The sequence below is a fragment of the Pseudomonas sp. BP01 genome (genome assembly GCF_022760795.1).
Classification (GTDB): Bacteria; Pseudomonadota; Gammaproteobacteria; order Pseudomonadales; family Pseudomonadaceae; genus Aquipseudomonas; species Aquipseudomonas putida_Q.
In genome coordinates this window covers 1-56027 of the sequence record NZ_JAFBKA010000016.1, presented here as the reverse complement: position 1 = coordinate 56027, position 56027 = coordinate 1, and the positions used below count along the sequence as shown (strand labels likewise).

Annotated in this window: 54 protein-coding genes, 1 tRNA gene and 1 pseudogene; 22 read left to right on the top strand and 34 right to left on the bottom strand. The window is 59.2% G+C overall.

Annotated elements, in window-relative coordinates:
* Window positions 1-106: 106 nt before the first annotated feature.
* Entirely contained in the window at window positions 107-1165 is a 1059-nt protein-coding gene (locus JOY50_RS15980; RefSeq protein ID WP_243055505.1) for a phosphotransferase family protein, read from the bottom strand.
* A 616-nt stretch (window positions 1166-1781) separates the two neighbouring features.
* Here JOY50_RS15980 and JOY50_RS15975 point away from each other — a divergent pair.
* On the top strand, window positions 1782-2714 hold the full coding sequence (locus tag JOY50_RS15975) for an SIS domain-containing protein (RefSeq protein ID WP_243055504.1): 933 nt from the start codon (window positions 1782-1784) through the stop codon (window positions 2712-2714).
* A gap of 56 nt (window positions 2715-2770) precedes the next feature.
* Here JOY50_RS15975 and JOY50_RS15970 read toward each other — a convergent pair whose 3' ends face one another.
* The 13 genes from JOY50_RS15970 to JOY50_RS15910 form a co-directional block, all read right to left on the bottom strand.
* On the bottom strand, window positions 2771-3553 hold the full coding sequence (locus JOY50_RS15970; protein WP_243055503.1) for an acyltransferase: 783 nt from the start codon (window positions 3551-3553) through the stop codon (window positions 2771-2773).
* A 216-nt stretch (window positions 3554-3769) separates the two neighbouring features.
* On the bottom strand, window positions 3770-4972 hold the full coding sequence (locus JOY50_RS15965) for a hypothetical protein (protein ID WP_243055502.1): 1203 nt from the start codon (window positions 4970-4972) through the stop codon (window positions 3770-3772).
* A gap of 571 nt (window positions 4973-5543) precedes the next feature.
* Entirely contained in the window at window positions 5544-6830 is a 1287-nt protein-coding gene (gene kdsB, locus JOY50_RS15960; RefSeq protein WP_243055501.1) for a 3-deoxy-manno-octulosonate cytidylyltransferase, read from the bottom strand.
* Window positions 6831-6861: 31 nt separating this feature from the next.
* Window positions 6862-7701, bottom strand: coding sequence for a 3-deoxy-8-phosphooctulonate synthase (gene kdsA / locus JOY50_RS15955; protein ID WP_259374982.1), 840 nt, complete (start codon window positions 7699-7701; stop codon window positions 6862-6864).
* Between the two features lie 261 nt (window positions 7702-7962).
* A complete protein-coding gene (locus JOY50_RS15950; RefSeq protein WP_243055500.1) occupies window positions 7963-9126 on the bottom strand; it encodes a glycosyltransferase in 1164 nt (387 codons plus the stop codon).
* Between the two features lie 68 nt (window positions 9127-9194).
* Entirely contained in the window at window positions 9195-10256 is a 1062-nt protein-coding gene (locus JOY50_RS15945) for a CDP-glycerol glycerophosphotransferase family protein (protein WP_243055499.1), read from the bottom strand.
* 28 nt (window positions 10257-10284) lie between these two features.
* The gene (locus tag JOY50_RS15940) at window positions 10285-11715 is read right to left on the bottom strand and encodes a mannose-1-phosphate guanylyltransferase/mannose-6-phosphate isomerase (protein WP_243055498.1); all 1431 of its coding nucleotides are present in this window, start codon (window positions 11713-11715) and stop codon (window positions 10285-10287) included.
* 27 nt (window positions 11716-11742) lie between these two features.
* A complete protein-coding gene (locus JOY50_RS15935; protein WP_243055497.1) occupies window positions 11743-12834 on the bottom strand; it encodes a polysaccharide biosynthesis/export family protein in 1092 nt (363 codons plus the stop codon).
* The gene (locus JOY50_RS15930; RefSeq protein ID WP_243055496.1) at window positions 12827-13933 is read right to left on the bottom strand and encodes an ABC transporter permease; all 1107 of its coding nucleotides are present in this window, start codon (window positions 13931-13933) and stop codon (window positions 12827-12829) included. Before JOY50_RS15930 ends, JOY50_RS15935 begins: the two co-directional genes overlap by 8 nt.
* Before the next feature lie 54 nt (window positions 13934-13987).
* Window positions 13988-14641 carry an ABC transporter ATP-binding protein gene (locus tag JOY50_RS15925; protein WP_243055495.1) on the bottom strand — a complete coding sequence of 218 codons (654 nt, stop codon included), beginning with the start codon at window positions 14639-14641 and terminating at the stop codon, window positions 13988-13990.
* Window positions 14642-14654: 13 nt separating this feature from the next.
* Window positions 14655-15446: an ABC transporter permease gene (locus JOY50_RS15920; RefSeq protein WP_243055494.1), complete on the bottom strand. Its 792-nt coding sequence runs from the start codon at window positions 15444-15446 to the stop codon at window positions 14655-14657.
* A 498-nt stretch (window positions 15447-15944) separates the two neighbouring features.
* Complete coding sequence (locus tag JOY50_RS15915; protein WP_243055493.1) at window positions 15945-17306, bottom strand: phosphomannomutase; 1362 nt, start codon at window positions 17304-17306, stop codon at window positions 15945-15947.
* Between the two features lie 418 nt (window positions 17307-17724).
* Window positions 17725-18114 carry a hypothetical protein gene (locus tag JOY50_RS15910; protein WP_243055492.1) on the bottom strand — a complete coding sequence of 130 codons (390 nt, stop codon included), beginning with the start codon at window positions 18112-18114 and terminating at the stop codon, window positions 17725-17727.
* A gap of 204 nt (window positions 18115-18318) precedes the next feature.
* Between JOY50_RS15910 and JOY50_RS15905 the strand changes: the two genes are divergently transcribed.
* Together JOY50_RS15905 and JOY50_RS15900 are read left to right on the top strand one after the other, a co-directional pair.
* Window positions 18319-19068, top strand: a complete 750-nt coding sequence (locus JOY50_RS15905) for a hypothetical protein (RefSeq protein WP_243055491.1) — start codon at window positions 18319-18321, stop codon at window positions 19066-19068.
* Window positions 19069-19324: 256 nt separating this feature from the next.
* On the top strand, window positions 19325-20155 hold the full coding sequence (locus JOY50_RS15900; protein ID WP_243055490.1) for a hypothetical protein: 831 nt from the start codon (window positions 19325-19327) through the stop codon (window positions 20153-20155).
* Window positions 20156-20407: 252 nt separating this feature from the next.
* Here the strand turns inward: JOY50_RS15900 and JOY50_RS15895 are convergent, their stop codons facing one another.
* On the bottom strand, window positions 20408-20683 hold the full coding sequence (locus JOY50_RS15895) for a DUF3077 domain-containing protein (RefSeq protein ID WP_132844662.1): 276 nt from the start codon (window positions 20681-20683) through the stop codon (window positions 20408-20410).
* Window positions 20684-21336: 653 nt separating this feature from the next.
* Here JOY50_RS15895 and JOY50_RS15890 point away from each other — a divergent pair.
* Complete coding sequence (locus tag JOY50_RS15890; protein WP_243055489.1) at window positions 21337-21672, top strand: ComEA family DNA-binding protein; 336 nt, start codon at window positions 21337-21339, stop codon at window positions 21670-21672.
* A gap of 118 nt (window positions 21673-21790) precedes the next feature.
* Here the strand turns inward: JOY50_RS15890 and JOY50_RS15885 are convergent, their stop codons facing one another.
* The gene (locus tag JOY50_RS15885) at window positions 21791-21958 is read right to left on the bottom strand and encodes a DUF2897 family protein (protein ID WP_016500979.1); all 168 of its coding nucleotides are present in this window, start codon (window positions 21956-21958) and stop codon (window positions 21791-21793) included.
* Between the two features lie 468 nt (window positions 21959-22426).
* On the opposite strand from JOY50_RS15885, the gene pyrF reads away from it, so the two are divergent.
* A complete protein-coding gene (gene pyrF / locus JOY50_RS15880) occupies window positions 22427-23128 on the top strand; it encodes an orotidine-5'-phosphate decarboxylase (RefSeq protein WP_138736951.1) in 702 nt (233 codons plus the stop codon).
* 161 nt (window positions 23129-23289) lie between these two features.
* Here the strand turns inward: pyrF and JOY50_RS15875 are convergent, their stop codons facing one another.
* Entirely contained in the window at window positions 23290-24291 is a 1002-nt protein-coding gene (locus tag JOY50_RS15875) for an NADP-dependent oxidoreductase (RefSeq protein ID WP_138736950.1), read from the bottom strand.
* A gap of 175 nt (window positions 24292-24466) precedes the next feature.
* Between JOY50_RS15875 and JOY50_RS15870 the strand changes: the two genes are divergently transcribed.
* Entirely contained in the window at window positions 24467-25228 is a 762-nt protein-coding gene (locus tag JOY50_RS15870; RefSeq protein WP_138736949.1) for an SDR family oxidoreductase, read from the top strand.
* 72 nt (window positions 25229-25300) lie between these two features.
* On the opposite strand, the gene JOY50_RS15865 is transcribed toward JOY50_RS15870, so the two are convergent.
* Complete coding sequence (locus JOY50_RS15865) at window positions 25301-26470, bottom strand: MFS transporter (RefSeq protein ID WP_243055488.1); 1170 nt, start codon at window positions 26468-26470, stop codon at window positions 25301-25303.
* A 224-nt stretch (window positions 26471-26694) separates the two neighbouring features.
* Between JOY50_RS15865 and JOY50_RS15860 the strand changes: the two genes are divergently transcribed.
* Window positions 26695-28104: a PLP-dependent aminotransferase family protein gene (locus tag JOY50_RS15860; RefSeq protein ID WP_243055487.1), complete on the top strand. Its 1410-nt coding sequence runs from the start codon at window positions 26695-26697 to the stop codon at window positions 28102-28104.
* On the opposite strand, the gene JOY50_RS15855 is transcribed toward JOY50_RS15860, so the two are convergent.
* Entirely contained in the window at window positions 28094-28837 is a 744-nt protein-coding gene (locus tag JOY50_RS15855) for an outer membrane beta-barrel protein (protein WP_138736947.1), read from the bottom strand. The genes JOY50_RS15860 and JOY50_RS15855 overlap by 11 nt on opposite strands.
* Window positions 28838-29242: 405 nt before the next feature.
* Here JOY50_RS15855 and JOY50_RS29295 point away from each other — a divergent pair.
* Window positions 29243-30274: pseudogene (locus JOY50_RS29295) on the top strand (methyl-accepting chemotaxis protein); the annotation flags it as partial.
* A gap of 27 nt (window positions 30275-30301) precedes the next feature.
* On the top strand, window positions 30302-31183 hold the full coding sequence (locus JOY50_RS29290) for a methyl-accepting chemotaxis protein (protein ID WP_403012941.1): 882 nt from the start codon (window positions 30302-30304) through the stop codon (window positions 31181-31183).
* 142 nt (window positions 31184-31325) lie between these two features.
* On the opposite strand, the gene JOY50_RS15845 is transcribed toward JOY50_RS29290, so the two are convergent.
* On the bottom strand, window positions 31326-32516 hold the full coding sequence (locus tag JOY50_RS15845; protein WP_019471938.1) for a benzoate/H(+) symporter BenE family transporter: 1191 nt from the start codon (window positions 32514-32516) through the stop codon (window positions 31326-31328).
* A gap of 145 nt (window positions 32517-32661) precedes the next feature.
* Here JOY50_RS15845 and JOY50_RS15840 point away from each other — a divergent pair, with 145 nt between their 5' ends.
* Entirely contained in the window at window positions 32662-33264 is a 603-nt protein-coding gene (locus tag JOY50_RS15840; RefSeq protein ID WP_132844675.1) for a glutathione S-transferase family protein, read from the top strand.
* Window positions 33265-33394: 130 nt separating this feature from the next.
* Here the strand turns inward: JOY50_RS15840 and JOY50_RS15835 are convergent, their stop codons facing one another.
* From JOY50_RS15835 to JOY50_RS15815, 5 genes are all read right to left on the bottom strand, one after another.
* Window positions 33395-33766: a glutaredoxin gene (locus JOY50_RS15835; RefSeq protein WP_019473979.1), complete on the bottom strand. Its 372-nt coding sequence runs from the start codon at window positions 33764-33766 to the stop codon at window positions 33395-33397.
* A gap of 59 nt (window positions 33767-33825) precedes the next feature.
* Complete coding sequence (gene folE / locus JOY50_RS15830) at window positions 33826-34371, bottom strand: GTP cyclohydrolase I FolE (protein WP_019473978.1); 546 nt, start codon at window positions 34369-34371, stop codon at window positions 33826-33828.
* A 70-nt stretch (window positions 34372-34441) separates the two neighbouring features.
* Window positions 34442-35002: a Smr/MutS family protein gene (locus JOY50_RS15825; RefSeq protein WP_010952859.1), complete on the bottom strand. Its 561-nt coding sequence runs from the start codon at window positions 35000-35002 to the stop codon at window positions 34442-34444.
* A gap of 174 nt (window positions 35003-35176) precedes the next feature.
* Window positions 35177-35497 (bottom strand): hypothetical protein, encoded by a 321-nt coding sequence (locus JOY50_RS15820; protein WP_019471461.1) that lies wholly within the window; start codon window positions 35495-35497, stop codon window positions 35177-35179.
* Between the two features lie 86 nt (window positions 35498-35583).
* Window positions 35584-36174: a cysteine hydrolase family protein gene (locus JOY50_RS15815; protein WP_019471462.1), complete on the bottom strand. Its 591-nt coding sequence runs from the start codon at window positions 36172-36174 to the stop codon at window positions 35584-35586.
* A 179-nt stretch (window positions 36175-36353) separates the two neighbouring features.
* Here JOY50_RS15815 and prmB point away from each other — a divergent pair, with 179 nt between their 5' ends.
* Complete coding sequence (gene prmB / locus JOY50_RS15810; RefSeq protein WP_019471463.1) at window positions 36354-37262, top strand: 50S ribosomal protein L3 N(5)-glutamine methyltransferase; 909 nt, start codon at window positions 36354-36356, stop codon at window positions 37260-37262.
* A gap of 122 nt (window positions 37263-37384) precedes the next feature.
* Here prmB and JOY50_RS15805 read toward each other — a convergent pair whose 3' ends face one another.
* Together JOY50_RS15805 and JOY50_RS15800 are read right to left on the bottom strand one after the other, a co-directional pair.
* Window positions 37385-38167, bottom strand: coding sequence for a hypothetical protein (locus JOY50_RS15805; RefSeq protein WP_243055485.1), 783 nt, complete (start codon window positions 38165-38167; stop codon window positions 37385-37387).
* Between the two features lie 64 nt (window positions 38168-38231).
* On the bottom strand, window positions 38232-39194 hold the full coding sequence (locus JOY50_RS15800) for an alpha/beta hydrolase (protein ID WP_132844679.1): 963 nt from the start codon (window positions 39192-39194) through the stop codon (window positions 38232-38234).
* Window positions 39195-39430: 236 nt separating this feature from the next.
* On the opposite strand from JOY50_RS15800, the gene aroC reads away from it, so the two are divergent.
* The 3 genes from aroC to JOY50_RS15785 all read left to right on the top strand — a co-directional run bounded on the left by aroC (window position 39431) and on the right by JOY50_RS15785 (window position 42350).
* Complete coding sequence (gene aroC / locus JOY50_RS15795) at window positions 39431-40522, top strand: chorismate synthase (protein ID WP_132844682.1); 1092 nt, start codon at window positions 39431-39433, stop codon at window positions 40520-40522.
* Between the two features lie 137 nt (window positions 40523-40659).
* Complete coding sequence (locus JOY50_RS15790) at window positions 40660-41814, top strand: MFS transporter (RefSeq protein ID WP_132844684.1); 1155 nt, start codon at window positions 40660-40662, stop codon at window positions 41812-41814.
* Complete coding sequence (locus tag JOY50_RS15785) at window positions 41814-42350, top strand: oxidase (protein WP_028614192.1); 537 nt, start codon at window positions 41814-41816, stop codon at window positions 42348-42350. Before JOY50_RS15790 ends, JOY50_RS15785 begins: the two co-directional genes overlap by 1 nt.
* A gap of 123 nt (window positions 42351-42473) precedes the next feature.
* Here JOY50_RS15785 and JOY50_RS15780 read toward each other — a convergent pair whose 3' ends face one another.
* The gene (locus JOY50_RS15780) at window positions 42474-42746 is read right to left on the bottom strand and encodes a DUF3509 domain-containing protein (RefSeq protein ID WP_019473900.1); all 273 of its coding nucleotides are present in this window, start codon (window positions 42744-42746) and stop codon (window positions 42474-42476) included.
* 266 nt (window positions 42747-43012) lie between these two features.
* Between JOY50_RS15780 and JOY50_RS15775 the strand changes: the two genes are divergently transcribed.
* Both JOY50_RS15775 and JOY50_RS15770 read left to right on the top strand, forming a co-directional pair.
* Entirely contained in the window at window positions 43013-43537 is a 525-nt protein-coding gene (locus JOY50_RS15775) for an ankyrin repeat domain-containing protein (RefSeq protein ID WP_132844688.1), read from the top strand.
* Window positions 43538-43597: 60 nt separating this feature from the next.
* Window positions 43598-44128, top strand: coding sequence for a hypothetical protein (locus tag JOY50_RS15770; protein WP_028614193.1), 531 nt, complete (start codon window positions 43598-43600; stop codon window positions 44126-44128).
* Between the two features lie 62 nt (window positions 44129-44190).
* Here JOY50_RS15770 and JOY50_RS15765 read toward each other — a convergent pair whose 3' ends face one another.
* On the bottom strand, window positions 44191-45129 hold the full coding sequence (locus JOY50_RS15765) for a ZIP family metal transporter (RefSeq protein ID WP_132844691.1): 939 nt from the start codon (window positions 45127-45129) through the stop codon (window positions 44191-44193).
* A gap of 126 nt (window positions 45130-45255) precedes the next feature.
* Here JOY50_RS15765 and JOY50_RS15760 point away from each other — a divergent pair, with 126 nt between their 5' ends.
* The 4 genes from JOY50_RS15760 to JOY50_RS15745 all read left to right on the top strand — a co-directional run bounded on the left by JOY50_RS15760 (window position 45256) and on the right by JOY50_RS15745 (window position 48696).
* A complete protein-coding gene (locus JOY50_RS15760; RefSeq protein ID WP_012271091.1) occupies window positions 45256-45447 on the top strand; it encodes a PLDc N-terminal domain-containing protein in 192 nt (63 codons plus the stop codon).
* Window positions 45448-45686: 239 nt separating this feature from the next.
* Window positions 45687-47744, top strand: coding sequence for an LTA synthase family protein (locus JOY50_RS15755; protein WP_243055484.1), 2058 nt, complete (start codon window positions 45687-45689; stop codon window positions 47742-47744).
* Window positions 47745-47946: 202 nt separating this feature from the next.
* Window positions 47947-48183, top strand: a complete 237-nt coding sequence (locus JOY50_RS15750; RefSeq protein WP_019473438.1) for a hypothetical protein — start codon at window positions 47947-47949, stop codon at window positions 48181-48183.
* Window positions 48184-48363: 180 nt separating this feature from the next.
* A complete protein-coding gene (locus JOY50_RS15745; RefSeq protein WP_019473437.1) occupies window positions 48364-48696 on the top strand; it encodes a ribonuclease E inhibitor RraB in 333 nt (110 codons plus the stop codon).
* 107 nt (window positions 48697-48803) lie between these two features.
* Here JOY50_RS15745 and JOY50_RS15740 read toward each other — a convergent pair whose 3' ends face one another.
* Window positions 48804-49604 carry a cytochrome c gene (locus tag JOY50_RS15740; RefSeq protein ID WP_243055483.1) on the bottom strand — a complete coding sequence of 267 codons (801 nt, stop codon included), beginning with the start codon at window positions 49602-49604 and terminating at the stop codon, window positions 48804-48806.
* Between the two features lie 528 nt (window positions 49605-50132).
* On the opposite strand from JOY50_RS15740, the gene JOY50_RS15735 reads away from it, so the two are divergent.
* Window positions 50133-50864 carry an amidotransferase gene (locus JOY50_RS15735; RefSeq protein WP_243055482.1) on the top strand — a complete coding sequence of 244 codons (732 nt, stop codon included), beginning with the start codon at window positions 50133-50135 and terminating at the stop codon, window positions 50862-50864.
* Between the two features lie 37 nt (window positions 50865-50901).
* On the opposite strand, the gene JOY50_RS15730 is transcribed toward JOY50_RS15735, so the two are convergent.
* The 3 genes from JOY50_RS15730 to JOY50_RS15720 form a co-directional block, all read right to left on the bottom strand.
* Window positions 50902-51873 carry a magnesium and cobalt transport protein CorA gene (locus tag JOY50_RS15730; protein ID WP_026034663.1) on the bottom strand — a complete coding sequence of 324 codons (972 nt, stop codon included), beginning with the start codon at window positions 51871-51873 and terminating at the stop codon, window positions 50902-50904.
* Between the two features lie 69 nt (window positions 51874-51942).
* Window positions 51943-52656, bottom strand: coding sequence for a 1-acyl-sn-glycerol-3-phosphate acyltransferase (locus JOY50_RS15725; protein ID WP_243055481.1), 714 nt, complete (start codon window positions 52654-52656; stop codon window positions 51943-51945).
* A gap of 180 nt (window positions 52657-52836) precedes the next feature.
* Window positions 52837-53526: a crotonase/enoyl-CoA hydratase family protein gene (locus JOY50_RS15720; protein ID WP_243055480.1), complete on the bottom strand. Its 690-nt coding sequence runs from the start codon at window positions 53524-53526 to the stop codon at window positions 52837-52839.
* A 198-nt stretch (window positions 53527-53724) separates the two neighbouring features.
* Between JOY50_RS15720 and JOY50_RS15715 the strand changes: the two genes are divergently transcribed.
* A tRNA-Ser gene (locus JOY50_RS15715) sits at window positions 53725-53814 on the top strand.
* A gap of 83 nt (window positions 53815-53897) precedes the next feature.
* On the opposite strand, the gene JOY50_RS15710 is transcribed toward JOY50_RS15715, so the two are convergent.
* Window positions 53898-56027 (bottom strand): TonB-dependent siderophore receptor (locus JOY50_RS15710; protein ID WP_243055479.1); only part of this gene is annotated, 2130 nt, incomplete at its 5' end.

Genomic DNA, 56027 nt, shown 5'->3' with positions numbered 1-56027 from the left:
ATGATATCTATTCCCCGCAAACTCCCTGAAACGCCTGTGTCACGCGCCTTTATGTATACGCGGGCTTGTCCGAGAAGCTGGGTGGCTTCATGCGCAAAAAGCCGATTCATCCCTTGTCGAGCAACCCCAGCAGGTAGGTGTATTTCTCCAGCAGTAACGGCATGCGGTCGCCTTCCCGATACTCAGCGACCGTCTCCGGGCGCAGGCAATGGAACAGCGCTGTGAGTAGAAAGACGTAGCGTAAGTTTCCTAGCGCCTGCTCAACATCGAAGCGCTCTGGCAGGGCCGCTCGGTATGCCTCGATGAATTCGGCCTGTGCTGTCAAAAATACCTTCATTTCCTTGCGCCGGAACAGGCTGCCCAAATAGGCCCCACCATCGAAGCCAATCCGCCCAACCTTTACCTCGCTCCAGTCAATCAGGTGCAGCTGGCCGTTGTCTACGAACAGGTTTTTGCGAAGGTAATCCATATGGCTGATGCAACGTGGGCTGCGCCGGGCCTTGGCTGCCATATCGCGAGTCAATGGCAAAAAGGCTTTGAAACGCTCAGCCAGGCTTGCAAAGCGTTCGTCTTCCAGGCCGAGCTGCGCCAGTGCAGGAAGGCAGCGGGCAAAATTGAAGCGTGGCCGCAGCAGGAACCAAGGCCTGAAGAAGTCCATGCTCCAATACAAGGGCGTTTTGGCGAGGGGCTGCGACACGAGGTAGTCGTTGCTCAGGCTTTCGAGCTCGGTAATGCCAAGCGCCAACTGTTTGGCAATTGCATGCATACGTGGAGGCATGCCGCGCACGAATTCGGTGAATATCAAGCTTTCCCAAGGTGTCTCGATTACGCCCAGGCAAGCGGGGTACTGAAAGTTCGTGCTTCCAGCCAACATCCCATCGGCACGATGGAAACGTGCTTCCTGGCTGCTGACGAGCGCTACTTTGCGGATCGACTTTTCCACTATCTCGACGGGCTGCCCGGTGCAAGGGTCCTGCAGGCGATGGTGGCGGACGTAATTTACAAATGATGCATTCGCGCCCAGAACCTCGGTCGTGATCTCCAGAGCCTTACCTTCCCATTGAGGGACAAGGCCATGTAGATGGCTCTCGAGTGAGGCTGATTGCCAGCGGTAGAGCGTTTTGCTGGCAGCGTGCCGTCGTGTAGAAGGATTCATAACATCCATGTTGCCACTGCCATACGTCCAATTTGAAGCTGAGAAAGGGGGTATGCTGCTGCATGAGAGCCCCTTGCACAATGAAAAGTTACAACAAGATATTGATTTGGAAGGGAAGGATGGACTGAACGCCCAGTGTTTTACCGGCCTCCCGAGGACCAGGTTTCCATGGGGCCAAATGAAGCTATGCATCTCCAAGCGTAGTTGAGACCGCCGGCTCCACCGTCATCCGCATTGTCAGGTTCGCAAGTTGGGCTCAATCCCTTGATGGTGCATCCCTGGTGATTCTACTGTCGAGGGGCATCCTATCGTTGATCCTCCAGCAAAAAACGCGCTGAGAGGCCGGAAAATTGAATGCAATCAGGCGTGTGTCAACACGGTACGTAGGGGAATTCAAATGGCCTTAAAATGCTGAGTGAAAAAAAGGCGAGAGAGAGGAAGGAGAAGAGGATGCGGGGTGATATCAAGATGCTATCACTGGATTTAATCTGGGCATGTGCGATGTCCAGATGCAGCGCCCACCAGTCAGTTAGTCCAGGGTCTGCAGTTTCCGCGCTTTGCTTCCTGTTACAAAAACCTTAACATTCGCGTCTTCGCATATACTCAGCTGTCGTCAGGGACGAAAATGAATCACCTCAGCATCGCCAAAGAAGCCCTCATCGCTCAGGCTCAAGCCGTTACTCATCTGGCCGAACGCCTGGATGGCGAGTTCCAGAGTGCCGTTGAACTGATTCTCGGTTGCAAAGGCCGCACAGTGGTCTGTGGCATGGGTAAGTCAGGGTTGATCGGCCAAAAGATGGTCGCCACTTTCGCCTCTACCGGAACCCCTAGCTTCTTCCTGCACCCAGCAGAAGCTTTCCACGGCGACCTTGGCATGCTCAAGCCGATTGATGTACTGATCCTCATCAGCTACAGCGGTGAGACCGAAGAGCTGATCAAGCTGATTCCAAGCCTTAAGTCGTTCGGTAACAAGATTATTGCCATGACAGGGAGTGGCAAATCTACGCTTGCCAAGCATGCAGACATCTGGCTCGACATTTCGGTCGAGCGTGAAGTATGTCCGAACAATCTGGCGCCAACCACTTCGACTCTGGCCACCATGGCTATGGGCGATGCGCTGGCGGTAGCGCTGATCGAAGCTATCCAGTTCAAGCCAATGGATTTTGCTCGTTACCATCCCGGTGGTAGCCTTGGCCGCAAATTGCTGACTCGAGTGCGTGATGTCATGCATTCTCCCGCTCCTGTCGTTTTGCCGAGCACCAGTTTCCATGACTGTTTGCTTGTAATGACACGGAGCCGTTTGGGGATGACTGTGGTCATGGATGAGGAAAAACTGGTAGGGATAGTGACTGATGGGGACCTGCGTCGTGCTCTGGTTGACGATGAAGGCATCATTCAAGCTAGTGTTGGGCAGTTCATGACCGCCAATCCACATACCATCAAAGAGGACGCTCAGCTTTCAGAGGCTGAAGCGTACATGTTGGATAATAAAATCCGAGCACTGGCAGTGGTGGATCAGAGTGGTGCAGTGGTCGGAGTGGTAGAAATTTTCGATTAGCCAATAGTCAGGCGCCCATGTTAATCAAGTTTTTTGAGGCTCAAGGGCGCCTGAAATCACTCGACCAGGTCGGTAATAATCAGACTTGAGTTTTTAGATTGAATGGTTTTGAGGGTCGCATATGAGTATCTGCCGATGCTTATATCTTTGGTGCTGTTATTAGTTCGCTGCCATGCGTCTTTCGTTTCCATAAGATTCTGCGCTTTGGCGTTATTTCTAACCCAGGGTTCGCCAAATGCAATGTTTGGTCGTTCCCATGCAGTATGCTGTTTGATTACTTTGCATGGTATTCCAGCCGCAGTACAGTTATTTGGGATAGTTGCCTTTACTACTGACCTTATACCAATAACCGAGCCGGCCCCAATTCTGGATCCGGAAAGTACTACCGAATCCTCCGCAAGCCAAACATGTCGACCTATGACAACGTCTCTTGAGGGATTTAGCCTGTTACCGCTCTCTACGTCAAATATTGCATGCGAATCTTCAGTTCGAATAATAACGTGTGCGGCTATCATGCAGTCGTCCCCAATGAGGGCGCAAGTGGCTTCTGCTGTGTAGATAGCACATGCAGTTGTGCAAGTTACCTCCGAGCCAATAATAACTGTGCAATTCCAGCCAATTCGTATTTTTCCGCAGTAGTTCCCATTGGCACCGATCGTGCAAGAGCCTGAGTTTGATGGAAAATTTATAAGTGTATTTCTAATTCCGCTCGAATTATCAATCAGCAGGGTATTATTATTTCCTTTGAAGTCAACGTAAACCTTGTGTAGTCCTGCTGGGGCAAATACTCGATTACCCATGTCATCTTCATAGTTTCCGCTAACAAGTATTTCTGTCATGAGGCGGTTCCCTGAGGCTGTTGATGAGTTAATAAGTGCGGGTGTGGCATGGTGTGCTTTATAAATTAAATTATATCTTCTGTCAGATGCATATGTTATTGGTATTTGCTTGGAGATAGCATGTGGGCCACGAGCCCTGCCGTAAATTGCAGGGCTTCTCTGGCGATTGGCTCATGATTGGCTATTGCCCGTCGATAACCAAAAGTGATTTGACCATTATGGTAAGCACAAAGGGTCTTGGGTATGATTTTGCTGCGTTGCTGCTAATTTTAGTTCGAGTTTTTCGATCTCATTTTTTAATTTGTCGATATCGGTTTGCGTGTAGAGATAACGGTTTTCTATTAATGAGTGGCAGGCCTTAATGTAGGGCCTTATATCAGGAGTGACTTCGGACGATATGTCGATCTGGGATTTGACGTGTTCTTCGTGAGGCCTCTGGTTTGGTGCTCCATCTCTAACTAATAGCCCAGAAAATCCAAATGGTACGCAATTAGCTGCTGCGTTATATTTGCTCATGCGCGAAATGTCGGTGGGTGGCGGATTGTCCAGGGCAGTTTCGATTGTTGTTGTCGCTGATATTTTGATTGGAGTGGCAAACTCCCATACTGAATAGAGCTTAGAGAAACACTTAGTAGTGGTGACGCTCTCTGTGGTGATTCTAAACTGGGAGTAACTGTCGCACCAAGCAGAAAGTGCGACTATTTCTTTTCCGGTCGCCCATTCAGGTAGGGTATATGATCTGTTGAGTGGCAGTATCTGCTCGTTGAATGCTGAGTTCTTCTTTTCTATGCAGCAATCTTTGTCCAGTTCAGTTGATGAAATAAATGAGTAATTTGGTCCAGAGTTTTGAGTGGGTTTTAGGGTGCACGGGTGCAATAAGGCATGTTTTGCAATATTTTGGCCAAGGAAGTGGAGATAACCTTCATTTAAATGCCTTGGGTGGGGAATGAGGTTGTATATGTCGGCCTCGGGTAGCTCGCGCGCAATCCAAGATAAATCGATCACCTTGAAGCCGTAGGTAAGGCAGTTTGAGTAATGAATGTTGTTGATAGCGTCCATTACTGACTGGGATTCAATGTGGCGAGCTCTGAAGTTAGCGGGAAGTATAACAACGTACACGTTTCTGTTCAGTTCGCTAAGTATGCGGTAATACTCATTTATCTCGCTTTCTAAGACATGTATAGATAAGGGTTGCATGCAGGCAAAGTGTGAGTCATTGACGTTGGACTCTGTCACGACGAAGTCGGAGTTTTTGATCAGATCTCTATTTCTCACGGCCTCGTAAAGATTTTGAATGCATGTTGTTGCCCCAAGTGCAAGCCTCTTTACGTGGCAAACACTTTCCAGTCCAGAGCCTAATCCAAACTTTAAAACTGAGTTGCTTCCCCCAAGGAGGGTGCAGTTAATAATTTTATTCATTGTTGATTATGACCACCTTAAATTCTCAGGTCAGAATTTTTCGTCATCTGACTCGTGACTCTAGCTTGCCCCAGTATCCTAAGCAAGGTTTCGTAGTGTCAACCATTGCAGCAGATGCTCAAGAGCACAGGTCAGCCGGGCCGCCAGTGTTGAGACTATTCCTCGGCTTTGCCTTGAACTGCAGCGTGGATTGTGACCGAAGAAGCGGTCGGTAGGGGAGAAATCTCAGGTCGTACAAGTAAGAATCTGGCTGCTTGGGAGCACCTGAGTACGAGCTCGTAACACGGGCTTCGACCTTGGAGCTGATGGTGTTCTAAATAATTAGTACTAGTTACAATTGAAGTGGGGGTGAGCGGGTGCGTGGCAGCGGCCGGGTATTGGAATTTTAGCAGTACGAGGAGGGGGTGAGTGGCGTTGATTAAATATGTTTGGTAGTGAGTGGAAAGGTCGGACGTGCAGAGCTTCTAGATTTTGGAGAGCGGGTGGTAAGTCTCGACACATAATGGCTGGGCTGGAGCCAAGCATTATGTGTCGAGACGGTTATATTAACAAATTCATCGCTTCCGTGAGACTACTGCGCCATTTTTGCCATGACTCGAGAGTATCCGGTGGAGGTGCTCAGAACGTCATCTTTTCCTTGAGCATGCAATATGGCGTCGGCGACTTCTCGGAATGCGCCCGTGCCACCAGAAGAATTTAGCGTGAAAGTGGCTGCATTACACACGTAGCTGGGGGCATCGGCCACAGCAAAAGAAATACCACACGCTGCAAAAGCCGGGAGATCAATACTGTCATCACCAATGCAGGCCGTCTGTGTTTTCTCTGCGTTAGCTTCTGCCATAAGTTGTTCGCAGGCGATCAGTTTGTCCTTCACTCCGAACTGAAAAAGGCTGATGCCAAGATCAGAAACTCGCTTGCGCAAAGTGGCGGAGTCACGCCCGGAAAGTACTGCAACCCGTACGCCGTTTTCTTCCAATAAGCGCATGCCCATACCGTCACGAACATGGAATCGCTTTAGGCATTCTCCGTTAGCGTCATAATAGATACCGCCATCAGTGAGAACGCCGTCAACGTCGGTGATCACTAATTTTATATCTGCCAGTGTAGGCTTCATAGCGACCGGTTTGCCACTGATAATGGCTCTGACTTGCTCCAGACATTCTGGGGTGTCTACACCAGGCCCTGTGGGTTCAACTTGGAATGCGCGGATGCAATATCCCGCAGCAAGCAGCCGCAATTGTTCAAGCTTTTCAGCATTCTCAATCATCGGTTGCGGTAGGCCTGTATATTCAGCCAGAACTTGCCGGCGATAGGCGTAGACGCCAACATGTTTGAGATAGGTCGCTGCTTCGCTTTCGCGGGGGAACGGAATGGGCGAACGGCTAAAGTAAAGAGCATTACCGTTTGTAGCCAGAACTACCTTCACCGTATTCGGATTACTAGCCTCTGCAGAGTCAATTGGATGGCACAGCGTGCCAATACTCACGCTTTTGTCCGCTAGCATGCCCTCTGCTAGCTGCTCAATATCTGCAGGACGAACCAGTGGTTCATCACCTTGTAGATTGATATATATATCAGCATCAATCTCGGCCATTACCTCCGCCAAGCGATCTGTGCCAGACGGATGGTTAGGTGACGTCATCACACAGTTACCACCGAAACTGCGTACTGCCTGTGCCACACGCTCGTCATCGGTGGCAACAACTACAATTTGGGCGTTAGCCACTAACAAAGCACGCTCGTACACGTGCTGTATCATTGGTTTTCCAGCGATGTCAGCTAAAGGCTTACCCGGAAGACGGGTAGATCCATAGCGTGCCGGGATCACAACTGCGACCCGTTGTTCAGAGCTTGCCATGTTCACAATCCTTGCTTCGATTGGCTTGGCTTCAGGCGATGGTCAGTGGTGCAAACGACTTCACCAAATCATCCAGTGCTTTAATTTGTTCCAGGAATGGCTCCAGTTTATCAAGTGGCAGTGCACTTGGACCGTCGCACTTAGCGAGGTCAGGGTTCGGGTGCGCCTCAAGGAACAAGCCGGCCAGGCCTACTGCCATACCTGCCCGAGCCAGGTCCACAACTTGTTCACGACGGCCACCGGACGCTGCACCGGATGGATCGCGGTTTTGAAGTGCATGGGTCACGTCAAAGATGATAGGCAGATCTTGACACGTGCGCTTCATTACTCCAAAGCCAAGCATGTCCACGACCAGGTTGTCGTATCCCATGCAGGATCCGCGATCACAGAGAATTAGCTGGTCATTACCTGCTTCATTAAATTTGTGAACGATATTCTGCATCTGAGATGGGCTCAGGAACTGAGGTTTTTTGATATTCACTGGTTTGCCAGTCTTTGCCAAAGCCACAACAAGATCAGTTTGGCGTGCTAGAAAGGCGGGGAGTTGTAGTATGTCAACAACCTCTGCTACTGGGGCGGCCTGGTAGATTTCGTGAACGTCAGTGATAATTGGAACGCCAAATTCAGATTTGACTTTTTCAAAGATTCGCAGGCCTTCTTCCATGCCTGGACCGCGGTACGAGTGAATTGACGAGCGATTTGCTTTGTCAAAACTTGCTTTGAAAACATAAGGAATACCCAGCTTCTCGGTAACCCGGACATACTCGGCACAAGCGGTCAGCGCGAGGTCTTCGGACTCAAGTACATTGATGCCGCCGAACAGTACAAAGGGGCTGGAGTTAGAGCACTGCATGTTTGGTGTGATTTTCAATTTGGGTTCTCTCGTGTGTTATTGCCAATTGATTGCATGCGGAGAAAATGCAGGACTAAACTGCTATTGTCAAAACTCGCAAGCGATTTCATGAGCTTATATGCTAGTAAAATTTTTGGCCTTAACTAAAGGCGCTGTTAATAGTTGTCAGTATGCTTGGCTGGCGTCGGTTTTGCGGACAGTAATGCATATGCTTAATGATCGAGCTCTTCATTGTCGAGTGAGTTGGTCCATGGTAGGACGCTGCGGAATAAGGTTTCGTCACGAAACCTCTTTAGCAGCTAAAACATCGTCGCGAATACTTTCGATTAGTGATTTGTACGAATGCTGATTGGCAAACGTCAAAGCTGCAGCTTTTTCAGCTGTGCGACGAGACTCTTCGTTCCTGATCAGTTCGATGACGCTCTCCGCGAACGCTTCAGCATCATCATGGCAGACCAAGCCCTCGGAGGTATCAATACCCTCAAAGGCAATGCTCGTACCAACAATTGCTTTTCCGTATGCCATGGCTTCGACTACTTTAATTTTCATGCCGGTGCCATATCGGATAGGGCAGATCATAACTTTAGATTCTGCGTATACTGAGGCCAGAGATTCAACAAAACCTTGCTGTTTGATCATCTGCCTATGTGGAGAGTTTGAGATGGCGCCTTTAACGATTTTTCCACGGGTCACGTTCCCTTGGATGAGGAATCGAGTTCTTGGCAAAGACGCTGCGACGATCGGCAATACCTGCTCGATAAACCACACTAGCCCGTCCACATTAGGTGCAGAATTGGAGCCAATAAAGCTAATGTCATGTGTGCGCTTTCGGCTATAACCGAACCGCGGATCATCGGTTGCTTTCAGTGTTACAACCTTGGCTTTGGGTTGGTAAATATCCTCGATCGCTTTTGTTTCAATGGGTGAGATCGAAATTGCCAGGTCGCACTTGTTTAGAGACTTGATTTCGCTATTGGTAAACACCTTTAGGAATTTCGCTCGTCTCAGCTTTGGCAGGGTGGGAAGCACGTCGGCTTTAATACGAGCAGACTGCATATCGTGCATGTCGACGATAACTCGGGTGCGACCTTTCGGTAGGTTGCTTGGCATCATCTTCATGTAGTTGAACCAGACTAGGTCGTAGTTCCCTGTGCCGAGTTGATCTTTTACAAGCTTTTCAAAATTTTCTGGAAGAGCTTGTTTGTTGTTGATCAGGGCGTCTTCGTAACGAAGTTTATCTAGGCGCTCTTGGATCTTAGCCAAAAGAGTTTGGATGCGGGTCTTCTTCTTGCCTTTTTCCGAGTAATTCGGATGCCGGCGAACCTCGACCGTTAGATTGATAGAGTTATAGTGAGCCTCTAGGCGCTCTTTCAGTTCAACGGACGAGGTTTTTTCTTCGCTCTGATTCAGTAATAGAAGTTTTACACGGACATTAAGGTCCAAGAGCGCTCGGATCATTTGATCTGTACGATGAGCGCTCCCCCGGTTAATCGGGATTGGGATTACTGGACTTACAAAGAGAAGGTTCTTTTTTTTTTAAATTCGTCCGGCAGGTTTACTTTGTCGAAATGAATTTTCCGAGTGATGTTTCTGTACGAGCCATCTTTCTGGGCAACAAGTTCTGTTTCGAAAGTTCCGAAAGAGTAAACGGAGTTAACGAGGTGGTGGATGAACCTATTGCGGGTTTCTTTGTCGAAGTGGAACCCGTTCTGCAATAGGTAAACAACGTCGTGTGGCTTCTGCACGTTGCGGTTGAAGTTGGGGTGCGCGTAGAATGCGTCACCAGCATAGAGTACTGGCTTATCAAATAGTGCGGCAATCACTCCAACGCCGCTATTTACAAGAAGTACAGCTTCGGACATCTCGATCAGGTCATGGACATGGGTGTCGTCATCAACAAAGATAACGTCTGCGACCGGGCGCGTTTGCTCAAGAGGATGTTTCTTCGCAACTACAACCCAATCGTTAGACAGTTGCTGGAGTTGCGTTTTGGTGTCTGCTACCAGCTTGACGAAGTTCTGATAGTTTCCAACTGGGCCGCTGAAGAATTTGATTGTGGTGTCAGAGGGGCGCTGGAATGGTACAAAGAGTACCTTTTTGCCCTCCAGGCCCAGCTCTTTTTTTAGCGCTTCTCCGCCGATAGCTGGGCTTTGCGCTTCTAATGGAGCATGGTTTTTTGCATCAGCTATGTAGGCCTCAACTGCAGCAGTTTCATCGTCAGTGAGCGGCTTGTCCCATCGAATTGGGTGGTAGGTGGCACTGTCTGCGTTAAAGCCAATGTCGAAGAACCATGAACCAGGCAGTGCGCCGCGGTCAAACACCAGAACGGGGAAGCCGAAGTTTTTCAGATGAGTATAAACCCAACGGCGACGTTCGTTGCCGTATGGGTTTGGCATGATGACCATGTCGAAGGATGAGTTGCGGAGGAAGGATATTACGTCATCGGCTTTTTCGAAAGACCCTTCTTCCCTGAAAGTAAGTTGGCCGAAATAGCGAATCGTTTCCTCAATGCTTCTGTAGGCCGCCGAAAAGCGATCACCCAAGGCCAATATTTCAAATACACCGTTCTTCATCTTCGCAAACTCGAGTGTTAAAAGTTAATTAAATTGTTTCAGCCGGTGCAACTGGGGCACGGCCGTATCTGTCTTCAAAGCGAACAATGTCATCTTCGCCAAGGTAGGTCCCAGATTGCACCTCAATCATCTCCAGAGGAATTTTCCCTGGGTTTTCCAGCGCATGAACTACACCTACTGGAATGTATGTCGATTGATTTTCAGTCAGCAAAATTTGCTTCTCTCCGATTGTCACCTTGGCTGTGCCTGTTACTACAATCCAGTGCTCGGCACGATGGTGATGCATCTGTACTGACAGCTTCTGGCCAGGCGCTACGGTGATACGTTTGACCTGATAGCGTGAACCGTTGTCGATAGAGTCATAAGCCCCCCAAGGGCGATAGACCTTACGATGATTGGACGCTTCAGTACGTTTGCTCTCCTTGATGCGGTCTACCAGTACTTTAACATCCTGCGCGTTAGCCTTGGATGCGACCATTACGGCGTCGGCAGTTTCCACGACTACCACGTCATCAAGACCAAGAACCGATACCAAGCGGTGCTCTGCATGGACATAGGTATTGGAAGCCTTTTCCAATAGCACGTCGCCGCGAGTCGCATTACCGTCTGCATCTTTGGTCGAAATTTCCCATACCGCAGACCAAGAACCTACGTCATTCCAGCCTGCGTCCAAAGGGACGACCATTACTTCATCAGAGCGCTCCATGACAGCGTAATCAATGGAGATGTCTTCTGCTACGCTGAACGCTTCGGGGTCAAGGCGAATGAAGTCCAGATCCGAAGTAGAAAGTGTGATCGCAGCTTCAACCGCCAGAACTAGCTTTGGTGCGAACTTTCTAAGCTCTTCAAGCATCGTGGAGGCTTTGAACAGGAACATACCGCTGTTCCAATAGTAGCGACCGTCTGCAAGGTAGCTCTCCGCAGTTGGAAGATCGGGCTTCTCAACAAACGATTCTACTCGCTGTGCCCCAGAAGCTTTTTCAGGAACACGGATGTAGCCGTAACCGGTTTCCGGTTTGCTGGGTACAATGCCGAATGTAACGATCTTGCCGTCCCGGGCTGCTTCTGCGCCCACAGCAAAAGCTGTGCTCAGACTCTCCAAGTCGTCGATCGCGTGGTCTGCAGGCAGAACCAAGAGCAGTTCATCTTGACCAGCGCGCATCGACTGAATCACTGCAGCAGCAATCGCTGGTGCCGTGTTACGCCCGACAGGCTCAAGCAGAATGCTGTTCGGAGCAATTCCAAGAGCACGACATTGTTCCGCTACCAAAAAGCGATGATTCTCGTTGCTGACTACTATCGGTTTCAAAGGTCCACTCTGAATGCCCGCGAGGCGCGTCAGTGTGTTCTGAAATAGTGTCTGCTCACCGCTGATGGCGAGGAACTGCTTCGGGTGCATAGCCCGGGATAGAGGCCACAGCCTTGACCCAGAGCCTCCGGAAAGTATGACGGGGATCATTTAATTTCCTTATCCTTGATCAGATAATTAATTGTAAGCGCCAGTGGCGCGGCCGAGCAGCATCGTCTGGACAACTGGTGCGATAATTTTTTGCCACTCGTAAACCGCCGCATTGGTGACATAAATAGTGTCGTCAGGTTTGATTACAATCTGGCGAGCGTAGAAAATGGCTGCTGGATCGCGCATATTCAGACGCAAAACAGTTGGCTTTGTTTGGTTTCCATTGCCCATCCGGAAAACAAAAACCCCTTCCGGGTTGGCATTTGCTTCGCGCAAACCGCCAACACTACCCAACGCGTCTAGCAAGCTTGTGTTCTGGCTGGGAAGATCCTTCAAACCAGGTTCGGCTACTGCACCCATCGCGACGAAGCGCTGACGTGCACGGTCCAACACTACTTCGGAGTTTGGGCGAAGCACCATGTTGTTGCCAGCGAGGACATCTTCATAGTTGAACTGTTGTACTTGGCTACCATTCCGCACGGTAACGTTGACCAGGTGCGGCTCTAGAACAGGACCGCCTGCCTGGTTAACTGCATCGAGCAACGTAAGTGGGCCTTGCAAGGTGCTGAAGCGTCCTGGGGTCTTGACTGCCCCAGCAACAAGTACTGAGCCGGACAGATCTCCGACAAGTTCGACATGGGTCTGTACGTCGGTTGTGATGCCCTTCAATTGACGACGAATCATGTTCTCAACCTGATTCAGCGTCATGCCCGCTACAAATTGGCGCCCAACATAAGGCAATGACAGCATGCCCTGAGCATCGATACGCGATTTCAGCTGAGTGCCACCGGTTGCAAGTGGGGCGAACACTGCAGAGCCTTCGGGCGCGGTGTCGGCGATCAATACGTTCAGCACGTCACCAGAAGCCAAGCGCACCTCGGGTGGCTGGGGCTTAGTGACATTAGCTTGGGCAGGGCGGGGCGCTCCTGCCATGTAGGGTGCAATGGTGCTCGCACTGATATCGACGAGGTTATATGCCTCTGTTTTGCTCTCGATCGTGCCTTTGTAGGGTCCAGCGCCTGATAGGGTACCACCGCAGCCGGATAGGCCAATGGTTGCCAGCGCGAGAGCTGCCAGCTTCAGATTGATTGACTTGGAGGCAGCCAGGGATTTAATCACGATGATCCTCGATCGAAGCCAGAATGAAGCGGGTAATGCCGTAGAGCATCAGGAGACCAAGCAAGATTGTTGCCAGGTTGTACCAGCGCTCCGGGTATAGGGCGAGTTGTGGTGTATTTGGGCTGACTACAGTAACCAAGGTGCGAATCTTCTTGCTTGCTTCGATTCGAGCATTGTCGAGCGCAGCAACAGCGGTCTTGTAGGTTTCTTCGGCGATACCAGCATCAAGGGTCAACTGTTGGAATTGAGAAGCGACTACGTTGAGCTGCGAACCCTGCGGGGACGAAACCAGCAAGCGTTTCTCTTTCGCCAATTGACGGGTGATGGCTTCGACCTTCTGCTTTTGCTGGCGGACTTGTGGAGCGTCAGCGCGCAGTTTGAACGACATCTCGGTCAGAACTGCCTGTTCCTTGGTGTACTGGCCTTCCAGGTCCGCAATGATGGTGGCTCGGCTTTGTGCGGTGTTGCCACCGTCCAGCACCTTGTTCTCGTTCTGGAAGTCCATCAGCTGGGTCTTGCGCTTGGAGTAGTTGACGCGCGCTGTTTCCAGTTCGCCTTGAGCAAATTTCATCTGCTCACGGGCAATGTTGTGGCTGACTTCGTTGACGAAGTGTTCGCTGGCCTGAAGGATGACACGCAGCATTTTCTCGGACAGTTCAGGGGTAAATGCCTGAACCTCGACACGCAGCAGGCCGGTGGTTTCGTCGTAGTGCGCCGAAACCATGCGCTGGTAGTACTTCAGCAGGTCTTCGCGCGGTGCGTCCTTGTCCAGCCAGAAGAACACGTCGCTGCGCTGGGCGGCGAACTGCTCGATCCACTGCACTTTGTCTTCAAGCAGCAGCATCATGTCCATTGAGGTGATGTATTCGCGCAGGTAGAGGGTCTCTTCCCGCGAGGCTGGGTTGGTGCCGGTCAGCAAGGTAGCAAGGCCTGGCATCTGCGCACCTTGATTGTTGCCATCCTGGCGTACCACCACTTGGGCGGAGCTGACAAAGCGGTCGACGGCGAATGCGCCGTAGTACACCCCGGCCAGGATCATCGGCAAAACCACCATGGCGATTGCCAGGCGCCAGCCTTTCTTTTTACCCGTACTGCTCATAGTTGGATGCATCCTTGAAGTCGAACGGTACTGCATAATGGAGAATTAGGGTGCTCAGCTGTTATAAGCCTTGATGCCTTCGGCAACGTCGTCGTACACCTGGATGGTACCGTTACGTACTAGCAAAACGACGTCACAAAGCTTCTCGATTTCGGGCATGGAGTGAGAAACCAGCACGACGTTCGATTTTTGCAGTTTGTCTTGAAAAACTTCGGCGCACTTTCGCTTGAACTGTGCGTCACCCACCGACATCACTTCATCAATAAGGTAGTAGTCGAAGTCGAAAGCCATGCTAAGGCCGAACGCCACGCGTGAGCGCATACCAGAGGAATAGGTCTTGATAGGCTCGTCGATCCAGTCACCGATTTCTGCGAAGTCCTGAACATAGCGAATCTTTTCGCGCATGGCGTCGCCGGTCGCACCATAGATGCGGCAGACAAACTTGATGTTGTCTCGCCCAGTCATGCTGCCCTGGAAGCCGCCCGTCAAGCCCACAGGCCAGGAAATGCTGCGGTCGGTAGCAATAATTCCGGAGTCAGGCACGTCAGCCCCCCCGAGCAGCCGCATCAGTGTGGACTTGCCGGCACCGTTACGGCCGATGAGTCCGATGTTTTTGCCTGGCGGTATGGCCAGCGACAGATTGCGGAAGACATACCGCCGACCATTGGGCGTAAGGTACGACTTGGTTACGTTTCTGAGCTCGAACACGTTTGGCCTGTACTTAACCGTTCTTGGTGGAAATCAGGTGCATCCTGCGGGCGCGATAGGCACCTAGGGATAGGAACAGCAATACTAGGGTGAAGCTGATTACATAGGTCTCGGACACGCCGTCGACCGGAGTGTAATGCGGAAGCACCTCGGCACGAATCAGTTCAAGGAGGTGCAGGAAAGGGTTAAGCAGCAGCACTGGCATCATGGCTTGGGGCAGATAGGAGGCTGGGATCAGAACACCAGATATGAAATACAGCGGGAAGAAGGCCATGCGAATTATGATCTTCAGGCTGGGCAAAGCGTGGGTGAGCATGGCCAGGAACATTCCCAAGCCGAAAGCGAACATTAGTCCGACTAGCAGGGTAGCGATCCATTGCAGAGGGCTATGAATGGACATGTCGAAGCCGAACCATGCAAAGCCGAACACCAGAATGGCGTAAACCGTGGCTGCGATGCAGGTTTCTACAATGACGCGGGCGACGTATGTGTCAAGGGGCTTAATTTGCTTGTAGCCAAAGAGCGAGCGGTTTTCCCGCAAGCTGTCCATCATCCGCAGTGCGGTGTTGCGGTAAAGCAGGAAAGGCGCCATACCAACCAGAATGAACACCGGGTATTCCACCCCGGACACTGTCCGGCCGCGCAGCATCGCAAAAAGTAGTGTGAAGAGAAGGAGGTGAACCAACGGCTCCAGCAGCATCCACAAGGCACCCATGCGTGTGCCCCCAACGCGTGCACGCGCTTCGCGCAAGACTAAAGCGAAGATGACCGATTTTTGGATCTGGAGAGACGAACGAGCTTTCAAGATGGCGACCGCAAAGCAATGCAGCGCGCCTGAGCACGCCGGAATTCATCTTCAGGAAAGGCTCGCCCGGAGGCGATTTCTGACGGTTATTCCGTAAACTTCCCTGTTCTAAGGGGCAGAAGGGTAAGCGTCAGAGGGCATAAGCGTCAAGCGAGGTGCTACAGATGTCGTCGAAAGTTCTAACCAATTGGCCATATTCGAGACGAAAGGCAGTACAGAGTATGATGGTATGTTGCCATCATTTTTAGTAGGAGTCGCGAGCTACCTTTTGCTCGTGGGGAAAACGACCGGATGAACAGGCTTGTATTGCGTAGTAAGGAGCGCAGATATGTGCCGGTCAGATGCTGACTAGACGGTCTGTGGGCCGGAACCGTACCAGGGGTACCGAAGGCTTGCAAAAGCTTAAGGCCAGGGGCTGCATGGCAGCCTCAAAATGCCGCGGTATGCGCGAAGGGGACTTGCGCACACCGCAGAGGCACCAGAAATTTGCTGATCCGGTTATTCCTGGATCAGACGGGCAATTTCGGCGACGCGTTCAACGACCAGGGCCTCATTTGCCCGGCTCTCAACATTCAGGCGCAGCAGAGGTTCGGTATTGGAACCACGCAGGCTGAAGCGCCAGTTAGCAAACTCGACGCTGATGCCGTCGGTGCGGTCGACGCTGGGGTTGTGCGGCAAGTAGAACGCCAGAATTTTCTCGATGGTACCCTTTACATCAGCCACTTCGTAGTTGATCTCGCCACTGCACGGGAATGCCGCAATGCGCTCGTCCACCAGTTGGGCCAGGCTCTTGCCGGTGTGGCTCATTAGCGCGGCGACCAGCAGCCACGGGATGTTGCCGCTGTCGCAGTAAGCGAAGTCGCGGAAGTAATGGTGGGCGCTCATTTCGCCGCCGTACACGGCGTCTTCGGCGCGCATGCGCTCTTTGATGAAGGCGTGGCCGGTCTTGCTCTGAATGGCCTGGCCACCGGCGGCGGTGACTTGCTCGATGGTGTTCCAGGTCAGCCGTGGGTCGTGGATGATCTTGCTACCGGGGTGCTTGGCTAGCAGCATTTCGGCCAGCAGGCCGACCACGTAGTAGCCCTCGATGAAGCGCCCTTGGTTGTCGAAAAAGAAGCAGCGATCAAAGTCGCCGTCGAAGGCGATGCCCATGTCCGCACCAGTTTCCAGCACGGCCTGGCGAGTCAGGTCGCGGTTTTCCGGCAGCAGCGGGTTGGGGATGCCGTTGGGGAAGTTGCCGTCCGGTTCACCGTTGATGATGGTGATATCCAGCGGCAGGCGTGCTTTGAGCAGCTCCAATACCGGGCCTACTGCGCCGTTTCCGGGGTCGGCTAATACTTTCAGGGGCTTGAGTGCGCCCAGGTCGATATAGGTCAGCAGGTGATCGATGTAGGCAGACTTGTCGAACGCTTCGCGCACGCTGCCCGGCGTGGCCGCCTTAGTACCAAGTTCGCCTGCTTCAACGCGGTGGCGGATGTCGTTCAGGCCAGTGTCACCGCTGATTGGACGCGACTGCTCACGCACCAGCTTCATGCCGTTGTACCCCTTGGGGTTGTGGCTGGCGGTGACCATGATCCCGCCATCTGCCTTGAAATGGCTGGTGGCGAAGTATACTTCCTCTGTGCCGCACAGGCCGATGTCGATCACGTCGGCGCCACCTTCGGTCAGACCCTGCATCAAGGCACGGGACAGGCCTGGGCTTTCAAGGCGCATGTCACGGCCTATCACGTAGCTGCGTCCGCCCAACTGGGCCACCAAGGCGCGGCCAATGCGGTAGGCGATGTCGTCGTTGAGGTCGCTCGGCACTTGGCCGCGGATGTCATAGGCTTTGAAGCAACGAGTTTGGATAGGTGCGTACATACATCTCTCATATGCGGCGCCGACTGCAGGCACCGTCTAGAAGGGGATGGTGGGCAAAATGATTAGCCGCATGAATTTTACTGCTCTACCTCGCTGAGGCAGGCGGAGCCCGGAAGCAAAAGCCTGGGGCAGCTGTTGCCACGAACCTTTTAGCGCTTGAAGCGGGCGAGGGGTATTCCCCCTGGCTGGAAGAGCCGCCGCTCTGCACTTCGATCAGAGCCGGGGCATCATAGCTGGACTTTCCACAGGTTGCTTGGGGCGCGCCTGGGTAATTGAAGCAATTTTTCCCCTCGGCATGCGAATGGAGTCGAAAGCGGGACATATGGCGTTCGGCTCGCTGGGCGCCAGAAAAATCTGGGCAGGGTTTCGATCGGGCAGCCCCTGGTCGGTCGACAGGGGCTACTGGGAGCGCGACGTTTTAGTGAGCTATATCCATTGGGCCTGACGAGGTGGGCCGGATGATCGCGATGTCCACATGGTAGTTGGCGTAATCGGTAGATCGGGCTTCCGTACGCAAGGTGGCACTCAAGACCACCTCTTGCTGACGATTAATATCAGTCAAGTAATTCTGGAATTGATGCTCTTTCACTATTATCAACACCACGCAGTTCGCACCTTGTGAAAGATGCGCTTTCAGCTCTGCCGGGCTGAACGCTACCGCCACATTACGCTGGTAACTCTCTACCAGGTCATGGGTTGCAGTAGTGTCCATGTTCAATGCCCCAGTGAGGCCGCGGCGATTTGCCATCTTGGTTTGGGTCAGCACATGGCTACACATTTGCAAAAAAAGCGACTCGAACCACTCCACTGTCTTCTCCCTGGGTCGAAAGGGCGTCATAGATACAGCAGATCGCCAGAGATTGCCAGCCTGAGGGGATAATTGGTGTGTGTGCTACAGATGAGGTCTACGGCTGCTTGAGATGGACAACCTAGGCTCAAGGAGCTTTACCTTGTTCATGCGGCCTTGTTATGTTGTTAAGTAGAGGAGTGAATTGTTAAAGCGAGGTCAGTTATGCAAGTGATTGATGAAATAAAAAGGAGCGCGGTTGAGTGCGAAAGTAAACTGTTGGATGAGTATTTGCTCACTCTAAACGAGGCGATGTACGACGCTTTCTTTGACGCACGCGGTGGGGCGGAGACCTATGAAGATGTGCCGCTTTCCCAGATCAAGTCAGTAACCCATCGCAATAGTTTTCGCGCTGTGGGCATGACGTGGCGCAATGCAGTCGCCAATCTGCGCGGCCATAATTGGCAGCCGAACGTCCTCAGCTATTTTAGAAGCTCGATGCGAAACTTGGATTTTCCACCGGAAAACAGCGCAGGCGAGCTTAAGATGGCGCGGTACGGAACGCGATATCACGTTCTGCGAGGCGTCCATAGAGTGATCGCCGGTAAGGCGTGGTTGCTGCATAACGTTGGCGAAAAAGCAGCTTTTTCTAATTGCCTGGTCAAACCGTACTCACTGAATCCCCATATGCGAGCGTTTCTGGAGGAAAATAAGTCCAAAAGCTTCATGTTGTACGATACCCACCTGCATTCCTATGATGGAATATATGTCGGAGCGGAGGTGCCACATTACCTTCTATTTTCGTGCAGTTTTCCTAGGGAGGTCTATGCGATTTCTGGTGACGTACGGCGGGTGACTAGGTTTAGCGCAATCAACCCCCGAATTTGGTATGTCTTTCTATGGTGTACCGGCTTTACCGATAAGTCCCGCTATCAGAGAGTCAGCGAGAGCTGGATAAAGGAGGCGCTGGCCTAACTTGTATTGAGGCACTCTGGGTACATGGTGCTGGACAAGCGCTGTGCGAAACCCCGATAGGCCTGATGCCGCGCTCGGCCGTAAGGTTTTTCTGAATTTACTGCGGTGACTAAATTGGCTGATGGCTGACGCGGGTTGAAGGTAAGCCAGCTGCACCCGCTGCCCTAGGTGTGTGGCGCAAATGAGAGATGGCGGCATACGAAGCGGGCGTAATGCAGCGCGCATAGTAAGATGCGACATCAGTCGTGGAATCTTTGTGTTTTTCAGCAAAATCCGCAAAATTATGGCACTCTGCCAGGCCTCGCTAGCCTTGTGGCTCGCCTTGTACCCGTACCGGGGCACCCGCCCGGCACGCCTGCCTGACCGTGAAACGATGAACATCCACAACGTCAAGAAGTTGTTTATGCCTGATATTTCAGCAGACACAGCCAGCCTTATCCATGCCATAGCCTCTGCCACTGCGGTAATCGCGGCCTTGATCGCGGCGAGTGCAATGATCCTTGCCCATATGACCTCGGATGTGAAAAACCAGCATCCCGAAGTGATCGTTGCGCGGGCCCCACAGGCGGTTACGGTCGTCAATGAGTCGGACGTGCAGGCTCAGCTGGAGATCGAGCAGCTCATGGAGCAGAACGACGCTCTAAGGGCCGAACTGGAGCGCGAAAGGGCCGAGCGGCTCAAGCTGGAGGCCAGCCTTAAGCCCAGGGCGCTGACGCCGCAGGCGCATGACGCCTTCAAGGCATTGGCGGGCGAGTTGAAGGCTAAGACGCTGGCACCGGTGGTATTACTGAATATCCACAAGGATGACAAGGAAGCTGTTCGCTTTGCCAAGGAGATTGCCGTTGCGCTGACCAAGGCAGGCGTACAGGTACAGATCAAACAGCTGCAACTGCAGAAGCAAAATACCGGGACCCAAGTGGTTGTCTATGCCGGTACGGGCAGTGACGAGCTGGAGCAGGCGTTCAAGACGGCTGAGTTTGCAACCGATATCAAACGCTCGGGGCAGAGCCCGCGGGTGAAAGTTGATGATGGGGATGCGATTGCTATTTCGGCCTTTATCAGTGTTTATCCGCGGACAGTGATTTGAAGGGCGGACTGCAGGGGCGCGGTGATGCTTTGTAGTGCTGTGGGGGATGGCACCGGCTGTGCCGGTGTTCGCGGGGCAAGCCCGCGCCTACCAGTTTGCGGGGCGAGGCTGTTTTCGTAAGTTCGTGGGGCAAACCTGCTGCCTTAACGTTGACTCCTCACAAAGCCTGCTTGCACAAAACTCCCACCGACATTGCCTACCCCATCTCGCGGCAAGCGCCGCGCAGCCTCGCCGGGGCTGGGAATAGCGCCATCAATGGCGCTTGTTCTTCGCTATCTCGATGTCATTCATCAAGGCTTTGGCCATGGCCAGCAGGTAATCGGCTGCGCCCAGCATTTTGTGGTCGTCTTCCATGTCGCCTTCGCGCACCAGGTGCTTGCAGTAGCCCAGCAGGACCGAGACGTGTTCATAGGCATCATCGACGGGGACGCCGGGCTGGACGCGGAGCAGGTCCAGGGTGGGGTTGCCGGCTTCGAGGAAGGTTTCGATGCCTGCGGTAAGGATGGGAGAGTGGTCATTGTTTTTCATGGTGAGATTCCAGTGCGTAGACAGAACCCACCACCTCGATCTTTCTCACGGAAAAAGGTGGCAGCCATTGCGCGGGGTGAGAAACCGATGCACTGAAAAACCGGCCAAGCCGAAGCTTGCCCGCGAATGGCTGCCAATGAACAGTAGAGCAGCAGTGCACAACGGGTTCTCACACCCGGTCCCCAAGAGGGCGACCCGGTGAAGTTATCCCTGGGGCATTTCCCCGACAATTCAGCTGCTTCTGACTGGCGTGTAGGATAGTTCGCTTGTTGCTCCCAACTGAAGAGGCGGGGGCAAGGTTTCAGGAAAGTCTGACGCGTCTGGCGCGGTGCGACGCAAGCCCGATTGGGTGTGCGGCCGGGGGAGGGCAGTTCACGGGCGGGCCTTGTTCGGCGGGTGGTGTAGGAGAATGACCGGGCGTTGGTGGGCAGGGGCTACGGGGTAAACGCGGATCTGGCTACAGACACAGGGCCCTGGCCGACCGGGGGGAACGGCCGCTGTTGGTGGGTGGGCGAAGCTGACCGTTTTGCTGACCGATCCGGTAACCATTCGCGGGGGTTGTTGGGTGTTTTGCTGCCGGGTTAGCCGCTAGGGTTGGTTGCGCAGCCGAAGGAAAACGGCTGCAAAAATGACCAATCCAAGGAGTGTTGACCATGCGCAATAACGTTCTGTCGTACCTGCTGCTGCCGCTGTTCGCCAGTTTGTCTTTCTCCATTAGCGCCGCCCCGGCCAGCGCCACGGCAGTGGCCGAACCTGTGCCGGTGGTGGCCCAGGTACAGGCACAGCAGGCGCCGAGGCTGGACTTGAACACGGCGGATGCACTGACCCTGCAAAAGGAGCTGAACGGCATTGGCAAGGCCAAGGCGGAGGCTATCGTGGCCTACCGCGAAGCCAATGGGCTGTTTGCTTCGGTGGATGAGCTGCTGGAGATAAAGGGGATAGGCAATGCGTTGCTGGAACGTAATCGGGACAAGGTGATGGTGGAATAATAGGGCAGGGGCTGGGGCGCTGCCCTGGCCCTGCCTTTACCCTGCCTGGAAAGGCACAGCCTTGCCTGCTTCGCGGGGCAAGGCCGTTCGCATAATGACCACTTGAGGGCTGGGCGTTCTAGCGGTCTTGGGCGTCTTTGGCGTCCGCCTCGGCATTGCGCTCATGTACCTTGCGCAGTTGCTCATCGGTGAGCGGCAGTTTTTTTGCCGTGTCGCGCAGCATCATCAACCCGCCGACGATGGACCCGAGGGCTATGATAAGTATCAGCCAGGCATACCAGGGCATTGTCGTTCTCCTTTGATCGGGCCATGGGTGAAGCTAGTACGAAATTTGAGCGATTACCCGTTCCGTTGGTTCAATTATAGGAGATCGCGCAGGCGGCGGGCTTGTCGGGGTCCTTGTGGAGATTGCGGTGATAACAGGGGGTTGGTGGCGCCTGCTTGCGGAGCATGCTGCGCGGGGGATGGCACGGGCTGCGCCCGTGTTCGCGGGGCAAGCCCGCTCCCACAGTGATCGCGCTAGCGTTTAGGTGCTGTGCAAGGCAGTTGTTGCGGTGATCGCGCCAGCTTTTTGGTTTTGTGTGAGGCAGTTGCTCACACAGGGGCGCTGTTCTCTGTGTGGCAGGGGCGGTGAGTGATGTGCCGTTGCATGTGAGCCACGATTGCCGGGCAATTCGGTGACCCGCGGGCCCCAAAGCCTGCGTCACTTCGTTTACAATGCGCGCCGTTTTCGACTTGCCAAGAGACCCTGCCCATGTCCGCCTGCCAGACGCCCCTGATCGTCGCCCTGGATTTCCCTACCCGTGAGGCCGCCCTGAAGCTGGCTGACCAGCTAGACCCCGCGCTGTGCCGGGTGAAGGTTGGCAAGGAGCTGTTCACCAGCAGCGCTTCGGGCATTGTCGAAACCCTGTGCGACAAGGGCTTCGAAGTGTTCCTGGACCTCAAGTTCCACGACATCCCCAACACCACGGCCATGGCGGTAAAGGCTGCCGCCGAGATGGGGGTGTGGATGGTGAACGTGCATTGCTCCGGTGGCCTGCGCATGATGGCCGCCTGCCGTGAAGAGCTGGCCAAGCGCAGCGGCCCGCAGCCTTTGCTGATTGGCGTGACCGTGCTGACCAGCATGGAACGTGAAGACCTGGCCGGCATTGGCCTGGATGTCGACCCGCAAGAGCAGGTGCTGCGCCTGGCGGCGCTGGCGCAAAAGGCGGGCATGGACGGTTTGGTGTGCTCGGCGCTGGAGGCCCCGGCGCTGAAGGCGGCGCACCCCTCGCTGCAACTGGTAACCCCGGGCATTCGCCCGGCGGGTAGCGCGCAGGATGACCAGCGCCGCATCCTCACCCCGCGCCAGGCACTGGATGCGGGTTCGGACTACCTGGTGATCGGCCGGCCGATCAGCCAGGCCGCAAACCCGTCGCAAGCGCTGGCGGCGGTGGTTGCAGAAATCCGTGCGTAAATAGCCTGACACGGCCCCTGGTAGGAGCGGCCTTGTGCCGCGAAAGGGCTGCGCGGCAGCCCCGGCGATATCTGCACCGCCGCTGAAATCCTGAGGGCCGCTCTGCGGCCCTTTCGCGACACATGGTCGTGCCTACAGGGGGCTGTGCAAGCCTTCCAGGTTTAGACTTTCAGCACCAACTTGCCAAAATTCTCCCCGTTGAACAGCTTCAGCAGCGTCTCGGGGAACGTCTCCAGCCCCTCCACCACATCCTCCTTGCTCTTCACCTGCCCACTGGCCAGCCACCCGGCCATCTCCAGCGCGGCCTTGCCGTAGTCCTTGGCATGGTCCATCACCACAAACCCTTCCATGCGGGCACGGTTCACCAGCAGCGACAGGTAGTTGGCCGGGCCTTTTACCGCTTCCTTGTTGTTGTACTGGCTGATCGCGCCGCAAATCACGATGCGGGCCTTGAAGTTGATGCGCGTCAGCACGGCATCGAGGATGTCGCCGCCCACGTTGTCAAAATAAACGTCCACACCTTTGGGGCATTCGCGCTTCAGGCCGGCCAGCACGTCTTCGGCCTTGTAGTCGATCACGCCGTCAAAGCCCAGTTCATCTTTCAGGTACTGGCACTTCTCGGCGCCGCCGGCAATGCCGACCACGCGGCAGCCTTTGACCTTGGCAATTTGCCCGACAATGCTGCCCACCGCACCGGCCGCGCCGGAGATGACCACGGTTTCACCGGCCTTGGGCTGGCCAACTTCCAGCAGGGCGAAGTAGGCGGTCATGCCGGTCATGCCCAGTGCCGACAGGTAGCGTGGCAGGGGCGCCAGGTTGGGGTCGATCTTGTGCAGGCCCTGGGGCTCGCCGGTGAAGTAGTCCTGTACGCCAAGGGCGCCGCTCACGTGGTCGCCCGGTTTGAAAGCCGGGTGGTTGGAGGCAACCACTTCGCCCACGCCCAGTGCCCGCATCACCTGGCCCAGGCCGACGGGGGGGATGTAGGATTTGCCTTCGTTCATCCAGCCGCGCATGGCCGGGTCCAGCGACAGGTACAGGTTGCGCACCAGCACCTGGCCTTCGCCAGGTTGTTCGGCGGGCACGCTTTCGAAGGTGAAGTCATCACGGCGCACGGCGCCGACCGGGCGTTTGGCGAGCAGGAAGCGGCGGTTGGTCTGAGTCATGGAGGGGTCCTTGTGGGCAGTGGAAGAGGCTAGGCGTTCAATCTACCTTGTTGATGTAGGCAGGTCGTTAACATCACTGACAAGCATGGTAGCCCAACCGTTGGTGTGATGATGCTGCCCGGCCAGGCGGTGGCTGACTATGCTCTGAATCCCACCATCCCCTCAGGAGCACGCAATGAGCATGACCTTTTCCGGCCAGGTAGCGCTGGTCACCGGCGGCGCTGCCGGCATAGGCCGGGCAACGGCCCTGGCGTTCGCCCGCGAGGGCCTGAAGGTGGTGGTGGCCGACCTCGACCCGCTGGGCGGCGAGGCGACGGTGGCGCAGATTAACGCCGCAGGTGGCGAGGCTGTGTTCATTGCCTGTGACGTTACCCGCGACGGCGAGGTGCGCCAGTTGCACGAGCGCCTGATCGCCGCCTTTGGCCGGCTGGACTATGCCTTCAACAACGCCGGCATCGAGATAGAACAACACCGCCTGGCCGAAGGCAGCGAGGCGCAGTTTGATGCCATCATGGGCGTGAACGTGAAGGGCGTGTGGTTGTGCATGAAGTACCAGCTGCCCTTGCTGCTGGCTCAAGGCGGTGGGGCGATCGTCAATACCGCGTCGGTAGCGGGGCTGGGGGCGGCGCCGAAGATGAGTATCTACAGCGCCTCCAAGCACGCGGTGATTGGCCTGACCAAGTCGGCGGCCATCGAATACGCCAAGAAGGGCATCCGCGTGAATGCGGTGTGCCCGGCGGTGATCGACACCGACATGTTCCGCCGCGCCTACGAGGCCGACCCACGCAAGGCCGAGTTCGCCGCCGCCATGCACCCGGTGGGGCGCATTGGCAAGGTTGAGGAAATTGCCAGCGCCGTGCTGTACCTGTGCAGCGATGGCGCGGCGTTTACCACCGGGCATTGCCTGACGGTGGATGGCGGGGCCACGGCGATCTGAGCGAACTCAGACTGCCTGTGCTGGCCCTATCGCCGGCAAGCCAGCTCCCACAGAGCCCGCGGGTACCTGAAGTTAACGCGAACCCTGTGGGAGCTGGCTTGCCGGCGATAGGGCCCTGCCAGCCCACCACAATGCCAGCCCCACCGCTGCACAGCCCACCACCAACACCCCGCCAAACACCAGCAGCGCCACCTGTGACCCCAACCGGTCACTCAGCAAACCGGTAAAGATTACCGGCAAGCTGAACCCCAGGTAGGCCAGCAGAAAGAACCCGGCACTGGCCCGTGTTTTCTCGCTGCCGGCCAGCTGGTTTACCGCGGCCAGCCCGCCCAGGTAGATAAACCCGTAGCACGCACTGCTGGCCGCCACCGCACCCAGCAACACCGCACTCAACTGCCCGCTGTTCGCGCCCCAGGCCAGCACCGCATAGCTGCACGGCAGTATCAGCAGCCCCAGCAATGTGGCCGTGCGGCTACTCATGCGCCGGGCCATGGGCTGGAACAGTAGCCCGCAGCTGATGACGCAGAAGGTGGAAAACCCTGACCAGGCGCTAAGGCCATGCTGGCGCAGAATGCCTGGCAGCAAGGCAATCACCAGCCCCACGCAGGCCCACGCCAGCAAAATGGCCAGGCCATAGACCACGCTGCCACGCGGGTAGCAGGGCAGGCGCAGCATAGGGCTGCGCTGGGCTGGGCGCGGGTCGGGCAGGCGCCATACCAGCACGATGGCCAGGGCCGCCAACAGCAGGTGCAGGTGGAAGCTGCCTGGGGTGAGGCTGGGGCCGCGTAGCAGGAACAGGCTGGTCAGTGCTGCCCCCAGGCCGAAGCCCAGCGAGGTGCTGGCGGTGACCCAGTTGGCCGAGCGGGTGGTGTGCTCGCCGCCCATCAGTTCGCCCATGTAGGCGGTGGCCGTGGCCGAGGCCAGCCCGGTGCCCAGGCCCAGGAACAGCCGCGCCAGGCCCAGCGTTTGCAGGCTAGGGGCCAGCAGCATCAGCACGGTGGCGACCATCGACAGGGCGAGGGCCGCCACGATCAGTGGCCGGCGCCCGACCCGGTCGGCCAGGCCGCCCAAGGCCAGCAGCACAGGGAGCACGCCCAGCACATAGCCAGAGAAGGCCACCGCGGTGGCAGCGGCGCCCTGGCCAGAAAGGTCGGCGTAGGTGATGTACAGCGGGGCCTGCAGGTTGACGGCCAGGGTAATCAGGCAAAGGGCGAAGGCCAAGCGGGCCGGGGCGGAGGGCATGGTAGTGTCCTGGTTTCTCTAGTGGTTGTACCGGCCCTTTCGCGGGTAAACCCGCTCCCACAGGATCACCACAGCCGCGAGTGCAGTGCGAAGCCTGTGGGAGCGGGTTTACCCGCGAAAGGGCCGGGCCTGCTCACTCTGATGCCAGCCCATTCCCCCTGCCATACACACCATCACTCCATTTATGCTTAACTGTTCGCTCAAAATTTGCGAACACCTGGCCCATGCACTTTCCCCTCGACCGCACCAGCACCACCCCGTTGGTGCAGCAACTCACCCACCACCTGCAAGCCTGGATCGACCAGCAACGCCTGCGCCCCGGCGCCCGCCTGCCATCGATCCGCGCGCTGGCCCGCAGCCAGGCGGTCAGCGCTTCCTGTGTTATCGAGGCCTACGACCGCCTGGTCGCCAGCGGCTGGCTGGAGGCCCGCCACGGCACTGGGTTTTTCGTCGCCGAGCGCAAGCCCGGGCCGGCGATAGACGATACGCAACCCTGGGGTGAGGCTGGCGACGGCAACTGGCGGCAGTTTCGCGAGGGCCATGACGAGTTGCTGAAGCTGGGCTGCGGCTGGCTGCCCAGCAGTTGGCGCGCTGCAACCGAGCTGGCCCACGCGGTGCGGCAGGTGAGCCGCGGCACCCCGCAAGACCTGTTCGACTACTGCCCACCCCTGGGCCTGGCCAGCCTGCGCCAGCAGTTGCACAAGCGCCTGGCGCAACTGGGCATTGCCGCCGGCCTGGAGAGCATCCTCACCACGCACGGCGCCAGCCATGGCCTCGACCTGCTGGTACGCACCCTGCTGCGCCCGGGCGACACGGTGCTGGTGGAAAACCCCGGTTACTACAACCTGTACAACCTGCTGCGCCAGCACCAGGTGCACATGCTGCCGGTACCTCGTACCGCGCAGGGGCCGGACCTGGCCGCCCTCGAGGCCCTGCTGGCCACGCACCAGCCGCGCTGCCTGTTCATCAACAGCCTGTACCACAACCCCACTGGCACCAGCCTCACGCCCAAGGTGGCCTACCGCCTGCTGGAGCTGGCCCGTGAGCACAACCTGCGCATTATCGAGGACGATATCTACGCCGACTTCCAGGAGGGCCCGGCTACGCGCCTGGCCACCCTCGACAGCGAGCGACGTGTGATCTACATGGGCAGCTTCTCGAAAACCCTCAGCAGCTCGTTGCGGGTTGGCTACCTGGTCGCCGAGCCTGCGCTGCTGGCGCGCCTGGCCGAGCTGAAGATGGTCAGCGGCATTGGCACGTCGCGTTTTGCGGAGCAGGTCGTGGGGCAAATGCTGGCCAATGGCAGTTACCGCAAGAGTGCGCAGCGCCTGCGTGTGCGCCTGGGCCAGCACATGGCCCGCTTGCTGCGGCAGCTGGAACAATGGGGCTGGCAAGTGTTCTGCGAGCCGTATGGCGGCATGTTCGTCTGGGCGCGCATGCCGGGGCAGGGCTTCAACAGCCTGGAGCGCCTGGCGCTGGCGCATGCCGTGTTGCTTACCCCCGGCAGTGCCTTCGATTACCAAGGCGCCAACAGTGACTGGCTGCGCATCAACGTCGCCTATGGGCAGGATGCCCGCGCCCAAGCCTTTCTGGAACAGGCCGGGCAGTTACCCGGCAGCCCGGTTAAAAGCTGATGCCTACTTTAAGGCCATACTCATCGCGGGTTTGTTCGTCGGCGTCAGCCATCACAAACTGCCCGTCCAGTTCATAGTTGTAGCGGCTGAAGTAAAGCGAAGCGAGTATTGGCACTGCGCCGTCCTGGTTGAACAGCACGCTAAGTTCGGCAAACGGGTTGTTGGTATCGTTCAGGTCGACGTCTTCACGGCTGATGCCATGTATTTCCAGTTGCGAATCACCGTTGATAACATGGCGAATACCGGCTTCGAAACGCAAGGTGGCATTATTGAAACGGTAATTGTAGCCCGCCGCAATTTTGCCGAACGGCGTGCGGTTGGTCAGGTCCACGTCATAGCGGCTGGTATTGGGTTGCAGGCGGTTCCATTTATAGCCGGCACCCAGCAGCAGGTCGACGGAATGGCGTTCGCTCAGTGCCAGGCGCCAGCCCAGGTCCAGGTCGGCCTGGCCGTCCTTGAGCTTCTGGTTCTGTTTTTTCGAGTACATGCCGCTGGCTTCTGCCTGGTAAATTGGGCCTTCTATTGCCGTCATCTTGTTGCCGAAGTTTATGAATAGCCCGCCTTCTGGCATGTCGTCGTTTTCATTGTCACGCCCGTTCAATTCCAACTGTGTGTAACTTCCTTGAACACCAATGCTCAATAACGGTGCAGTGGAAGTTGCGGCATGGCCCACCAAGGGCAGCGTAACCAGCAGCAACGGGGAAACCACAACAGTCAACAGGGCTGTTTTCATGAAAAGGCTCCAGAGGGCACGACGGGTCCGAAGCGGGCCAGTTACCGATCACGATAGCGCTGTTTTTAAATTGAATAGTGGCCATTTAATATTTTTTCTTGCCCCACTCTTGGCGTAAAAATTATGGCGTCAAAGTCGTTTATATAAATGTGTTATTGGAATAACTTGCGGGTGAGCTTGCTTCAATTTGATTGGGCCGAGGGCCTGGCGTGGTGCAGTACTGAACTAACATTATTGGCTTGATGCTGGCGGACGCCGCGGTGATCAAAACCGACCTCAATGCAGCTAAAAGCGACAAGCCATAGCTATTTGACACTATTCTGACGCCAGCCCCTTGTTCATCGGCGGGCAACGTTGCCACCCTTGGCCTTCGGGATAACCTCGCAAGCAGAAGGGGAATCGGCGATGGGCGCGAGCAAGCACAGTGTGCTGGCCAACCTGGGCATGGCCCGCAAACTCGGCCTGGGCTTTGCCTTGGTGCTGGTGCTGACCCTGGCGGTGGCGGCCATCGGTATCGCCGCACTGCACAGCGTTGGCCAGCGCTTCGACAGTTTGCGCCAACTGGCACAGTTCAATACCGACCTGCTGCGCTTGCGTCAGCATGAGCAGGCATTTGCCCTGCGCTCTGACATCCAGCAGGCCGAGGCCTTGCGCAGTGGTGTGCAGGGCCTGGCCGAGCGCGCCCGTGGCCTGCCGGCATTGGCGGCGGCCGAAACCGACCTGGCTGCCTACGGCCAGGCGTTCGAGGCTTTTGTAGCGGCGGTGCAGGCCAAGGAGCTGGCGCTGGACATGGCCAGCTGGTCGGTGTCCAGCGTCGCCAATAACCTGGATGTGCTGCAGGCCGGCCTGGCCGATGACGGCGTGTATACCCTCAAGCAGTCCCAGGGCCAGCAGGGGGGCGAGTTTCTTGAGCAGGCTGCACAGGTGGCGCAGGTGTCGCGGCTGATGTTGCAGGCCATGGACGAAGCGCGGGTACGCCTGGAAAAAAGCCGCAAGGGCGAAGAGGGTGTAAGCCAGGCGCGCATTGCCCAGACGGTAGAGGCCGCCAGCCTGGTTGGCCAGTTGCAGGGCGCGGTCAGTGATGCCGGCTACCAGAGCGTGCTGGGCGAAGTGGCAGGGCACATTGGCAGTTTCTCGGAAAAACTCAACGAATACACCGACCAGCTAGCCCGTGAGCAGGGGCTCAAAGCCCAGTTGCAGGCCAGTGCCGAGCAGGTCACCGGCAGGGTCGACCAGGCCTACCTGGGGCAGCAGCAGGCCCTGCAGGGCGAACTGCAACGCAATGCCGTGGCCATTGCCCTGGCCACCGGCCTGGCGCTGCTGGTGGGTGTGCTGGCCGCTTGGCTGATTACCCGCGCGGTGGTGGGCCCACTCAAGCATGTGATTGCCCGCGCCCAGCGCATTGCCGCTGGCGAGCTTGGCTTTGATGCACAGGCCCCGCGGCGTGACGAGGTGGGGCAGTTGATGCAGGCCATGCAGCAGATGGCGGCGGGCCTTTCGGGCATTGTCAGCGGCTTGCAGCAAGGCATCGAACAACTGGCGGGCAACGCCCAGGCATTATCGGCAGTCACCGAGCAGACCAACCGTGAGGTGGGCAGCCAGAAGGAGGAAACCGAGCAGGTGGCCACCGCCATGCAGCAGATGACTGCCACCGTGCACGATGTGGCGCGCAATGCCGAGCAGGCGGCGCAGGCGGCCCAGGCGGCGGACGACAAGGTCGGGTCGGGGCAACAGGTGGTGCGTCAGAGCATGCAGCGCATCGAGCAGTTGGCGGCGGCGGCGGAAACGGCCAGCGCCGGTATCGACAGCCTCAGTGCCGAAATCCACACCATTGGCGACGTGCTGGAGGTGATCAAGAGCGTGGCCGAGCAGACCAACCTGCTGGCGCTGAACGCCGCCATCGAGGCCGCCCGCGCTGGCGAGCAGGGGCGTGGTTTTGCGGTGGTGGCCGACGAGGTGCGTGCGTTGGCGCGGCGTACCCGGCAGTCTACCGAGCAGATCGAGGTACTGGTTGCCAGCTTGCGCGGCAACGCCCAGCAGTCGGTGGCGCAGATCCGTGGCAGTACCGAGCTGGTCCGGTTGGCGGTGGCTGATGCGCTGCACACCGAGAGCGCGCTGGGCAGCATTGCGGCTGCGGTGTCATTGATCCAGCAGATGAACCAGCAGATTGCCGCGGCGGCCGAGCAGCAGAGCTCGGTGGCGGAAGAGATCAGCCGCAGTGTCACGCAGATCCGCGGCAGTGCGGACCAGGCCGCGCTGGCGATGCAGGATAATGCCCGGTCGAGTGTGGAGCTGGCGCAGTTGGGTACCGATTTGAAGGGGATGGTGGGGCATTTCAGGTTGTGAGCCTGGCCATGAGTATCTGTCGCCTGTACCGGCCTCTTCGCGGGTAAACCCGCTCCCACAGGGATATCACTGGCTTGAGAACAGCGCTATACCTGTGGGAGCGGGTTTACCCGCGAAGGGGCCAGTACAGGCAATAAATAACTCAGGCCTTGCGCGGGTTGAGGATCATCAAGGCCAGCACCCCCGCCACAATCCCCCAGAACGCCGAGCCAATCGAGAACAACGTAAGCCCCGACGCCGTCACCATGAAGGTAATCACCGCCGCTTCACGCTCGCGCGCTTCGCTCATGGCCACGGTCAGCCCGTTCATGATCGAACCAAACAGCGCCAGCGCGGCAATCGACAGCACCAGCTCTTTGGGCAATGCGGCAAACAGCGCCGCCAACGTCGCCCCGAACACCCCGGCGATGCCGTAGAAAATCCCGCACCACACCGCGGCGGTGTAGCGTTTGCTCGGGTCTTCGTGGGCGTGCGGCCCGGTGCAGATCGCCGCGCTGATCGCCGCCAGGTTGACCCCGTGCGAACCGAATGGCGCCAGCAGCAATGAGGCAAAGCCGGTGGCCGATATCAGCGGCGAGGCCGGCACCTGGTAGCCGTCGGCACGCAGCACGGCTACGCCAGGCATGTTCTGCGAGGTCATGGCCACCACGAACAGCGGAATGCCAATGCTGATGGTGGCCGCCAGCGAAAAGCTCGGTGTGGTCCACACCGGCTTGGCCACTTCCAGGTGGAAGCCGCTGAAGTCCAGCAGGCCCAGGGCGCCGGACAATGCCGTGCCCACCAACAGCGCGGCCAGCACGCAGTAACGCGGCGACAGGCGCTTGACCAGCAGGTAGCTGAAGAACATGCCCAGCACCAGCAATGTGCGGTGCTGCGCCGCCACAAAAATTTCGCTACCGATCTTGAACAGGATGCCCGCCAGCAACGCCGAGGCCAGCGAGGCCGGTATACGCTTGACCAGGCGCTCGAAGCTGCCCGTAAGGCCGCAGATGAGCACCAGCACGGCACAGGTGATGTAGGCACCAATGGCCTCGCCATAGCTCACCCCGCCCAGGCTGGTGATCAGCAAGGCGGCGCCGGGGGTAGACCAGGCGATGGTGATGGGGGTGCGGTAGCGCAGCGACAGGCCGATGCTGCATACCGCCATGCCGATCGACAGCGCCCAGATCCACGACGAGATCTGCGCGGTGGTCAGCCCGGCTGCCTGGCCGGCCTGGAACATCAGCACCAGCGAACTGGTATAGCCGGTGAGCATGGCAATGAAGCCGGCGACCACAGCCGACGGGGATGTGTCTGCCAGGGGCCGCAGGCGTGCGGAAGTGGCATCGGTCATGAACAAAGTCCTTGTAAAGGTGTAAGCAGTTTTTTCAGACTACAGCGCGCAAGATTGATCCTTGCCATACAGCGGCCATTGCTTTTAGCCGTACAGTCGCCAACTATTGGGCGCAATTGCGAAACTGCTTGGGAGGGGAGGGGCGATGTACAAGGTCTATGGCGACTACCAGTCGGGCAACTGCTACAAGGTCAAGCTGATGTTGAGCCTGCTGGGCAGGCCGTATGAATGGCACCCGGTGGACATCCTCAAGGGCGAGACCGAAACGCCCGAGTTTCTGGCGATGAACCCCAACGGCAAGGTGCCTGTGCTAGAGCTGGAAGACGGCAGCTACTTGTGGGAGTCCAATGCCATTCTCAACTTCCTGGCCGATGGCAGCGCGTTCCTGCCCAGCGAACCGCGCTTGCGCACGCAGGTGTTGCAGTGGCAGTTCTTCGAGCAGTACAGCCATGAGCCGTACATTGCCGTGGCGCGCTTCATCCAGTTTTACCTGGGGCTGCCGGATGAACGGGTAGAGGAGTACCGCAAGCTGCACAAGGGCGGCTACAAGGCGCTGAGGGTGATGGAGCGGCAACTGCAGATGACGCCCTACCTGGTGGGTGAGCAGTACTCGATTGCCGATGTGGCGTTGTATGCCTACACCCATGTGGCGCAGCAGGGCGGGTTCGACCTGGCCGATTACCCGGCGGTGCGGGCCTGGCTGGAGCGAGTCAGCAGCCACCCGCGGCATGTGCCGATGGTGGGTTGATCTTCTTCCTTTACCGGCCCTATCGCCGGCAAGCCAGCTCCCACAGGTTAATCACAGGGCTGAATATTGTGGGGTCCCTGTGGGAGCTGGCTTGCCGGCGATAGGGCCGGCACAGGATGACTAGAATCTGTCAGGCCGACGCAAACCGCTCATCCAGGTAGGCGATGATGGCTTTGGACTCATACATCCAGGTCACCTTGCCAGCTTCTTCAATGCGCAGGCACGGCACTTTCACCCGGCCGCCACCTTCCTGCAGGGCCTGGCGGTGCACCGGGTCGTTCTTTGCATCGCGCAGCGCTACCGGCACGTTCAGGCGGTGCAGGGTACGGCGGGTCTTGACGCAGAACGGGCAGGCATGGAACTGGTACAGCGCCAGGCCCTTGGCCGCTTGTTCGACGCGGGCCTGGGCTGCGGCGTCGCGCTTGCGCTTGGCCGGGCGGCTGATCCAGTCACCGAACACGATGAGCTGACCGAGGCCAACCCGCAGGGCTTTGACGATCATGGGCAACTCCTGAAATGCAAAAGCCGACCCGGCAGGGTCGGCTTGGGGTCAGCAGCCAATCACTTGATCAGGCTGAGGAACTCGCTGCGGGTGGCGGCGTTTTCGCGGAACTCACCCAGCATCACCGAGGTGATCATGGTCGAGTTCTGCTTTTCGACACCGCGCATCATCATGCACATGTGCTTGGCCTCGACCACCACGGCCACACCGGCGGCACCGGTTACCTGCTGCACGGCGTCGGCGATCTGGCGGCTGAGGTTTTCCTGGATCTGCAGGCGGCGGGCATACATGTCGACGATGCGCGCTACCTTCGACAGGCCCAGTACCTTGCCCTTGGGCAGGTAGGCCACGTGTGCCTTGCCGATGAACGGCAGCATGTGGTGTTCGCACATCGAATACAGCTCGATGTCCCGGACCAGCACCATTTCGCTGTTGTCAGAGCTGAACAAAGCGTTGTTGGTGACTTCTTCCAGTGTTTGCTCATAACCGCGGCAAAGGTACTTCATGGCCTTTGCAGCCCGCTTGGGCGTGTCGAGCAGGCCCTCACGGGAGACGTCCTCGCCAATCTGGCTGAGGATCTCGGTGTAGTTCTGTTCCAGGGACATGGATCTACCTGTGGGAAAAAATCGCAAAAACGAAGGTTACGGCGGTGAGGGCGGCGCTGCAAGCGCGGCGTTACTCGTCGCGGCCTTCGAGCATGGTTCGCTTGAGCATCACATACACCGCGCCGGTGCCGCCGTGGCGGGCGCTGCACGAGGCAAAACCGAGCACTTGCGGGTGCTGACGCAGCCAGGTGTTGACGTGGCTCTTGATCATCGGGCGCTTGCCGTCCAGGCGTGCGGCCTTGCCGTGGGTAACCCGCACGCAGCGCACTTCCAGCTTGGTGGCTTCGGCGATGAAATCCCACAGGGTTTCGCGGGCCTTTTCCACGGTCATGCCGTGCAGGTCGAGGCTGCCCTCGAACGGAATCTGGCCCAGCTTCAGCTTGCGCAGCTGGCCTTCCTGCACGCCGTCGCGGCGCCACATAAGCTCGTCTTCGGCGCCGACGTCGATGACGAACTGGTCGGACATGCCGTCGATTACCAGGGCCTTGTCACTGCGCACGGTCGCGGCCTGGCGCAGGCCAGCCAGCTTCTGGCGGTCGGCCTTGGGCTTGCCGACTTCGGCGCGGTCGTGGCGGATCGGCTTTACGCCGCGCACTTCGGCCTTGAACAGGGAAAAATCGTCGTCTTGCATGATGCCTCCACGTGGGCGGCGTAGTTTACGCGACTGTGGGGCCATGTGCAGCCTGTGCGGGCCCTATCGCCGGCAAGCCAGCTCCCACAGGTACACCGCTGCCCGCAGGTCCAGTGATATCCCTGTGGGAGCGGGTTTACCCGCGAAGAGGCCCGCACAGGCGACATAAAATCATCAGTCGTGCTTTTTCATCAGGTGCGGCGACAGGTTCAGTTCCCGCCCGCGGCGCAAGCGAATGCGGCTGCGCCGCCAGAAGCGCACGCCCAGCCACAGCAGCAACAAGCCAGCCCCGGTAAGGATACTGGCCAATGGCTTGTTGGCATTGAGTTCCTGCAGGGCAGGGTAGTTGCCCAGCAGGCCGGCGACGCCGGCCATGGCCAGCAGCACGCCCAGGGTCGCCAGCAGCGCCGACAGGCCGGCCGCCAGGCGGGCGCCCCAGTTGCGCGGCTGGCGCGGGCGCAGGCGCTTGGCGTCGAAACTGCCTTTAAGCTTCATTCCGCTCTCCTCTGTGGATATCCGGAATTCGACCTGCTGCCACCCATCGGGTTCCGCCCGGCTGCCGGGCGGTCGTGCCCAGCCGCTCAGATCAGGCTGGCGGTGGGGGCCACGCAAGCGAAGTTGTCGGCCATCACGGCCATTTCGCACTGGTGAATCTGCGCGGCCGGGATGACGCCATCCTTGAAGGCCAGGTCGCGGGTTGCCGAGGCGTCTTCCACCAGGGTGCACCGGTAACCATAGTCCTTGGCGCGGCGCACGGTGGTGCTGACGCTGGAATGGCTCATGAAACCGCACACAATCAGGTCAAGATGGCCCAGCGCCTGCAGCGTTTCGTGCAGCTGGGTGTTCTTGAATGCGTTGGGCATGCGCTTTTCAATGACCACTTCACCTTCCAGCGGCTCCAGCCCCGGAATGAACTGGCCGGCAGGCCCCTGTGGATCGAAGCGGCCACCAACAGTGCCCAGGTGGCGAACATGGATGATCGGACGGCCGCTTTTACGGGCGGCGTCGAGCAACCTGGCGATGTTGGCCACGGCCTCGTCCATGCCCGACAGCTGCAGGGGCCCACTGAGGTACTCCTTTTGCGCATCGATGATGATCAGGCTGGCGTGGCTCAGCTTGGCCGGCGGGTAGTCGCGGCCAGTGAGGCGGAACATCGTGGTTGGAACGGACATCAAGGGCTCCTTGGAAGGGCTTTTGTATACCTATTGTCCCCTGCCTTGACGCCAATGGGAATGGTTGACAACGCAAGCGGCATGGTTACTGGCTTGTGGCTAGCCATTGGGCAGGGCAAACGAACAAATGTGCGGGTGAGGCTGTTAGACTTTTGTCCGGTCTGAATTAGGAGTACCCCGTGATCACATCCCGTCTGCGCACGCTGCGCGACTACATTCGCTGGGCGGTCAGCCGCTTCCACGAGCACGACCTGTTCTTCGGCCACGGTGCCGACAACGCCTGGGACGAGGCCCGCCTGCTGGTGCTGGGTGCCGTGCACCTGCCTTGGGAGGTGGCTGACAGCTACCTGGACTGCATGCTCGAGGACGACGAGCGGGTACGCCTGCAGCATTTGCTCAAGCGCCGCATCGAAGAGCGGGTGCCGGCTGCCTACCTGTTGGGCGAAGCGTGGTTCTGCGGCATGGCGTTTATCGTCGACCAGCGTGTGCTGGTGCCGCGCTCGCCAATTGGCGAGCTGATCGAAAAACGCTTCGAGCCGTGGCTGGCGAGCGAGCCTGCGCGCATTCTTGACCTGTGCACGGGTTCGGGCTGCATCGGTATCGTCGCGGCCGACGTGTTCCCCGAGGCCGAAGTGGTGCTGGCCGACCTGTCGTTCGAGGCCCTTGAAGTGGCCAACCAGAATATCGAGCGCCATGGCCTGGACGGCCGTGTGTATACCGTGCAGGGCGATGGCTTTGGCGGTTTGCCGGGGCAGCGGTTCGACCTGATCCTGTCCAACCCGCCGTATGTCGATGCCGAAGACTTCGACGACATGCCGGCCGAGTACCACCACGAGCCCGAACTGGGCCTGGCCTGCGGCAACGACGGCCTGGACCTGGTACGGCGCATGCTGGCGGAAGCTGCAGACCACCTGACCGACAAGGGCCTGCTGATTGTTGAAGTGGGCAACAGCCAGGTACATGTCGAGGCGTTGTACCCCGAGGTGGACTTTGCCTGGCTGGAGTTCGAGCGTGGCGGGCATGGGGTGTTCATGCTCACCGCCGAACAGTGCCGCCAGCATCAGGAATTGTTCAAGGCCCGCGTTTAGGCCGGGAGGGGCTGCGTTGCAGCCCAATCGCCGGCAAGCCAGCTCCTACAGGTTATTCACAATATTCAAGCCTGTGGTAATCCTGTGGGAGCTGGCTTGCCGGCGATGGCCGCGACGCGGTGTCAGCGGGTTGCAATCCAGATCAACAACCCCGCCTGAAACACCGCAAACGCCACCAGGCAGGTAATGGTAAAGCGTAGCCCGCTGTCTTCGCGGTGGTACTTGGCCACCCGCTCATCGCGCTCGCGCAGTTGCCCTTCCATCTCTTGCAACTGCTGGTCTGCCTGCTGCAGCAGGTTGGCGGCATCCAGAACCTCCACTCGCTGCAGGCGCTCGTTGCTCCAGGCGGCCTTCAGCTGGCCTACGGTCATGTCCACGGTCCGGCCCTTCAGGTGCTGACCGTCCTCGTACTTCACCTCGATACCCACCCCGCGCAAGCAGTGGTCACGGCGCAGGCGTGAGTCCTCGCTCAGGGCATCCTTGCTCGGCAGCGCCATGCCTTGCACCCGGTAGTGCGGCCACTTGCGCTGCAGCCACTGTGCGGCCTGGGCCAGCATGAAGCGGCCGATGCCACGGTTCACCGGCTCCAGTTGCAGGCCATGTTCACTTCCAATGCGCACCAGGCGCTCGGCATGGTCCACGCGGATATCCAGGCGGTTCTGCTCTTTGTGCACCTTTTGCCCGGGCAGCTGGATTTCCATGCGCAGCAGGCTGTGGGCCTTGTCGTGGCGCTCGGCATAGCCGAACTGCACAAAGCGCAGCGGCCGTGCGCCGGTGCTGCGGTCGGTGGGCAGGGCGGCCAGGCGCAGCAACTGGAAGTGTTCGGCGGCCAGCTCGGCCCAAGGCAGGGCAGGGTTTTCCTGGGGTTGTTCGGCCGGCTCTACGGCGGCGGGGGCGGTGGTCATCAGGCTTGTCCTCGGCTATGCCTGCTGTATCGGCAGGCTTGCCACGGACCTGAGCCTGTTTACGTCACGCCGAAGGCAAATGCTGGATGAACGTCACAATTCGCTCACCCAGCTCGCGCGCCAGCGGTAGCTCGGGGTTGAGGTAGCTGTCGCGCTGCTGGCTCATGTCCCTGGGGCTGATGCGCAGCATGTGGTTCATGCCGTCGATCAGCACAAGCTGCGCGTCCGGCTTGGCCGCCTTCAGCCGTTCGGCGTCGGTCACGTCCACCTGCACGTCGTTACGCCCCTGCACGATCAATGCGGGCATGGGCAGGCGAGCAAAGGCTGCCGCCGGGTTTTGCTGGAACAGCGAGATCAGGTAGGGCTGCACGCTGGGGCGGAACACCTGGCGCAGCGGCGCGGGTACTTCCAGGCTGGTTTGCCCGGCCTGCAGGCGGTCGAGCAGGGCGCTGCCACCGGCCAGTTGCCCCGGGGGCAGGCGCTGGGCCAGTTGTTCGCGCAGTACGTCGGCCAGCGGCCGGCCGCTGCCGGCCAAGGTGATCACCGCGCTGGCGCCGGCCTGTTCGGCGGCCAGGGTGGCGATCAGCGCGCCTTCGCTATGGCCGACCAGGATCAGCGGGCCGAAGCGCGGGTCGGCCTTCAGCTTGTGGCTCCAGGCGACCACATCGGCCACGTAGCGCTCCACGCTGAGGTCGCGCTCGTCGGGCGTGGCCGGCTGGCTGGCAGCCACCCCACGCTTGTCGTAGCGCACGCTGGCGATGTGCTCGTTGGCCAGTAGCAGGGCCAGGCGCTTGAGGTTGTCGACCCGGCCAGACGCAGGGTTGTTGCCGTCGCGGTCGGTGGGGCCGGAGCCTGCGATGATCAGCACCACCGGCGGCGGGGTGGCCTGTTGCGGCAGCAGCAGGCTGCCGTGCAGCACGCCTTGGCCGGTGTCCAGGTCGATCGGGCGTTGCAGCACAGTGGGGGCGGCAGCCTGGGCCAGGCCGGTGCACAGCAGGAAGAGCAAGGCGACAAGGCGCGACATCATGCGGTACTACATGGGGAGATGCAGCTTTGACCCAGTGTTTGCGGGAAGGTTCTAGGGCTGTGTGTCGCAGGATCGGCCCCATCGCCGGCAAGCCAGCTCCCACAGGTTTACCACAGGCCCAGGCATTGTAGATTACCTGTGGGAGCTGGCTTGCCGGCGATAGGGCCAGTACAGACAACCAATCCATCTGTATACTGCCGCTTTCGTCCATTTCAGGCAGAACTCGCGGAGCGTCCATGTCCGGTAATACCTACGGCAAGCTGTTCACTGTCACCACCGCTGGCGAAAGCCATGGCCCGGCGTTGGTCGCCATTGTCGATGGATGCCCGCCGGGCCTGGAAATTTCCCTGGCCGACCTGCAGCACGACCTCGACCGGCGCAAGCCCGGCACCAGCCGGCACACCACCCAGCGCCAGGAAGCCGACGAGGTAGAAATCCTCTCCGGCGTGTTCGAAGGCCGCACCACCGGTTGCTCGATCGGCCTGCTGATCCGCAACACCGACCAGAAGTCCAAGGACTACTCGGCCATCAAGGACCTGTTCCGCCCGGCCCACGCCGACTACACCTACCACCACAAGTACGGCATCCGCGACTACCGCGGCGGTGGCCGCAGCTCGGCCCGCGAAACCGCCATGCGCGTCGCCGCCGGTGCAATCGCCAAAAAGTACCTGGCCACCCAGGGCATCACCGTACGTGGCTACATGAGCCAGCTGGGCCCGATCGAAATCCCGTTCAAGACCTGGGAGTCGGTGGAGCAGAACGCCTTCTTCAGCCCCGACCCGGACAAGGTGCCGGAGCTGGAGGCGTACATGGACCAACTGCGCCGTGACCAGGACTCTGTGGGCGCCAAGATCACCGTGGTGGCCGAGGGCGTGATGCCGGGCCTGGGCGAACCGATCTTCGACCGCCTCGATGCCGAGCTGGCCCACGCGCTGATGAGCATCAACGCGGTCAAGGGCGTAGAAATCGGCGCCGGCTTCGCCAGCGTGGCCCAGCGCGGTACCGAGCACCGTGACGAGCTGACCCCGGAAGGTTTCCTCAGCAACAACGCGGGCGGCATCCTGGGCGGCATTTCCTCGGGCCAGCCGATCGTTGCCCACCTGGCGCTGAAGCCGACTTCCAGCATCACCACCCCAGGCCGCTCGATCGACATCGACGGCAACCCGGTGGACGTCATCACCAAAGGCCGCCACGACCCGTGCGTGGGCATCCGCGCCACGCCGATCGCCGAGGCGATGATGGCCATCGCGCTGATGGACCACCTGCTGCGCCACCGCGCGCAGAATGCCGATGTGAAGGTGACTACCCCGGTGCTGGGCCAGCTCTGATTCACCTGCACAGGCCCCTTCGCGGGCTTGCCCGCTCCCACAGGTATTACGCGGCCCTCAGGTCCTGTGATATCCCAGTGGGAGCGGGCAAGCCCGCGAAGAGGGCACTGCAGGACACAACATGATTGGCTGAACCCATGCCCGCAATTCCCTACTGGCGCCTGTCCAGCTTCTACCTCTTCTACTTCGCCTTGTTAGGCTCCACCGCCCCCTTCCTGGCGCTGTACTTCGACCACCTGGGTTTCTCCCCGGCGCGCATCGGCGAGCTGGTGGCCATTCCCATGCTGATGCGCTGCATCGCCCCCAACCTGTGGGGCTGGCTGGGCGACCGTACCGGCCAGCGCTTGCTGATCGTGCGCCTGGGCGCGTTGTCTACCCTGGCCACCTTCGCCCTGATCTTCTTCGGCAAAAGCTACGCCTGGCTGGCGCTGGTGATGGCCCTGCACGCCTTCTTCTGGCATGCGGTACTGCCGCAGTTCGAGGTCATTACCCTGGCGCACCTGCACGGGCAAACAGCGCGCTACAGCCAGGTGCGCCTGTGGGGGTCGATCGGCTTCATCCTCACGGTGGTTGGCCTGGGCCGTCTGTTCGAATGGCTGAGCCTGGACATCTACCCGGTGGCCCTGGTCACGATCATGGCCGGGATCGTCGCCGCCAGCCTGTGGGTGCCAAACGCCCAGCCGGTAGAGCAGGGGGAGCGCAGCGGCGCGGGTGGCTTTGTGCAGCAGTTGCGTGCCCCGGGGGTGCTCGCGTTCTACGCCTGCGTGGCGCTGATGCAGCTCAGCCATGGGCCGTATTACACCTTCCTTACTCTGCACCTGGAGCACCTGGGCTACAGCCGCGGTGCTATCGGCCTGCTGTGGGCGCTGGGGGTGGTGGCCGAAGTGCTGATGTTCATGGTCATGAGCCGCCTGTTCGCGCGCTTCAGTGTGCAACGCGTATTGCTGGTCAGCTTTCTACTGGCGGCGCTGCGTTGGTTGTTGCTGGGCAACCTGGCCCAGGAACCGGCCGTACTGATCTTCGCCCAGCTGCTGCACGCGGCCACCTTCGGTTGCTTTCACGCTGCCAGCATCGCTTTCGTGCAGGCCAGTTTCGGCGCCCGCCAACAGGGCCAGGGCCAGGCGCTGTACGCGGCGCTGTCGGGCACCGGCGGTGCGCTGGGGGCATTGTACTCGGGCTACAGCTGGAACCTGCTGGGCCCCACCTTCACCTTTGGTATGGCCAGTGCCGCAGCCTTGGCTGCAGCCGTTATCATTGCCCTTTGTTCGCAACCGACCAGGACCCGCCCCTGATGAGCATTCTCTGCGTTTTCCACCCCGCCAGCCCGGCACTGCCGAACAAGGTGCTGACCCACCACGCCGATATCGCCGCAACCCTGGCCGAGCAGGGCGTGCATTTTACCCACCGCGAGCATGGCCTGCGGGTGCGCCCTGGCACGGCTGAGGCCGAGGTCCTGGACACCTGCCGTGAGCATCTGGACCAGTTGATGACTGCACACGGCAGCAAGGCCTTCGTGGTGTTGAACCGCGACGGTGAAGACCCGGTGCAGGCCGATGTGCGCGATGAGCATGTGCATGATGCCGACGAGGTGTTTGCCGTGGTCAGCGGGCGTGCGCAGGTTGGCCTGCGGTTGGGCGACTGGGTGTATTCGGTGCTGTGCGAGAAAGGTGACCAGCTGGTGGTGCCGGCTGGGACGCGGCGCTGGGTAGAGCTTGGCGCTACGCCGTTTTGCCTGGCGTTGCGTTTGTATGGCAGCGAGCAGGGCGTGCAGGCGCGATTCACCGGGGATGTGACTGCGCGGGCGTTTCTGGGGATTGACGAGCTGTAATTGCTTGGCCGGCCCTATCGCCGGCAAGCCAGCTCCCACAGGTTGTGCGCAGGCCTTGAGACCGACGCGGTCAATGTGGGAGCTGGCTTGCCGGCGATGGGGCCAGTAGCAACACCATCAAACTCAGCGATAGGTCGGCAGGGCAAACCGTTGCTGGCTTTGCAGCATGGTAATCACTGGCAATTCACTGGCCTGTTCAGCCAGGTCACGGCGGATGGCGCTGATCGCCCAGGACAGTTGCTCGGCATTGTGCAGTTGCGAATAGGTCAGCACGCGGCGGGTGACTTTGTTGTCAGCGGCACGCAGAGTCAACAGCACGCCGCCATCAGGGCGGGCCTGGGTGCTCACCTGATAGGCCGGAAATACCGAAACGAACTTTTGCTGGATGAGGTCCATATCAACTCCTGACTGTGGTGTGGCAGACATGAGTTGATGGTTGCAGCGACCGTGCCAGAAATTGATTTTAAGAAAAACCCAATAAATACAGGCAGTTATGAGGTATTTGCAGCAGCGGTACCGTGCAGGTTGCATGGTCGTGCATTTTGCACAGTGCATTTTGCACGGATCGGGCGTTGGCTATCGGCCCTATAGAATCTGAACCTTTGACCGCAATGGCGTGCCTGACAAACACTTGGGCAATCATTTATGCCAGGAGGTTCCCGATGTCCAGCCAAACCCCGCCCGCCACCATGACCGACGACGAAACCGCTGCATTCGCCGAGCAAGTGTTCGAGCGTGCCCGCCAGGGCGACGCCGAAATGCTCGGGCGCCTGCTTGCCAGTGGCCTGCCGGCCAACCTGCGCAACCACAAGGGCGACACGCTGCTGATGCTGGCCAGCTACCACGGCCACCACGACGCGGTGCGGGTGCTGCTGGCGCAGGGCGCCGACCCGCTGTTAGCCAACGACAACGGCCAGCTGCCTATTGCCGGTGCTGCCTTCAAGGGTGACATGGCGATGATCCGCCTGCTGCTGGAGCACGGCGTGCCGGTGGACGCCGCTGCGCAGGACGGGCGCACCGCGCTGATGCTGGCGGCCATGTTCAATCGCTGCGAAATCCTTGACTACCTGCTGGCCCAGGGCGCCGACCCGGCGCGCCAGGATGCCCGCGGCGCCACCGCGCTGATGGCGGCGCAAACCATGGGCGCGGTGGACACTGCCGCGCGCCTGCAAGCGCTGGCCGGCTAACTGCCAGGGGGCATTTGCGGCTATCCTTGGCGACTTTTCACCCGTCGCAGGCCCCCTTTCATGAAAACTCAGTTGCTCGAATTCATCAGCCTCATTGGCGCCGGCTGCATGCGTGAGGCCGACATCGAGCGCGTCGCCGACGAGGCCGCCCAGGCCTACGCCGACCCGGCCGCTTTCCTGGCCGCCAACCCCGACATCAACTACGACGACAGCTTCCCCATCCCGCTGGGCGAATGGGTGGTGCTGGGCAGCCTGCCGGACACTGTGGTGTTCCAGGCTGACAGCTATCAGGACCTGTTCCAGCAGATCAGCGACTCGTTCGACAGCAGCGTGCCATTCACCCTCAAGCCCAAGCAACTGGCCCGCACCGAGCCACTGACTGCGCTCAACCGCATTCAGGTGCAGATGGGCGCATTGAACAAAGAGGCCGGTGGTTATGTGTTGCTCAACTTCAGCCAGTTGCTGGATGACGAGTTGCAGGTGGTGATGGTGGGGCAGAACGACCTGGCGCGGGTGCTGGAGCTGGGTGCCGAGCTGGGCATCAAGGTCGAGCCAGCCCTCGAAGCCCTGAAAGTCGCCGTACACATCTGATTTCATCGTTTGTTTCTTCGCGGGCAAGCCCGCGAAGAAGCCGGCACAGGCAACCTAAACACTCAACCCAGCGCGGTATCCAGAAACATCATCACCGCAAAACCACCCATCAAGCCCAGCGTGGCCGCTGTCTGGTGCCCGTTGCGGTGGGTTTCGGGGATCACCTCGTGGCTTACCACAAAGATCATCGCCCCCGCCGCCAGCCCCATGCTTATCGGGTAGGCGAGGGCAAAACCGGTCGAGATCCCCAGGCCGATCACCGCCCCCAGCGGCTCCATCAGCCCAGACCCTATGGCAACCAGCGCAGCTTTCATGTTCGACAGCCCGGTGGCGCGCAAGGCCAGGGCCACGGCCAGGCCTTCGGGTATGTCCTGGATGGCGATGGCGCTGGTCAGCGGCAGGCCGATGTTCATGTCGCCATTGGCGAAGCTCACGCCGATCGCCATGCCTTCGGGCAGGTTGTGCAAGGTGATCGCCAGTACAAACAGCCACACCCGGCTGATACGCTCGGCCTCGGGGCCGCACGGGCCGGTGCTTTCATGCTCATGCGGGGTGAAACGGTCCAGGCCCAGCATCAGCAACACGCCCAGGCCCATGCCCAGCACCACGGTAAAGGCCGCTGCGGGGCCGTTGCCGGTGATCTCGCGGGCGGCGTCCAGGCCCGGCAGAATCAGCGAAAACGAACTGGCGGCCAGCATCATGCCGGCGGCAAAACCCAGCATCACATCCTGGTTGCGGGCGCTGACATCGCGCAGCACCACGGCCAGCACCGCACCCAGCGCGGTGGCGCCAAAGCCGGACAACCCACCCAGCACGGCCAGGTGCAGGTTATCGGCATGGTCGCCGTTCACCGCGTTCCAGAAGCTGGCCGCCAGCAATGCGAGCACCGCCAGCAGGCTCAACCCCAGGCCGGCACTGAGCCAGGGCGTGTTGGCAACCTGCTGGCGCCAGGCGTGCAGCAGTGAAGGTGGGGCGGCGCTTTGGCTGTGTGCGGGGGGCATGCGAACCTCGAATCAATTAATGCAGTCAGTCTACTCAGGGACCTGCGCCAACGGCCAAGGATTCCCTTCTATTGGTGCGATAGCTGGCTATGCTGTGCAGCAAAGCCTCTGGACAGGAGTTTAGGCATGGGGTCTACATTCAACAGCCTGGTCGGGCTGATCATTCTGGCGCTGGATATCTGGGCCATCCTCAATGTGATCAAGAGTGGCAGCGAGGTGGGTATCAAGGTGTTGTGGATCTTGTTGATCGCCCTGTTGCCGGTGGTGGGGCTGGTGATCTGGGCGATTGCCGGGCCGCGGGGGAATGTGCGCATCTGAACGCCTATGCCGGCCTTTCGCGGGCTTGCCCGCTCCCACAGGTACTGCGCCGCTCTCAAGAGTTGTGGGGCTCCTGTGGGAGCGGGCAAGCCCGCGAAAAGGCCGGCACAGACAAAAGCCGCAACATCCCAGTGACAAAATTTTCACATTGGTTTAAACAGAATCCGCACCCGCACAATGCTGCGTTGGTCTAGCACCAGCGCCTCTTCGCAAACCGCAATCCTAGGACCTTCCCATTCATGGCTAACACGGACGCCTTGAAGCAACAGGGCGCGCGAACGTCGTTTTCGCCGACCCTGAAATCCCACTTGGCCTACACGCTGCTCAGCGGCCTGGTGATCATGCTGATGCTCAGCCTGGTGCGCCTGGCGCTGCTGGTCTACAACAGCGACATGATCGGCGATACCCCTTATTCGACTGTCGCCGAAGGCTTCCTCAACGGCTTGCGCTTCGACCTGCGGGTAGTGGTTTACCTCAGCATCCCGCTGCTGCTGGCCATCCTCAGCCCCTGGGCCATGGCCCGGCGTGGCGTGTTCCGTTTCTGGCTGACCCTCACCTCGAGCGTGGTGATGTTCCTCGGCCTGATGGAACTGGACTTCTACCGCGAGTTCCACCAACGCCTCAACGGCCTGGTGTTCCAGTACATCAAGGAAGACCCGAAAACCGTCATGAGCATGCTCTGGTACGGCTTCCCTGTCGTGCGCTACCTGCTGGCCTGGGCCTTCGGCACCTGGCTGCTGAGCTTGCTGTTCAAAGGTATCGACCGCGCCACCCGTGGCGATGGCCTGCACCGCGCTGCCCCGTGGTACAACCGCCTGGCGGTGTTCATGGTGATTCTGCTGGTGGCCGTGGTCGCTGCCCGTGGCACCCTGCGTCAAGGCCCGCCAATGCGCTGGGGTGATGCCTTTACCACCGACTCCAACTTCGTCAACCAGCTGGGCCTGAACGGCACCCTGACCCTGATCGACGCCGCCAAGAGCCGCTTCGGCGAAGACCGCGCCAACATCTGGAAGCCGGTACTGGAGCAGAACGTGGCCACGCAAAGCGTGCGCGAACAGCTGCTGACCGCCAACGACACCCTGGTCGATGCCGACGAGGCTGCCATCCGCCGCGACTTCCTGCCGCCGGCCGAACGCACCCTGCCGATCAAGAACGTGGTGGTGATCCTGATGGAGAGCTTTGCCGGCCACTCGGTGGGTGCGCTGGGCAGCCCCAACAACATCACCCCGTACTTCGACAAGCTGGCCAAAGAAGGCCTGCTGTTCGACCGCTTCTTCTCCAACGGCACCCATACCCACCAGGGTATGTTCGCCACCATGGCGTGCTTCCCCAACCTGCCAGGTTTCGAATACCTGATGCAGACCCCGGAAGGCGGCCATAAGCTGTCTGGCCTGCCGGCACTGCTCAGCGCCCGTGATTACGACGACGTGTACGTCTACAACGGTGATTTTGCCTGGGACAACCAGTCCGGGTTCTTCGGCAACCAGGGCATGACCACCTTCATTGGCCGTAACGACTTCGTCAACCCGGTGTTCTCCGACCCGACCTGGGGCGTGTCCGACCAGGACATGTTCGACCGCGGCAACGAGGAACTGGCCAAGCACGACGGCAAGAAGCCGATCTACGCGCTGCTGCAGACGCTGTCCAACCACACCCCGTATGCGCTGCCCAAAGACCTGCCGGTCGAGAAGGTCACCGGGCAAGGCCGCCTGGACGAGCACCTCACTGCCATGCGTTATTCGGACTGGGCGCTGGGCCAGTTCTTCGAGAAGGCGCGTAAAGAGCCTTACTTCAAGGAAACCCTGTTCGTCATCGTCGGCGACCATGGCTTTGGCAACCACCAGCAGGTCACCGAACTGGACCTGGGCCGTTTCAACGTGCCGCTGCTGCTGATTGCCCCGGGCATTCAGGAGAAGTTTGGTGCGGTGAACCACACGGTGGGCACCCAGGTCGACATCGTTCCGACCATCATGGGCCGCCTGGGTGGCGCGGCCCGCCACCAGTGCTGGGGCCGCGACCTGCTCAACCTCCCTGAGGGCGACCAGGGCGTGGGCATGATCAAGCCGTCGGGCAGCGAGCAGATCGTTGGCCTGGTGCAAGGCGACCGCATCCTGATCGAGTCCAAGGACATGACCCCGCGCATGTATCGCTACCAGCTGGGCAGCGAGTTCAAGGCCGAACTGATCGAAAGCCCGGACCAGCCGGAAATGCTGAAAAAGCTGGAAGCGTACATCCAGACGGCGACCAAGAGCCTTTTGGATAACACAGCCGGTGTGGTGCACGGCACGCCGAAGTAAGGCTGCAAAAGGGCCGCTTTGCGGCCCATTCGCGGGGCAAGCCCGCTCCCACAGGGATATCATCGCAATCCCGCCGTTGATATCTCTGTGGGAGCGGGCTTACCTCGCGAAGAGGCCCTTACAGACTGAACATTCTCCCAGCCCCAAGGTCAGTTGATCAGGCATCACACCTTGGTGTCTCTGGATTGGGAGGACTTGTTCAATGAAAGCGTGGGAAGTCACCTTTGCCGATCAAAAAGGCGAACCGTCCACCGTAGTGCTGCGGGCTGAGCTGCGCCCCAGCGAAGAGGAAGCCGCGCGGGCCATCCGTTCGCAACTGTTCCCGGTAATGGACGAGCTGGACCTCAACGACTTCCAGGACCGCACCATTTCCCCGACCGCCCGCTGGCTCAAGGAGCATAGCGGGGTGACCATCACCAGCATTCACGAAGCGCCCTGACCCACACGTTTGCGTGGCGCCTGTTCAGGCGCTACGATGAGTGAAGGTGCCCCCCTATTCTGCGGGTTGGCACCGCTTCAATTCGCGTCTTGCATCAGCTCGAACTGCTCGGCCATTGATTGCCGGCAGGTGCGTAGTGCACGGAAAGTCTATCCATTGCGTTATTCAGGAGGACGATTCATGAGCAGCCAGAACGACGATATCAGCAGCAACGTCCTGCGCCAGATGAAGGCAGGCGGTTTCGACTTCACCCAGATCCACCCCATCGAGTTCTATGCCGTATTCCCCGACGAGGCAGGGGCCCGCCGCGCCGCCGGGCAATTTCGTGGCGAATCGCTCAATGCCCAGGTGAAGGAGCTGGGCGACGGTGCCTGGCACCTTGAACTGAGCAAGGTCATGTACGCCACCTATGGCGGTATTGGTGACTTTGAAGAGACCTTTGAGCAGCTGGTGACACCTTATGGGGGGGAGGTGGAAGGGTGGGGCGTCAAGCACGAACGGCAGACCGCCTGAAGGTATCCGTTGCCTTTTTCGCGGGGCTCCCAGAGGTATCTCACAATGTCTAGCCCTGTGGTGATCCTGTGGGAGCGGGCAAGCCCGCGAAAAAGCACACGCTGTTCTTACGGTTTGCGCCCGGCCATATGCCCCAGATAGGCCAGCAACGCATCCAGTTCCTGTTCACTCAGCACACTTTCAGTAAACCCCGGCATCTTCGCCTGTGGCCACTGCCGCAGGCGTTGCGGGGCGCGAATCAATTTGCGCAGATAACCCGGTTGAAAATACTCGGTCGGGTTGTGCGGCACATTCAAATCCGGCCCCATCTGCGCATCCCCAGCACCGTTCAGGCGGTGGCACGCCATGCAATTTTGCTGGAACAAGGCAAAGCCCTGGCGCACGGGGCTGTCGGCTGGCAACTTCGGGTCGGGCAGCAAGGCCGGGAACCGTGTTTCGACAGCGGCCAGTTTACGCAGGGTGGAAATCTGGAACGGCCACTGCTCCGGGCGGATGCCGCTGGCCTGTGGCTGGGTCCACACCAGGTAGAACGGCCCCGCGCTGGGTTTGCCCTTGCCCAGTGCCGGCCACGGCTTGCCGGGGTCCTCTACGGCCAACCAGGCCCGTGCCGGCCCTTGCTGCAGCAACGGTGCGGCGGGCATTTCGGCGGCAAAGCCGTCCAATGCCACAGCCTGCAGATGATCGCCAGCGTTCACGCCTTCCAGGAGCGTGGCCAATGGCACCGCCCGATAGTGCATGGGGCGTTTGTACGAAACATCCTGATTGACGCTGATTTCCTCGGCCTGCGGGTGGCTCAGCAGTTCGGCGCTGCTCCACTGGCGCGTGCTGGCGCCCAATTCCAGGTGCAGTTGCGCCGCCGAAAGCGGCAGGCTCAGGCACAACGCAAGTAGGACAAGGCAGTGGCGCATGGGCAATCTCCAACCATCAAGGCCGGCAGGTTACCTGTGCGCTGCCCATTGGCGCCACCGCCACTGTCAGCCGAACAAACGTGTCAGGTTCGGCAAGATCAACAGTAAAGTGGTGGCAAAGAGAATGAGCCCAGCTTGGCGAATTTTCGATTGTCTGAACATGGCGGACCGCCTTCTTGTTGTTATTCCTGAATACCCGTTGGCTTCCTTGTCGCGCTTCGGGTCGATCACAGTGGCACCGCGTGGCGCCTTGACTGCCTGCCTCTTGAAAGTGGATATACAACCAACAGTAGGGTGTGTGTGATCCATGTTTGAGAACCCTTTGTTCTAATTGTGTGGCTCTATGATTGCCATTGGCTATGAGGCCATGTGCTATCTGGCTGGCATGCTCTGACTAGACAGTGGCGCAGGCGCCAGCCAGGTACCCACAAAATGTGACCGTTCGTCAGTGCAGCCTACTTGCTTGTACGTGTCTTTCGCGTCAGTCTCTACAGCAGATTCCCACCCATGTCGTTCAGGACTACCCCTATGTCGTTACGCATCTGCATCCTTGAAACCGATGTCCTGCGACCGGAGTTGACGGCGCAGTACCAGGGCTACGGCAGGATGTTCGAGCAGCTTTTCTCGCGTCAGCCGATCGCCGCCGAATTTTGTGTCTACAACGTGATGCACGGCGACTACCCCGCCGACAATGAAGTGTTCGATGCTTACCTTGTGACGGGCAGCAAGGCCGATTCGTTTGGTACCGATGCCTGGATCCAGACGCTCAAGGCTTACTTGCTGAAGCTTTACGAGCGTGGCGAGAAGCTGCTGGGTGTGTGTTTTGGCCATCAGTTGCTGGCATTGACCCTGGGCGGCAAGGCCGAGCGGGCAGAGAAGGGCTGGGGCGTGGGCATCCATCGCTACTCGCTGGCGGCCCATGCGCCGTGGATGGACCCGGAGGTGTCGGAGCTGACCTTGCTGATCAGCCACCAGGACCAGGTGACCGAATTGCCCGAAGGCGCCACGGTCATTGCTTCAAGCGATTTCTGCCCGAATGCGGCGTACCACATTCGTGACCAGGTGCTGTGCTTCCAGGGCCACCCGGAGTTCGTGCACGACTACTCTCGCGCCCTGCTGGATGCCCGCCAGGAGTACCTGGGGGATGAGGTGTACCACAAGGCCGTGGCCAGCCTGGCCACCGAGCACCAAGGCGACCTGGTGGGGGAGTGGATGATGCGCTTTGTCCAGCAGCCTACGAGGAAGCATAACGCGGCGTAGTGGCGGGGGCTGCCTTGCAGCCCATTCGCCGGCAATCTCAGAGCCAGCCAGATTTCTTGAAGCTGGCAAACAGCCCCGTACACCCCAGCACGATCACTCCCAGTACCCCGAAGTACCCGTAGTGCCACCCCAGCTCCGGCATGTTCTGAAAGTTCATCCCGTAAATCCCCGCAATCGCCGTAGGGAACGCCAGGATCGCCGCCCAGGCCGCAAACTTGCGTTGCACGATGCTCTGGCGTGACGACTCCAGCAGCATGCCGATTTCGATGGTCTGGCTGGCGATGTCGCGGATGCTGACCAGGTCTTCCATCTGCCGTGTCACGTGGATCTGCACATCACGAAAATAAGGGCGCATGTTCTTGTCGATAAACGGGAAGCTCAGGCGCTGCAATTCCTCGCTTATCTCCACCATGGGCGCCACATAGCGGCGCAGGCGCAGGATGTCGCGGCGCAGGCTGTGCAGGCGGCGGATATCATCTTCCTGCAACGAGCCGCCAAGCACGCTTTGCTCCAGCTCTTCGATCTCACCATGAATGGCCTCGCTGACCGGTTGGTAGTTCTCGGTGACGAAGTCGAGCAGGGCGTACAGCACAAAGTCTTCACCGTGCTCCAGCAGCAGCGGCCGTGCCTCGCAGCGCTGGCGCACCAGGGCGTAGGATTTGGAGTGGCCGTTACGGCAGGTGATGATGTAGCCGTTGCCGGCGAAGATATGCGTTTCGATGAACTCCAGCTTGCCTTCATGGCGCACTGGCGAATAGGTGACGATGAACAGCGCGTCGCCAAAGGTTTCCAGCTTGGGCCGGCTGTGCTTTTCCAGGGCGTCTTCGATGGCCAGTTCGTGCAGGTTGAACTGGCATTGCAGGTTGGCCAGTTCCTCGGCATTGGGCTCTTCCAGGCCGATCCACACAAAGTGCCCCGGCTTGCGCGCCCACTCGCTGCCTTCGTCGATGCTGATGTTGGTGACCTTTCTGCCGGCGCTGTACACCGCCGATGCCACGACTCGACCCATGGTTGCCCGCTTATTCCGGTTGAACACGGGGTACAGCTTGGGCCGTACCCGGCCCAAGAGCAACCCGCTTCAGGCCAGCTCGTGTTCCATGCGGTCGATGCATTGCTGCATCTGCATCCGGCACTGCTCGATCAGCGCCGGGATGTCCCTTTGGGTCATGCCGGTGGTGGCAATGGGGGGAAGCGAGCGCACCACCACCGTGCGCTGGCGCCAGCTGTTCAGGCCCATGCGCCTGGCGTAGCGGCTGACGCACACCGGCACAATCGGCACACCCGCCTCGATGGCGATGTGGAACGCGCCTTTCTTGAATGCCAGCAAGTCTTCGCCAGGGTTACGTGTGCCTTCGGGGAACACCCAGATCGAGGTGTCGTCCTGCAGCACGCGGGTGGTTTTCTGCAGCGCCTTGCGTGCCTGGTAGCTGTTCTTGCGGTCGATCAGCACGTTGCCGCCCAGCCAGAACAGCTGGCCGAACAGCGGCACCCAGCCCAGGCTTTTCTTGCCGATGGCCACGGTGCGTTGTGGCACTACCTGGCCCACCACGAACAGGTCGAAGTTGGATTGGTGGTTGGCGATGATCACGCAACCGGGGGGCTGGTCCCATAGCGGGCCGACCTCGGCCTTGACCTTGATACGCATCAGCCAGGTAGCCGGCCGGCTGTAGAGGTGGGCGAATATGCGGCTGTTGTCGGGGTTGAAGGGGCGGCACAGGCCAATGACCAGGCCCACGACGCCAACCACAAGGAAATGCAGCGCCAGCAGAAGCATGCGCAAGGAATAAAGCATGGTACGACTCACACCAGACAGTCGCCGGAGTGTACGGGTGTGCACTGATTCGGGCAAACCTTGGTGTAGGTCTGGGCCGGCCCTTTCGCGGGCACGCCCGCTCCCACAGGATTACCACAATGCCTGAAGATTATGGTTTTTCGTGTGGGAGCGGGCGTGCCCGCGAAGAGGCCGGTGCGCCTAGCCCATATGCTGCTGGTCCAGCTCGATCGCCTTGTCCAGCGCCTCCAGCAGGCCTTTGCGCACTTTCAGCTTGGTGTTCTTGTGCGCCAGCATGTTCAGCTTCTTCAATTCACGCGCTGCTGTCAGTGCCGCTTCTTGCAGCTGCTCGGCCGGCACCACTTTGTCGAGGAAGCCGGCATCAACCGCCGCGTGTGGGTCGAACACTTCGGCATTGATCACCGAGCGGTGGAAAGCTGAGCGGCGCAGGCGGTCGCGGGCCAGTTCGATACCGGCATGGTGCATGGTCATGCCGATCTGCACTTCGTTCAGGCACACCTTGTACGGCCCTTCGACGCCAATGCGGTAATCGGCCGACAGCAGCAGGAAGGCGCCTTTGGCCACAGCATTGCCCGGGCAGGCGACCACCACCGGGAACGGGTGCGACAGCAGGCGGCGGGCGAGGGTGGAGCCGGCGGTGACCAGGCTGATGGCCTCTTTCGGGCCGTTGGTCATTACCTTGAGGTCGTAACCCCCCGACAGGATGCCTGGCTGCCCGGTGATGATCACCACTGCACGGTCTTCGATCGCGCGGTCGAGCGCGGCGTTGAAGGCGGTGATGACGTCCGGCGAGATGGCGTTGACCTTGCCGTTGTTCAGGGTCAGGGTGGCGATGCCGTCTTCGGCGTGGTAGGTAATCAGCTCGCTCATGGCAGAGTCCTTTTGTTGGCGTGGCGATGACGTTACCCAGCGCCAGAGGCCAGGTAAAGCAGCAAGGCTGACTGGTCGGTCAGCGTTCAACGCAGCGCAAATGCAAATACATGAAAAATTTGAAAAAAGTGCTTGCCAAAGGGAATGTCTTTCACTAAATTAGCGCACCTCGACGGGCCGCAAGGCTTGAAGAGAAACGGTGAAGTGTCCGAGTGGTCGAAGGAGCACGCCTGGAAAGTGTGTATACGAGAAATCGTATCAAGGGTTCAAATCCCTTCTTCACCGCCACATTCTACGAAGAGCCCCCGCGCTGAAAAGTCCGGGGGCTTTTTGTTTTTGGGCCTTTGGGGCCGCAAAGCGGCCCCAAGATTTCAAAAGTTGACCGAAGCCGAAAGCCGAGCGGTACGCGGCGCGCCCTGGAACAGATAGTTATCCCCCAGGTAGTCCCCCACATCGCGCCAGTAACGCTTGTCGAACACGTTATCCACCGTCAGGCGCAGTACCGTGTCATATCCGCCAATGCGCCGCTGATACCGGCTACCCACATCGAACACGGTATACCCGCCAACCTCCACGTTCCCCGCCTGGCTCGCATACTTGCTGGCGCTGTACCGCGCCCCGCCCAGCAGTGCCAAGCCCGGTACCGGAAGGGTGTATTGCGCCTGCAGCGCCGCCCGCAACTTGGGCACGTTGATCGCCTGGTGCCCTTCATAGGCCTCGGTACCGCTGTTTTGCACCCGTGCACGAATGGCTGCGGCGCTGGCTTGCACTTGCAGGTTCTGGCTCACCCAGCCGCTGGCGCCCAGCTCCAGGCCGGTGTTTTTCTGCTGGCCTTGCTGCACGTAGGTGAAATTGCCAGCACCGTCCGGGCGTGCGTACTGGTAGGCCTGGCGGATCTGGAACAGCGCAGCGCTGAAGCTCAAGCCTTCCCAGTCGTGCTTGAGGCCCAGCTCCAGTTGGTGTGAGGTGGTGGGCGCGAGGATTTCGGCGGCGTTGCTGGCAAACCAGGGTGCCGTGCCGCCGGCAGACAGGCCCTTGGCGTAGCTTGCGTATAGCGTGGTGTCTGGCTGCGGCTTGTAGATAAGCGCAGCATTGGGCAGCAACTGGTATTGACGGGTATGGCGGCCGGCAACACCGTTTTCGTCCCAGGTCTTTTCATCCAGGCGCACTTCACGGGCGCCCAGCACGGTCTGCCACTGTTCGTTGACGCTGATGCGGTCGCTGACGAACAGGCCATACTGGCGGCTGTCCAGTCGGCGTTCACTGGCGCCGACGGGTTTGTCGGACGGATCGAAGGCAGGGGCCCCGGTGTAGATGTTGCCAGTGCCCAGCCACTCGTTGTAGTACGGCCGCTGATCCAGCGTGCGCCGCTGAGCACTGGTACCCACGGTCAGCTCATGCCCCACGCCCAGCGCATCGAAGTGCCCGTTGAGCATGGCCTGGGCCTCATCGGTGCGGCGGGTGTCGTCGGGGCTGCGGAAGTCGTAGATGTCGTAGTCGCCGTTGCTGCCAAAGAACGCGCCTTCGCTCGAACCCCAGGCAAACGCGCTGTAATCGTCGATCACCACCTGGCTGCGCGAGGCACTCAAGGTGCCGGTCCAGGCCTCGTTGAAGCGGTACTCGAAGCGCCCGCCCAGGTTCAGCGAGTCGTTTTGCACAGGCTTTGCCCAATCCTGGTAAGCCAGGCGGTCGTCCGGGTCGATGCCGTGGGGCACTTCGGTGCCACCCAGCAGTTGATAACCCGGCACCGAGCGCTGCTCGCGGTGCTGGTATTCGGCATCCAGCTGCAGGGTGGCATCCGGGCTGATCTGCCAGTCGAAGGCCAGCGAAGCGAAGTCGCGTTTGCCATCTGCCTGTTCGACGTAGGAGCGGATGTCTTCATGGGCGAGGTTGGCGCGCAGGCCGAACTGTTTTTCGCTGCCGAACCAGCCACCCAGGTCGGTGGCCAGGTAGCGTTCGCCTTGTTCGTTGGTCGACACCGTGACGCTGCGCACATCCTCGGCGCGTTTGGTTACGTAGTTGATCAGGCCGCCCGGCTCCGACACACCGCTTTGCAGCCCCGACAGGCCCTTTAGCAGCTCTACCTGCTGCTTGTTCTCCAGGGCCACGCTCTGTTCGCCGGCGATGGTCTGGCCGTTGATGCGGTAGCTGCTGGCGGCATTCAGCTCGAAGCCCCGTACGTTGAAGTTTTCGTAGTAGCCGATGGGGGCATAGCTTTCGCCAACCGAGGCATCGCTTTGCAGCACTTCGCTGAGCTTGCGCACCTGGCGGTCTTCCAGCAGTTGCTGGCTGAAAACGCTGACCGAGGCGGGGGTGTCGAGCAAGGGCGCTGCCTGGAAGCCGGCCACCGCTGCCTGGCGGGCCTGGTAGCCGTCATTGGCATAGGTATCGGACACCTGCAACGGGGCCAGCACCACGCTGTCTTCGGCGAGTACATGGGGGCAATGCAGGGCCAGGCCCAGGCTGAGCAGGCTCAGGGGCAGGCGGGGGTGACACGGGGG

Bases quoted from the DNA above. Each gene is read 5' to 3' on its own strand.
- JOY50_RS15980 (WP_243055505.1), bottom strand. From the start codon at position 1,165: ATGGATGTTATGAATCCTTCTACACGACGGCACGCTGCCAGCAAAACG.
- JOY50_RS15975 (WP_243055504.1), top strand. From the start codon at position 1,782: ATGAATCACCTCAGCATCGCCAAAGAAGCCCTCATCGCTCAGGCTCAA.
- JOY50_RS15970 (WP_243055503.1), bottom strand. From the start codon at position 3,553: ATGACAGAAATACTTGTTAGCGGAAACTATGAAGATGACATGGGTAAT.
- JOY50_RS15965 (WP_243055502.1), bottom strand. From the start codon at position 4,972: ATGAATAAAATTATTAACTGCACCCTCCTTGGGGGAAGCAACTCAGTT.
- kdsB (WP_243055501.1), bottom strand. From the start codon at position 6,830: ATGGCAAGCTCTGAACAACGGGTCGCAGTTGTGATCCCGGCACGCTAT.
- JOY50_RS15945 (WP_243055499.1), bottom strand. From the start codon at position 10,256: ATGAAGAACGGTGTATTTGAAATATTGGCCTTGGGTGATCGCTTTTCG.
- JOY50_RS15940 (WP_243055498.1), bottom strand. From the start codon at position 11,715: ATGATCCCCGTCATACTTTCCGGAGGCTCTGGGTCAAGGCTGTGGCCT.
- JOY50_RS15930 (WP_243055496.1), bottom strand. From the start codon at position 13,933: ATGAGCAGTACGGGTAAAAAGAAAGGCTGGCGCCTGGCAATCGCCATG.
- JOY50_RS15915 (WP_243055493.1), bottom strand. From the start codon at position 17,306: ATGTACGCACCTATCCAAACTCGTTGCTTCAAAGCCTATGACATCCGC.
- JOY50_RS15905 (WP_243055491.1), top strand. From the start codon at position 18,319: ATGCAAGTGATTGATGAAATAAAAAGGAGCGCGGTTGAGTGCGAAAGT.
- JOY50_RS15895 (WP_132844662.1), bottom strand. From the start codon at position 20,683: ATGAAAAACAATGACCACTCTCCCATCCTTACCGCAGGCATCGAAACC.
- JOY50_RS15890 (WP_243055489.1), top strand. From the start codon at position 21,337: ATGCGCAATAACGTTCTGTCGTACCTGCTGCTGCCGCTGTTCGCCAGT.
- JOY50_RS15885 (WP_016500979.1), bottom strand. From the start codon at position 21,958: ATGCCCTGGTATGCCTGGCTGATACTTATCATAGCCCTCGGGTCCATC.
- pyrF (WP_138736951.1), top strand. From the start codon at position 22,427: ATGTCCGCCTGCCAGACGCCCCTGATCGTCGCCCTGGATTTCCCTACC.
- JOY50_RS15875 (WP_138736950.1), bottom strand. From the start codon at position 24,291: ATGACTCAGACCAACCGCCGCTTCCTGCTCGCCAAACGCCCGGTCGGC.
- JOY50_RS15870 (WP_138736949.1), top strand. From the start codon at position 24,467: ATGAGCATGACCTTTTCCGGCCAGGTAGCGCTGGTCACCGGCGGCGCT.
- JOY50_RS15865 (WP_243055488.1), bottom strand. From the start codon at position 26,470: ATGCCCTCCGCCCCGGCCCGCTTGGCCTTCGCCCTTTGCCTGATTACC.
- JOY50_RS15860 (WP_243055487.1), top strand. From the start codon at position 26,695: ATGCACTTTCCCCTCGACCGCACCAGCACCACCCCGTTGGTGCAGCAA.
- JOY50_RS15855 (WP_138736947.1), bottom strand. From the start codon at position 28,837: ATGAAAACAGCCCTGTTGACTGTTGTGGTTTCCCCGTTGCTGCTGGTT.
- JOY50_RS29290 (WP_403012941.1), top strand. From the start codon at position 30,302: ATGCAGGCCATGCAGCAGATGGCGGCGGGCCTTTCGGGCATTGTCAGC.
- JOY50_RS15845 (WP_019471938.1), bottom strand. From the start codon at position 32,516: ATGACCGATGCCACTTCCGCACGCCTGCGGCCCCTGGCAGACACATCC.
- JOY50_RS15840 (WP_132844675.1), top strand. From the start codon at position 32,662: ATGTACAAGGTCTATGGCGACTACCAGTCGGGCAACTGCTACAAGGTC.
- JOY50_RS15835 (WP_019473979.1), bottom strand. From the start codon at position 33,766: ATGATCGTCAAAGCCCTGCGGGTTGGCCTCGGTCAGCTCATCGTGTTC.
- folE (WP_019473978.1), bottom strand. From the start codon at position 34,371: ATGTCCCTGGAACAGAACTACACCGAGATCCTCAGCCAGATTGGCGAG.
- JOY50_RS15825 (WP_010952859.1), bottom strand. From the start codon at position 35,002: ATGCAAGACGACGATTTTTCCCTGTTCAAGGCCGAAGTGCGCGGCGTA.
- JOY50_RS15820 (WP_019471461.1), bottom strand. From the start codon at position 35,497: ATGAAGCTTAAAGGCAGTTTCGACGCCAAGCGCCTGCGCCCGCGCCAG.
- JOY50_RS15815 (WP_019471462.1), bottom strand. From the start codon at position 36,174: ATGTCCGTTCCAACCACGATGTTCCGCCTCACTGGCCGCGACTACCCG.
- JOY50_RS15805 (WP_243055485.1), bottom strand. From the start codon at position 38,167: ATGACCACCGCCCCCGCCGCCGTAGAGCCGGCCGAACAACCCCAGGAA.
- JOY50_RS15800 (WP_132844679.1), bottom strand. From the start codon at position 39,194: ATGATGTCGCGCCTTGTCGCCTTGCTCTTCCTGCTGTGCACCGGCCTG.
- aroC (WP_132844682.1), top strand. From the start codon at position 39,431: ATGTCCGGTAATACCTACGGCAAGCTGTTCACTGTCACCACCGCTGGC.
- JOY50_RS15790 (WP_132844684.1), top strand. From the start codon at position 40,660: ATGCCCGCAATTCCCTACTGGCGCCTGTCCAGCTTCTACCTCTTCTAC.
- JOY50_RS15785 (WP_028614192.1), top strand. From the start codon at position 41,814: ATGAGCATTCTCTGCGTTTTCCACCCCGCCAGCCCGGCACTGCCGAAC.
- JOY50_RS15780 (WP_019473900.1), bottom strand. From the start codon at position 42,746: ATGGACCTCATCCAGCAAAAGTTCGTTTCGGTATTTCCGGCCTATCAG.
- JOY50_RS15775 (WP_132844688.1), top strand. From the start codon at position 43,013: ATGTCCAGCCAAACCCCGCCCGCCACCATGACCGACGACGAAACCGCT.
- JOY50_RS15770 (WP_028614193.1), top strand. From the start codon at position 43,598: ATGAAAACTCAGTTGCTCGAATTCATCAGCCTCATTGGCGCCGGCTGC.
- JOY50_RS15765 (WP_132844691.1), bottom strand. From the start codon at position 45,129: ATGCCCCCCGCACACAGCCAAAGCGCCGCCCCACCTTCACTGCTGCAC.
- JOY50_RS15760 (WP_012271091.1), top strand. From the start codon at position 45,256: ATGGGGTCTACATTCAACAGCCTGGTCGGGCTGATCATTCTGGCGCTG.
- JOY50_RS15755 (WP_243055484.1), top strand. From the start codon at position 45,687: ATGGCTAACACGGACGCCTTGAAGCAACAGGGCGCGCGAACGTCGTTT.
- JOY50_RS15750 (WP_019473438.1), top strand. From the start codon at position 47,947: ATGAAAGCGTGGGAAGTCACCTTTGCCGATCAAAAAGGCGAACCGTCC.
- JOY50_RS15745 (WP_019473437.1), top strand. From the start codon at position 48,364: ATGAGCAGCCAGAACGACGATATCAGCAGCAACGTCCTGCGCCAGATG.
- JOY50_RS15740 (WP_243055483.1), bottom strand. From the start codon at position 49,604: ATGCGCCACTGCCTTGTCCTACTTGCGTTGTGCCTGAGCCTGCCGCTT.
- JOY50_RS15735 (WP_243055482.1), top strand. From the start codon at position 50,133: ATGTCGTTACGCATCTGCATCCTTGAAACCGATGTCCTGCGACCGGAG.
- JOY50_RS15730 (WP_026034663.1), bottom strand. From the start codon at position 51,873: ATGGGTCGAGTCGTGGCATCGGCGGTGTACAGCGCCGGCAGAAAGGTC.
- JOY50_RS15725 (WP_243055481.1), bottom strand. From the start codon at position 52,656: ATGCTTTATTCCTTGCGCATGCTTCTGCTGGCGCTGCATTTCCTTGTG.
- JOY50_RS15720 (WP_243055480.1), bottom strand. From the start codon at position 53,526: ATGAGCGAGCTGATTACCTACCACGCCGAAGACGGCATCGCCACCCTG.